We start from the raw sequence: 57,073 nt of genomic DNA on the forward strand, positions 1-57,073 counted from the left end.
GATTTTTCAGGCGGTTGGCATGGCTGCGATAGAGCGAGACCGGATTGGTCCGCCACGAACGAGCGCCGAACAGGTGATTGATGGCGTCTACGTGGTTCATGTCGTAGTGGGTGCCGATGACGTTGCCCATCTTGGTGGAACATTCGCCGACCAGGCCATCATTGGGCTCGTTGCCGAAAGCCAGCGAGGTAACACCCAGGAACGGGTCGGTGATGTCGGTCCAGTTGGTCCAGACCGATGTGCCGGTCCAGGAGAAGAACTTGATCCGGTTGCCGTTGATCCACACGTCTTCATTGGTGCCCGCGCATGACCACCGGTTCACCCCTTTCCAGCCGAGGGCGTTGTTCAACTGCGTGGTGCCCGGTGTGGTCAGAGTTTCCAGAGCGGCAATACCATCCTGTGGGTTGTTGGAGCCAGACAGTGCGTTGACCAGATCGCCAAGCGCGTTGGCAATGGCGCCGGCTCCACCTTCGACATAGCTGCCGGGTGGAATGATTCCCCGCGCGACGTCCGCGACTTTTGAGCCTTTGTTGACGCCATTGATAGATGTTACCGAGGCAACTTTGTGGGGAATAAGCGAGGCGGTCACGCGGGAGGTGGGCGCGCCCTGGCTGTGGGCCATGATGTTGACCTTCGAATGCCCAAGCCCGTTGATGTAATTGGCGAGTTGCTGGCCACGCTGCTCGCTGCTGTTCACAAAGGACACACTGGCGGAATATACCCGGGCGCCGCTGCGCTCAAGGTTCCAGGGAACGTTGTGGAAGTAATTGATCAGGCCACCGATGGTGTTGAAACCGGTCACACCGTGGACCAGAACGATGGGATGCTTTGTTTTGGTATAGCTGGCATGGCTGAGTGTGGGTGCTGCAAGCACGGCACAGCTCATGATCACCGCGAAAGTGATGAGTTTACGCATGGTTGACTCCTGTTGTTTTTGTGAGAAAGCACACCCTGTGAGGGCCGCTTTTTGTCGCCAATGCGTGGAGGATTATTTGCGATTGGGGCGGGAGTAAGAATCGCCCATTTGGGGGAGGTGATCTGTCGCGTCTACGGGGGGATGTGCCCGGAGGTTAGAGGTCCGGGCCGAAACGGTGGGGGTCCAGCTCCATATGGATGATGCGAGGGCCGAGCATGATGATTCTGCCGAGGTAGCGTTCCTCTCCGGTTGATGTGAATTCAAACAGGAAGCGGCGCCACACCCGGGTACGGCCGTTGTCGTCACGCTTGAACCATACGCCACGCAGGTACACGGCGTCGTCCAGCAGCATCACATCCATTTTCTTGCAGTAGTTCCTGGCTGCCTGAAGCACAAAGTCCTTGATGGCCTTGGCCCGCCACCAGTACCAGGTGGCGAAGCCGGCTACAAACAGCCAGAAGAGCGTTCCGAGGGTCACTGGGCGTGAGCCGTGTTCCCAGTGCTGCCATTTGCGTCGTCATCCGCCGCGGAGCCGTGGTGGTCACGGCCCAGGAGGATGTAGAACGCGGGCAACACGAAAATGGTGAACAGCGTACCGATGCCCAGGCCTGCACTGATGGTCAGGCCGATGGCGAACCGGCTTTCCGCGCCCGGGCCTACTGCAATCAACAGTGGAACCATGGCGAAGATCAGCGCCAGGGAGGTCATGACGATCGGGCGCAGACGGATGGCCGCCGCTTCCACGACTGCCTCGCGCTTGTTCAGGCCCTTGTCCACCTGCAGCTGGTTGGCAAACTCCACGATCAGTATCCCGTTCTTGGACACGACACCGATGAGGGTGATCAGGCCCACCTGCGTGTAGATGTTCATGGTGGCAAAGCCGAGCACAATGAAGGCCATGGCCCCAGCCACCGACATCGGTACTGATACAAGGATGATGAACGGGTCGCGCCAGCTTTCGAACTGGGCTGCCAGCACCAGGTAGATCACCAGCAATGACAGGAAGAAGGTAACCACCAATGCGCTACCCTGATTCGCGAACTGACGCGATTCCCCGGTGTAGTCGAACGAGAAACCCTGCGGGAAACTGTCTGCGGCGGCATTCTCCATGAAGGCCATGGCATCGCCCACTGTCACGCCCGGCGTCACAACGCCCTGCAGGGTCAATGAGTTCAACTGGTTGAACTGGGTGCGTTGTGACGGCTCCACGTCTTTCTGGAAGCTGATGACGCTTGATAGCGGAACCAGGCTGCCGCTGTCGGCACGAATGTAATAGTCATTGAGCGCCTGCTCGTCCAGGCGGAAATCCTGGTCGACCTGGGGAATGACCTGATATGAGCGGCCCTGCATGTTGAAGCGGTTGATGTAGCCACCGCCCAGCATGCTGGACATGGCACGGCCAACATCCTGCATCGACAGCCCAAGATCCGCCACCCGGTCACGGTCGACGTTGATGCGGGTAACCGGGCGGTCAAAGTCGATAGATTTCTGCAGGAACATGAAGTTGCCGCTTTGCATGGCCTGTCCGAGCAGGTCATTGGCAACGTCATTCAGGCGCTCGTAGTCCTCGCCCGTGGTGATCACAAACTGGAATGGCAGGCCGCCACCGGAACCCGGAAGGGAAGGTCTGGGGAAAACGGCGGTCTGCAGGCCGGTGACGTTTTTCAGTTCCTGGTCAAGCTGTGGCTGAACCTCGAACTGGCTGATGTCACGCTCGGACCAGGGCTTCATTTTGAAGCCGCCGAACACGGCGTTGGGCCCGGTAATGCCGAGAATCATGAAATCCTCATGGTAGCCGGGTACCGTCGACATACGCTCCTGCACCTCATCGCCGTGTTCCTGGAGATAGTCGAGGGTGGACGTCTGGGGACCAAGCCCCTGATAGAACAGGATGCCCTGGTCTTCAGTGGGTGCCAGCTCATTCTGGCTCATGGCCACCATGAAATAAATCGATCCCAGCACCACGATGGCGAAGAAAATCACCACGGACTTGGTGTCCATCAATGACGCAAGAGCACGTTTGTACCCATTGGCCAGGCCGCCGAAGGAGCGCTCCACGACCTGCTCGAACCGCCCTGGATTGCCGTGGGGCTTGAGGATCTTGCCGGACAGCATTGGCGACAGGGTCAGTGCCACGATGCCGGAAATAACGACGGTGCCGGCCAGGGTAAATGCGAACTCGGTGAACAGTGAGCCAACCAGTCCGCCCATGAACCCGATTGGAGCATAGACCGCCACCAGGGTTGTGGTCATGGCGATGATCGGTGTTGCCATTTCGCGGGCACCGTTCAGGGCCGCGTTGAAGCGGGACTCGCCCTCTTCAATGTGGCGGTGGACGTTTTCCACCATGATGATCGCGTCGTCCACGACAAGACCGATGGCGAGTACCATCGACAGCAGTGTCAGCAGGTTCAGTGAGAAGCCCATCATCAGCATGAAAAAGGCGCCGCCAACCAGAGACAGAGGCACCGCCACGGACGGAACCACGGCTGCCCTGACTGAGCCCAGGCAGATGAAGACCACCACCAGAACGATAACCAGCGCCTCCAGCAGTGTCTGGATAACCTCTTTAATCGAACTGTCGATAAAGTCGGACGCATCGTAGGCCAGGCGGACATTCATGCCGGAAGGCAGTTGGCTTTCAATCCCCGGAAGTTCATCTTTGACCAGCTTTGCAACCGTCAACGGGTTAGCGCCGGGTGACAGTTCAATGGCTACGTAGGTTGCTGGCTGGCCCTTGTACAGGGCCAACTGATCGTAGGTCTCGGAGCCCAGTTCAACGCGGGCAATGTCCCGCAGGCGGATCAGTGAGCCGTCGGATTCCTTGACCACCAGATCCTTGAACTGCTCCGGATCACCGACGTCGGTGTCGCTGGTCATGCTGATCTTGGTGTATTTGCCCTTGGTGTTGCCTACCGCCGCCTGATAGTTGTTGCGCAGCAGTACATCCACCACTTCCTGAGGAGTCATATCGACAGCGGACAGACGCTCTGGGTCCAGCCAGACCCGTAAGGCGAACTGGCGACCCAACAGGTCGGCCTTGCCCACGCCGGACAACGCCTGCAGCTTGGGCTGCACCACCCGCGTCAGGTAGTCCGTGATCTGGGGTACCTCCAGCTCATCGCTGTAAAAGGCGATGTACATCAGCGCGGTGGAATCGCCGGTTGTGGAGGTTATTACCGGGTCCTGCGCATCGGCGGGCAGCACGTTGCGCTGACTGGCCACTTTTGCCTGAATCTCGGCCAGCGCTGCGTTGGCGTCGTAGTTCAGCACCATCTTGGCTTCAATGGTGGATTGCCCCTGGGAACTTGTGGACGTGAGGTAGTCGATGCCGCTGGCTTCAGCGATGGCCTGCTGCAATGGTGTGGTGATGAACCCTTTTACCAGCTCAGAGCCTGCGCCGGGGTAGGCGGTTGTCACCGTGACGGTGGTGCTTTCAAGTTCCGGGTACTGACGGATTTCCATCTCCATCGCTGCCCGGGCCCCGAGCAGCAGGATCAGCAGGCTGACCACCGTCGCCAGGACGGGGCGCTGTATGAATATGTCGGTGAAACGCATTACTTGGACGCCTCCGCCGGCTGCTCATCTTCCTGGACTTCAACGCGCTGGCCAGCCCTCAATCTCAGCAGGCCCTTGGCGACGACCTGCTCACCTTCCTTCAGGCCTTCGAGCACCGCAACGCGACTGTTCCGGGTATTGCCGGTCTGGACGGTGCGACGATTGACGACCAATTCACCGTCATCATTCTCTTCGACAACAAACACGAAATCGCCGTAGGTGTTGTAGGAAATGGCGGTTCTCGGCACGGTGACAACCTCCTGATCTTGGGGTTGCCTGGTTGCGACCGTGGCGAACATGCCCGGGCGAAGCTGGTTCTCCTCGTTGCCAAGCGTGGCACGAATCCGGACGGTACGGGTTTGCGGATTAACCGACGTGTTGATGGCGCTGACCTGGCCGGCAAAATCACTGTCGGGGATGGCCGCAACGGTCGCCACTACGTCGTAGCCCTGTTGCACCATGGGCAGATCTTTTTCCGAGAGGGTGTAATCCACGTAGATCGGATCGAGCATGTTGATTTCGACGATCGGCGTACCGGTACCAATGTATTCGCCCTGATCCACCAGACGGAGGCCAAGCTTGCCGTCAAAAGGCGCGCGGATGATTTTCTTGCTCAACTGGGCTTCGGCTTCATTGACCCTTGCCCGTGCTGCGTCGAAATTGGCCTTGGCTTCATCGTACTGGGATTGCGACACGGCGCGCTTGGGAAGCAGGTCGGACACCCGCTTGAACTCCTGCTCCGCGAGCTGTGCCTCGGCACGGCGTGTGCGCAATGCGGCTTCATCAATGGCGGCGTCCAGGCGGATCAGGATGTCGCCTTTTTTCACCGTATCACCTGACTCGAACGCGATGTTCTCAACCACACCGGGAACTTCGTTCGCCACTTCAATACCATTGATGGCTTCAACGCTGCCAACGGCTTTGATCTCAGGTGTCCACATCTCGGTGCTGGCCATGGTCGCGGAAATTTTCGCCGGCGGCTGTGGCTGGGAAAATTGTTCCTGCATCTGGCCGAACTGGTAGAACTTGTAACCAAAAATGCCGCCGAGCACGACACCGAGAAAGATGAGTACAATCAGGAAGCGGGAGGCAGTGCGCATAATTCAGGTCCTGGGTCGTATGTCCGTTACAGGTAATCGTGTTAGCTTTGCAGGCTCCTGATCCCGTAGGGATGGAGTTGCCCGGCTCGTCGGGGGCTGTGTTGGCAAGGACTCGTCAACAAACCGTAAAGAATAGCATCCTATACAAGCGAGAGGGTTGCTGTCACTGATTTGTCAGTGAAAATGCGTACAATTACTGTGCTCCAGGCGCCTTCGCCGGCCTTGCCCAGGTGGGACCGGGAGCTCATCCCGTTCATTAGGTTGCCAAACAAGAATGACAGATTTACGACTTGGTCATCTATAAGGATTGGCGGATGCAATGGATTCTTGGTATTGCACTGGCGGCAGCCGTATTTATTGTGCTGAAGCAGTGGGGCGCGCTATCACCGGAAAAGAAAAAGGCCGCTACCTGGAAAATCGTGTTGGTGGCGGGGGGCGCTCTGCTGTTGTTCATGGTGCTGACCGGGCGGGTGCATGTACTGACCGCTGCGGTGGCCGCCCTTTTACCACTACTGAGAAAGCTGCCAGCCTTACTGAAGTTTGCCCCGACAATCAGCCGCCTGTTCGGGCAGAACCAGCAGAATGGGTCTGATAATGACGACACTGCCACCCACCACGAGCACAGGCAAAAAAGCGCCAGTTCCGGCAATATGTCGATCAGCGAAGCCTGTGAGGTTCTTGGGGTTGCGCCAGACTGTACAGATGACGAGGTCGTGCAGGCGCATCGACGTTTGATCCAGAAACTCCACCCCGATCGAGGCGGCAACGATTACCTGGCCGCAAAGATCAACGAAGCCAAGAGTGTCTTGCTGAAACGCCGTATCTGACCGGCCTTAAAGAACCTCAACCTTTACCTCGAAGGTCTGGTTCTGACGGCGACTGTTCCCAGTTTGGTAGGTGATGCCGGACTGCTCACCTGCTCGCTGTTGGCGCGTGCTGCCGAGTTCCACCCATTCACCGGGTTCTACCCGGCGTATGGTCATCACCGCCTCGGTGTCGTAGCCGGGCGGGTTGCCCTTCGGGTCTTCCTCAAAAGAAACGATGTTCAGTTCGACCGCCTGATCTGAAATCACCTGCGGACTGACCAGGAAGCCGCTTCGGGTTTCGACCTGTCCCAGAAACGCCGCTGGATTACGGCCCCCGCGGATAGCGACCGGTACGGTGCGGATCTGGCCGGAGGAAATATGAGCGGATTGCCCATCCTGAACGATCAGCGTGCGTTCCTGATTCCGCCGTGTCGTGGTGACCTTGCGTTCGGCCTGCACGCTGACCTGGTTGTTGTTGATGGAAAACCCGCCGCCACCGGTTTTGGCATCCACGTTGTGTCGGGAACGAACCGTAATACGCATCTGTGAGGGGGCAACGTCCATGGTCTCCACCAGCCTGCCAATTTCATCCAGCACCTCTGGTTCACCACGAACCACCATTTGCTGTCCGCGAGCGGTGATCGACACTTGGCCATCCGGATAAAGTTCGCGGATCTGTTGCGCCACACCCTCTGCGGAGCGCTGTGCCATCTGGTAAGTACGGGCCTCAGGCGCCGCTGCTAGAGCGCCTGAAAAAAGCAGCAGGATCAGCAACAAAGAAAGCGTGGGCCGACAATTCATCGCTGTGTTCATGAGTGACTCCGGGACTGGTAGGGCCGCAATACCTGCAAAAAACCGAATTTACGGGTTGCAAAGCCGGAAACCGGGGATATATATTGGAAAGCATGAAGACGACACACGCGACCTGTCAATTGAATGTTCTGCAAGCTTTCGGTGAAAAATCGATCGCTGCGGTCGCTGCTGTGTTTTTTTGGTGGTTTGGTTATGGCTATTTTAGCCAGAGCCCGGGCCGCCCATAAGATCTTCATCGACCGAATAACGAGGAAGGCAGCCCGGCAGAAACCCAGGCTGCCACCGGACTCAAAAAGCCCCGACTGGTAGCCACCAGCCGGGGCTTTTTTGATTCTGACACAGGGAAACGGGAACACTGACCATGAACATGTCGCTGAACATCGAGACACTGAACGAGACCCAGCAGCCATCAGAGGCTGAGCCGGGAACCCGGGAAGTGCCGCTGCCGACACCAGCCGAACTGCGAGCCAGCCTGCCGGTTCCTGCTCACATTCAGGCGCGGATTCGCCAGCACCGGGATGCTATTCGCCGGATACTCAACGGCGAGGACCCGAGAACGCTGGTGGTCGTCGGCCCCTGCTCCATCCACGACGAAGTGGCGGCACTGGAGTATGGCGAGAAGCTCAAAGCGCTGGCGGATGATGTTAGCGACCGTTTCCTGATTGTGATGCGTACCTACCTCGAAAAACCCCGAACCACCGTTGGCTGGAAAGGCCTGCTCTATGACCCGGAGCGCACTGGCAGCGGAAACCTCAACGAAGGCCTGCTGCGTTCCCGGCGCCTGCTGTTGAACCTGTCAGACATGGGCCTGCCATTGGCCACGGAAGCCCTGAGTCCGTTCGCCATGGATTACCTTGGTGACCTCGTCAGTTGGACCGCCATCGGTGCCCGCACCACTGAGTCCCAGGTTCACCGTGAAATGGTCAGCGGTCTGCCGATGCCGACCGGTTTCAAGAACGGCACCGACGGCAGCATTGGCGTTGCCATCAACGCCATGAAATCAGCGGCCCATCCCCATCACCGGTTCGGCATAGGCAGTCATGGCGCACCCGCGATGATTACCACCGAGGGCAACCCCGATACACACCTGGTATTACGGGGCGGGCGAGGTATTACAAACTACGATGCGGAGAGTGTCCGCGAGGCCGTGGATGCCTTGTCCAGCGCAGGTGTTTCTGCTTCGGTGATGGTCGATTGCAGTCATGATAACGCTCAAAAGCAATCATCGCGGCAACTGGAGATAGCGAAGGAAGTCATGTTCCAGAAGCGGTCGGGTAACCGAAATATTGTTGGATTGATGCTGGAAAGTTTTCTTGAAGAAGGGCGTCAAAATGACAGCGACGATTTAATTTACGGATGTTCCCTAACGGATCCCTGCATTGGCTGGAAGCAAACGGAAGAATTGCTCAGATCGATTTAACGGGAGATATCACCCAGTTCCGATGTGCCGGGCGGGTAGCCTTGGTCAGGACCGTGGAGCGCCAGGGATGGCGCGACCGAGCCCCACATGGACGTGCTTGTGGGCGTGTCCTGGCCAAGGCTACCCGCCTGGCTCAGGCAATCGGCTCTCAGTCCTGGCCGGGGTTAAGGGCCTCGCCCCCGTCCCCAGACACTGTTGAAAACAGTAACTGCCCCGCCAGTAACAAGAGAACGCCCCCCATCAGCCGGTCCAGCCAATAGCCGAAACGGTTAAATCCCCTGCGGATCTGCGGCAGGGTGAAGAATACCGCCACGGCCATGAACCACAGGCCGGTGGCCACTGCCATATAGACGCCATAAGCCGTTTGAATCGCAATCGGCGTACCCGGGCTGATGATCACGGAAAAGAGTGATACGAAGAACAGCGTGGCTTTCGGGTTCAGGGTATTGGTCAGAAAACCCAGCCGATAGGCCGCGAAACCGCTTTGCCGACCACCGTTTGCCGTTTCGACATGAATGCCGCCGGCTTTCGAGCGCAGACACTGTATCGCGATCCAGGTGAGATAGAGGGCGCCAACCACTTTGAGAATGCTGAACAGCACCAGCGACTGCTGGATGATCAGGCCAATGCCCAGCAGGGAATACCCCACGTGGATCAGAATTCCCGTGCCAATGCCGAAGGCCGTCAGCAGGGCGTTACGACGGCTTTGGCACAGCGCCTGGCGAAGCATCACGGCAAAGTCTGGCCCTGGGCTGGCGACGGCCAGGAAGTGAACGAGGGCGACGGTGATGAATTCCGGCCAGTAGTTGTGCATACCTTTTATCTCCAGGAAAGCTCCGTTACAGGGCGCCAGTCTAGAAGGCGCGGTTGAAAAAGTCCCGCATCGAATGCTGCGACGTCTTTGGTTGGCAACTGAACGGTTTCCCGAATTCACTCCTATACTGAGGCAGAACCATGAAATTTGTAGGCGGTGAGGGGAGTTGTAGACGTGGAAAAACGCAAAGTGGATGTCGCTGTTATTGGCGCGGGTACCGCTGGCATGAGCGCCTATCGCGCTGCCCGAAAGCATACGGATAATATCGTTTTGATTGAAGGGGGTGCCTACGGTACCACCTGTGCCAGTGTCGGCTGTATGCCCAGCAAGCTGTTGATTGCGGCGGCCGACAGTGCCCATCAATTGCACAAGGCACCTACGTTTGGTGTTCATCCCGGTGACATCCGAATTGATGGCAAGGAGGTGATGGCGCGTGTCCGCAGGGAGCGGGACCGGTTCGTCAGCTTTGTGGTGGAGGCTGTAGAGGGGTTTCCCGAGGCTCACCGGCTTCGCGGCCAGGCCCGGTTCCTGTCGCCTCACCGAATTGTTGTCGGCGAGAAAGTGGAGGTGGAAGCCGCCCGTGTGGTCATTGCCACCGGTTCCAGGCCGAACATCCCCGGCTTTCTCAAGGACGCCAAGGACCGACTGGTGGTGAATGATGACATTTTCGAGTGGGACGACCTGCCTGGGTCCGTTGCCGTGTTCGGTCCCGGCATAATCGGCCTGGAACTGGGGCAGGCGCTCAGTCGGCTGGGGGTTCGGGTGCGGATGTTTGGTGTCAGCGGAAGTCTTGGGCCGCTTCAGGAGGAAGCGATTCGCAACTACGCGCTGAAAACATTCAATGAAGAATTTCCGTTGGATACCAGCGCCAAGGTCCGGTCGGTTGAGCGAACGGACGACGGCGTGCGTATTCGCTTTTCGGGAGCGGATCGCAGTGAAACCACGGAAACTTTCGACTATCTATTGGCAGCCACCGGGCGTCGCCCCAATGTCGACAGTCTGGATATACAGAACGCGGATATTGCCGAGGATGATCATGGCTCACCGCTGTTCGATCATTACACGCTTCAGTGCGGTGACAGTCATATCTTTATCGCTGGAGATGCCAACAATGAAGTGCCACTGCTCCATGAGGCGGCTGATGAGGGGCGAATAGCCGGCGATAACGCGGCTCGATACCCGGATGTGCGGGCGGGGCTGCGCCGGGTGCCATTGGGCATCGTGTTCACCGATCCACAGATCGCCACGGTGGGGATGACCCTCAACGAAGTCGATGAGCGTTGTAAGGGTGGTTATGCCGTTGGTGAGGTTTCTTTCGAAGGGCAGGGGCGCAGTCGCGTTATTGGCGCTAATAAGGGCTTGCTGCATGTCTACGGTGAGCGGGGCAGTGGGTTATTTCTGGGCGCGGAGATGTTTGGCCCCGCAGCCGAACACATCGGACACTTGCTGGCCTGGGCTCTGCAGAAGCGCATGACGGTGAGCGAGATGCTGACCATGCCGTTCTACCACCCGGTAATTGAGGAAGGAGTCCGTACGGCATTGCGTGACCTCAACCGCAAGCTGGATATTGGGCCACAACCGATTGAGCATTGTCTGGATTGCGGCCCGGGTGGTTAGAGTCTGGGAGATGGCCCTGATCAGAAACTCCGGGCGACCGGGGTTGCCTCCGCACCAGAGACGCCCCTTGTAATCTGCTGCTTCCGCGCCCATATCTTTTCATGAAAGAAATAGGCCACCGTGTTAATCGCTGGTTCTACCATGGCAATCAGGCTGCCAATCAGGATGTCGCCGGTCAGCAGGTAAGCAACGGTAAAGGCCACGGTGAAGTGGGTAATGGCGAATGTGATGGTTTTCAGCAACGAGTTGTCACCCTTTGAACCATGGTCATGGAAAAACATCTTCAGGGCACTCATAGTCAGTCAGCTCCGCAAGTGCGATGGATATGGGTCCATTCAACAGCAATTGAGAATCGTTGTTAAATAAATAATATGCAGATTTTTGATAGCCCTTAGCTATTACTTGGTCTTGCCAGAGATTAGTAAGAGCTATCAAGAAGATTGGATAACTAAACTTTATCTATTCACGATTCCTGGTTAGATTAGCCACCAGTACATTCCGGTAACTGTCAAGGAGACACGTTATGAGCAAGAACTTTATTGGTCTGGACACTGAAAAGACCCAGAGCCTGGCGAACGCACTGAACGATCTGCTGTCCAACTACCAGATCTTCTACATGAACGTTCGTGGCTATCACTGGAACATCAAAGGTGACAACTTTTTCGAACTGCATGCCAAGTTTGAAGAGCTTTATGACGACCTGCTGTTGAAGATTGACGAGATAGCCGAGCGGGTGCTGACCCTCGGGCACAGGCCTGCACACGCCTACAGCACCTACATCGAAAAATCCGAGGTGCCTGAGCGAAAGGATGTGGCCGATGGTAAAGATGCTGTTGAAAACATCGTGGAGAGCTTCGCCAAGCTGATTGGTAAGCAGCGGGAGTTGCTTCACCTGGCTGGCGATGCGGACGACGAGGGCACCGTTGCGTTGATGAGCGACTACATCTCTCAGCAGGAAAAGACGGTATGGATGTACCGTAGCTACCTCGGCCAATAAAGCCCTTGAAGCTCTCAATCACTTGAGCAAGTGTTGATAATGGCGACCGCACGGTCGCCATTTTTTTGCTGATACCACCTTTCCTGAGCAGTTCTGACTTAAAAGTGACGCATTTCTGTCACCTCTTCTCCATAAAGTGTCGTGTACAACCACACGTGTATCGACAGAAGAAGAGGCAAACATGACATTCCAGAACTCACTCCTTACGGCAGCTATCCTCGCATCCACCCTGGGCCTGGCGGCCTGCGACGGTGATGACGGCGACGATGGCAGCGCGGGTTCGTCCGGCACCAGCCAGACCCTGATTGAGCTGAATACCCTCGGCACCTATGCAAGTGGTGCTTTCGATGAAGGCGCAGCGGAAATCGTGGCTCACGATCCCGCCAACCAGCGTCTGTTTGTCATCAATGCCAACGATTCGACCGTGGACGTGCTGGACATCCAGGACCCGGAGATGCCGGTCAAGCTCAGCACCATTGATGCCACCGCCGAAGGTGCTTCCGCGAACAGCGTGGCGGTCTACGGCGATCTCGTGGCCGTCGCCATTGAAGCCAACGTCAAGCAGGACAACGGCAAGGTGGTGTTCTATAACAGCACCGACCTGAACAAGGTGGGTGAAGTAGAGGCGGGCGCCCTGCCGGATATGCTGACCTTTACCCGCGATGGCCAGAAGCTCCTGGTGGCCAACGAGGGCGAACCCAGTGATGACTACAGTGTTGACCCGGAGGGTTCCGTTAGCATTGTTGACCTGTCCAACGGCGTGGCTGCGGCGACGGTCACCACGGCCGGGTTCGCCAGCTTCAACGGTCAGCTGGCCGAACTTATGGAACAGGGCCTGAGAGTGTTCGGGCCGGGCGCCACTCTGGCACAGGATCTGGAGCCGGAATACATTGCGATCTCTATCGACGGTGAAAAAGCCTGGGTCGCGATGCAGGAGGCAAATGCCGTTGCCGAACTGGACATCGCGACCGGGGAGATTACCGCCATTATTCCGTTGGGTTTCAAGGATCACAGCATCATCGGCAACGAATTGGATGCCAGCAACGACGACAGCGGCATCAACATTCGCAACTGGCCGGTGAAAGGCATTTACCATCCGGATGCCATGACCAGCTACGGTTTTAACGGAAAAACCTATTACATCACCGCCAACGAGGGTGATTCCCGGGATTACGACGGCTTCAGTGAGGAATTCCGCGTCGCCGACCTGACGCTGGATGCCATGGCCTTCCCGAACGCTGCCGAGTTGCAGGAAGACGCTAACCTGGGACGCCTGAACGTCACATCCACCCTGGGTTTTGGCAATTCCTGCGCGCCCAGCGATCCTGCCAACGTCATTCTCGTGGGCGGTGAGTATGACCGGAGCTATGTGGAGAATAACTGTGTCTACAGTGAGCTCTACGCCTACGGTGCGCGTTCGTTTTCAATCTGGTCGGAAACCGGCGAGCGGGTCTTCGACAGCGGCAGTGAATTCGAGCGCATTACCGCAAGCCTGATCCCGGACAATTTCAACAGCAATAATGACGAAAATGCGTTCGACAACCGCTCCGACGATAAGGGGCCAGAGCCTGAGGCGGTCACCGTGGGTACCATTAATGGCCAGACCTTTGCCTTTATCGGCCTTGAACGGGTTGGGGGCATCATGGTCTATAACGTGACCAATCCGCAGAACCCGGAATTCGTCCAGTACCTCAATAACCGCGACTTCTCTGCCTCCCAGACCGATCTTGAGAGTGGAATGGCGGGTGATCTTGGGCCCGAGGGGCTTGCCTTTATCGCTGCTGACGACAGCCCCAATGGCAAGCCAATGTTAGCGGTAGGCAACGAGGTGAGTGGCACGACCACTCTGTATGGTATCGATGTGATTGAACTGGCCGCTGACTGACCGTCGGCGTGATAAGGAGAACCGGACCGGGTACTGCCCGATCCGGTTCTATACGTTCTCTCAACCCTGGGAGACCGTCGCCAGTGGTGGCACCTGCTGATGCAGGAACCATTTTTCGGTGACCACCTTGCGGGTAAACCAGTGAGACCGCATCAGGGTACTGGCCAATGGCATTTTGACCCAGTCCGGCACTTGCCAGCCCTCATCCTGAGGCATGGCGCGATTACCAAAACGGCTGGCAATAGCTTCGCCGTAGGCCTGCAGTGCCTGGGCGGAATAATCCTCCTGGTCGCGAATAATGTCTGCCGCCATCAACGCAGACTCGATGGCAGGGCGAATACCCTCGCCGCTCTGGGTGTAGGCCAAGCCGGCGGAATCCCCGATCAACAGCAGGCCGTCATCGGCCAGTTGTCTCTCCGCGTGGGCGTATAGCAGGTAGGCATGACCTTTGAACTTGCCCGGTAAATCGGCCGGTATGCGTCCTTCGGATTTCATTTCCTCCAGGAAGGCGTTGAGGTGCTCGGTCAGTTTGTGATTGTCTTCCCGGCCAAGGCCGATATTGAGGAAATTACCTTTTCGGAACACCCAGGCATAGCCCTTCAGGTCGCGGCAGAACCAGAGCTCGGGGGTGTCGCCACGAGCTTCGCACACCTCGGCCTGTTGAGGCGTCATCTCGAATTCCACCTCTTTGGCCGCCACTACGACTTCGTGGCTGCCGGGGCCGTCTCCCATCAGCTTCGCCACCGGGCAGAAATGGCCCCCGGCACCTACGATCAGGGGCGCCTCCCAGGTATCGTTGATCACCCAGTTGCCATCGCGACGAACAATGGACTTGACCGGTGTGTTCAGTTGCTTCGGCACGGCTGTCCTGTCCAGAAGAAACGCATCGAACTCGCAGCGTCGTATGCCGTAGCTGACAATCTCACCGTGGTCATTTTCCACCGCCGATTGCCCCATCATGCCTATACGGAACCGCCGGATGGGTTGAAGGGTTCGTCCGGTGCCGTAGTGGTTGATGTCGATATCGAGACTGTCCATCACCGCAGGAGTAACCCAGCCGGCGCAGGTCTTGTCCCGAGGAAAGTCCTGCTTGTCGATTACCAGAATGCGTTTGCCGCTGTCCTGCAGTGCGTGGGCGAGGGTGGAGCCGGCAGGCCCGGCACCTACGATAATCAGGTCGTAGTAGTCCATGACTATGCCTCCGGAGCTGCGGGGGACGAATAGATGTCCTGGCGGTTTTGTGGCAGCTGGTTGTTCCCGCCATGGGTGAAGACCACCTGGAACAGTTGCAGTGACCCGGCGCGGAAGGCGGCTATGGAGCCGGCGAGGTACATTTCCCAGGCCCGGGCAAAGTGCCCGTCGTACATTTCTGTGACCTTGTCCATGTTGCTTCTGAACCGTTCCATCCAGTGGGTCAGCGTCTGTGCGTAGTGCAGTCTGAGGTTTTCGACATCCAGCACCGAAAAGTCGCTGTGTTCGCAGATACCCATGAACTCAGAGATACTCGGTGGGTAAGCACCCGGAAAGATGCGTTTCTCGATCCAGGCGTTCATCAGCATGGGCCGGTTGCGACCGATGCTGTGCAGTAACGCCAGGCCGTCCGGCTTCAGGGAACGACTGATAAGCTCCGACAGCGCCAGGTAATTGTCCTTGCCGACATGCTCCAGCATGCCGATGGACACAAAGGCGTCATATTGGCCGCTGATGTTGCGGTAGTCATCTTCAACGTATTCAATCAGGTGGTCCAGCTGCTGACGCCTGGCTTCTTCCCGGGCGTACGTCAGCTGTTCTTTCGAGATGTTGTAGCAATGCACCTTCACGCCGTAATTCCGGGCCATATAACGCGCCAGACCACCCCAGCCACAGCCGGCTTCCACAACCGTCATGCCGGGTTTCAGTCGTAACTTGCGGCAAACGTGCTCCAGCTTGGCCAGTTGGGCCTGTTCCAGGGTCAAATCCGGCGTTTCGTAATAGGCGCAGGTGTACTGCATTTCGGCATGATCCAGCCAGAGCCGGTAAAACTCGTTGCCCAGATCGTAATGGTGGTGAATGTTCTCCCGGGCTTCAGAAACGCCAGTAGAGCGGGGGTTATGGTTGCGCCACAGGGCTTCCAGCCATTTGGGCCATTTCTGCCTTGCGTTGTGAATTGAGCGGTAAAGTGTCTCCATCAGCTCCGAAAGGTCGCCATCTACCTGCAGCCTGCCTGCACTGTATAGATCTCCAAACGCCAGGTTGGGGTTGGTAACCAGCGTAAACAGCGCCTTGGGGTCTGTCAGTTTGAGCGTAAAGCGGGCATGGCCTTCTTCAGGGTCAATGAATTCGTTGTTCCACAACTGGAACCGTAGCGGCGGTGACCCGGCCATGCGCATTAGTTTGGCGATCAGCCAGCGTTCATAACTGTGAGGCTCACGGTCCGCCTGCTGCTCTTCCAGGGGCAACGTCAGGACGTGAGGCCTGTCCTCCGGTCGGTCGTTGGTGGGCGCTGGGGTCTTCCGGGCGGTGCTTTGGCTCATGGATACATATCTCCCTTTTTCAGCTGGTTAATCACGGACTGAAGTCGGCGGGCTTGGCCGACAGTGATTCAGCATCAGGGCGTGTCCCGATATCACAACTGAGAATCGCCTGCTTCCTCTTTAGTATAGAAAACAAGCGTGTTTTGTCATATCCCCCCACACACACCAAAGAATGGAGGGCTGCTATTGGGGTAATAGGTAAAAGGGGTAAAAGCGGGAATGGCGGGCGAAAAAAACCGGGGCTGCACGGCCCCGGCTTGTCGGTGTGCTGTCGACTGGCGCCGACGTCAGTAGGTCGAACTCATGCCAAACCATTCCGGGAAAATCACGATCATCGCCAGCACCAGTACCTGCATCAGGATAAACGGTAGTACCCCTTTGTAGATATCGGTGGTCTGTACACCGGGTGGTGATACGCCTTTGAGATAGAACAGACTGAACCCGAATGGGGGCGTCAGGAAACTGGTTTGCAGGTTCATGGCAATCAGAATCGCGAACCACAGCATGTTGATGCCCATGGCTTCCGCCACCGGTGCCAGGATCGGCACGATGATGAACGAAATTTCCACGAAGTCGATGAAGAAGCCCAGCACCAGGATGACCAGCATGGCCAGGATAATGAAGCCCCATTTTTCGCCGGGAAGCTGCAGTAGCCATTCTTCCAGCAGGTAATCGCCACCGGTGTAGCTGAACACCATCGAGAATGCGGTTGCACCGACGAGGATGGCGAACACCATGGCAGTGACCTTCACCGTGTCCTTTGAGGCATCCCACACCATCTTGAAGGAGAACTGGCGGTAAATGATGGCCAGCACCACGGCGCCGACACCACCGAGCGCCGAAGATTCCGTGGGGGTGGCAATACCGGCAAAGATGGAGCCCAGTACGACGATGATCAACGCCAGCGGCGGGATAATCGCCAGCAGCGCTGCACGGATTTCCTTGCCCCGTGACAGTCCGCTGTCATCCGGCATGGCGGGGCCGGTTTCAGGCTTGAAGCGGGTGAGAACAAGGATGTAGATGATGTACAGACCGACCAGCACCACACCCGGGATAACGGCTGCCCTGAAGAGGTCGCCAACCGGGAGCCCGAGCACGTCGCCAAGGATAATCAGGATAATCGAAGGCGGTACGATCTGGCCCAGTGTGCCGGACGCACAGATAGTGCCCGTTGCAAGCCGCTTGTCGTAGTTATGGGCCAGCATCACGGGGAGAGAGATCAGACCCATGGCTACCACACTGGCACCGACGACGCCCGTTGATGCGGCGAGCAGGGCACCTACCAGGATGGTGGAAATGGCCAGGCCCCCTGGCAATCCACCGAACAGGCGGCCCATGGAGGTCAGCAATTGCTCGGCCAGCCGCGTGCGTTGCAGGACCACACCCATGAAGATGAACAATGGCACCGCCATCAGCACCGTGTTCTGCATGACGCTCATGATGCGATAGGGCATGAAAGCAAACAGATCCATGCCTTCGGCATAGATCCCGAAAAACAGGGCAACGCCGCCAAAGGTAAAGGCAACCGGGAAGCCCAGCATCAGCAGGAGGAGGGCGGCTCCGAACATAATCATACCGATCATGCGAGACCCTCCGCGCCGTGCTTGGGCTCATAGGTCTTGTCGCCGGAGATAACCCGTATTGCGAAGGTCACCATGTTGAACCCGGCGATACCGGTAAACACCGCGGAAATCGGGATCACGCTCTTGATCACCCAGCGATGGGGTAGCCCACCCGGGTCGCCGCTGCCTTCGCCCATGCTGTAGGACTCAACGGCAAAATCGTAACCGTAGTTCCAGATCAGGTAGGCAAAGGGGATGACAAAGATAACAGCACCAACGATGTTGACCCAGGCCTTGGTCTTGTCACGCCAGCGGGTGTAGAAAACGTCTACGCGAACATGGCCGTCCGTGCGCAATGCGTAGGGGATGCCCAGCAGGAACACCACGGAATAGAGATGCCACTCCATTTCCTGCATACCGATCGAAACTTCATTGAAAGCGTAGCGGGCTACTACGTCGTAGAAGACGTTACCGGCCATCAGAATCATTGCGGCACAGGCCACCCAGCCGCAAAAAATGGACAGGGTGGCCAGGCCCTCGTCCAGCTTGATAATCCAACGCATTGATTGTCCTCCGCCAGCGAGCCGGCGATTTTTCAATTGCTATAAACGACAAAACCGGGATCACTGCTAGAGCGATCCCGGCTCAGTTACTGCCGATATGTTACTCGACTTCTGCCATCGTGTTTAGGTAGGCCCGCTCGGAAATGTCCGTGTAGGCCCGGCTCTTCTCAAGATATTCCTGTTGGGATTTTACAATCTTTGCGGCTTGCTCATTGTTCGCTGCCGCTTCTTTCAGGAGTTTCTCGTTGGCCTCGTGCATGGCCTGGAAGATTTCCTCAGGGAATTTCTTGATCTGTACGTTCGGGTACTCTTCCTTGATGTTGGCCCAGGCTTCTGCGTTTGCGTGCTGAGAGTGAACCAGCATGTCGTAGGAGGCTGTGCGCATGGCGACGCGCATGATTTCACGAAGGTCGGCTGGCAGTTCTTCCCATACCTTCTTGTTCACCAGGAACTGCAGCTCCGTGGCGGGCTCGTGCCAGCCAGTGTAGTAATAGTCCGCAATTTGCTGGAAACCGAGACGCAGATCCAGGGAAGGACCAACCCACTCAACCGCGTCAATGGTGTTGCGTTCCAGGGCTGTGTAAAGCTCGCCAGGTGGGATGTTGGTCGGATTAACGCCTACTTCTGCAAACACCTCACCGGCGAAGCCAGGAATACGCATCTTCAGGCCCTGCAGGTCTTCGAGAGTGTTGATTTCCTTGCGAAACCAGCCGCCCATCTGAACGCCGGTGTTGCCACCCGGGAACGACAGCATGTTGTGGGGTTCGTAAACCTCCTGCATCAGTTCCATACCACCGCCGTGGTAGAACCAGGCGTATTGTTCCATCGCGTTCATGCCGAAAGGCATGCTGGTGAAGAACAGGGTGTTGGGTACTTTGCCTTTCCAGTAGTAGGACGCGGAATGACCCATGTCGTACTGGCCGGCCTTGACCATATCAAAGACACCGAAGGGCGCTTTGTGCTTGTTTGACGAGTCGATGCGGACCTTCAGGCGGCCGTCGGACATTTTTTCGACAGTTTCAGCGAACCGTTTGGTGGTGTCACCGAAAATCGGGAAGTTGGGCCCCCAGGTCTCGGCCAGGCGCAGGGTAAACGTGTCTTGAGCGAGGGCTTGTGTGGAAGCAAAGGTAGTTGCTACAGCCAGCACAGCCGCGGATAGAACAGAACGGATCTTCATTGCTCTTCTAGCCTCTTTTGTCGTTGTTGTGTTGAGAGCCTCTCCCTCTGTCTGGGAAAGTAACTCCTAATTCTAGTTCAAGTTATCAACAAACGTTAAGAAACGGAATGAAAAACCCGCCTCTGTACGACCTAGGTCTTACGACTTTCTCCCGCTGGTCAGCATGAGGTAATGTTCCCGGTCTAGAACAATCCTATCTGCTCACCCGCAGGACGCCTGAAGAGGTCGCTTCTAAGGGGCTCTGCCTGATGAAGGTTCAGGCCCAGTTGCCTTGCGCGCTTTGCGAAGCGCTGGCGGACAAGATCTGCGTAGGGGCCCGTTCCTGTCATTCTGCGCCCGAACTGGGCTTCGTAACTTTTGCCACCCCGCAAATCGCGCATGCGATTCATCACATGACTGGCCCGGTCCGGAAAATGCCGCTGCAACCAGTCCTGGAACAGTTCATCCAGTTCCAGCGGCAGGCGAAGCATGATCCAGCTTGCCCGTTCCGCACCTGCCTCTGCTGCGGCCCCCAGAATGCTCTCAATTTCATGATCGTTGATGAACGGGATAACCGGCCCCAGGATGATGCCCGTTGGCACGCCGGCAGCGGCCAGCTCACGGATGACTTTCAGGCGTGTCGCCGGCGCTGCAGTGCGAGGTTCCATCTGGCGCTTCAGGGTATTGTCCAGGGTGGTCAAGCTGACCCGAACGGAACACAGGCCCTGATGTGCCAGTTCTGACAGCAGGTCCAGATCCCGCAGAATCAGTGCCCCCTTGGTGATAATGGACACCGGATGGTGATACTCGACCAACACCTTGAGGACGTCGCGGGTAATTTCCCGATGCTTCTCAACCGGCTGATAGGCATCGGTGTTCACGCCAAGGGCAATTGGCGACACACGGTAGCCGGGTTTATCGAGCTCCCTTCGAAGCTGTTCCGCAGCATTGGGTTTGGCGATCAGCCGGGTTTCGAAGTCCAGCCCCGGCGACATGTCCCAGTACGCATGGGTAGGCCGGGCAAAGCAGTATATGCACGCATGCTCGCAGCCCCGGTACGGGTTTATGGACTGGTCGAACGGCACATCCGGCGACTGGTTCCGGCTGATAATCGTACGTACCTGCTCATCCACGACTTCGGTTGCCAGGGAGTCCGGGCAGGTATCGTCAGCGGGGTCCTGATACCAGCCATCGTCGTATTGGCGGTCCGTCACTATGGGCTGGAAACGATTCTGTGGATTGAGCGGCGTCGCGCGCGTATTCATCATCGGGCCCCATAAACTGTATGTATATACAGTTTATGACAAGCAAAGATCGCAGGCAACCGGGAGGGTGATCGTTGCGACCATCACCTGAGTGGCTATGCCAGAAATGCAAAACTCTTTTTGGTCCGCAGAGTAACGCTACAGGTTTGTGGCATTTATATCTGGTTGGTTAAGCAACTGGCGAGACGTTTTCCCTGGAAAAGTGCCTTGGTCGCTACGAATGGTTTGGCTTGAGTATTGAAGGCATTGAAGTGCACTGTCTCAAGGTGACGCATGAACGCGGCCTGATCGGTATAGAGTTCGTAGAGATAGAAGACGCCGTCGTTTTCATTATCCTGAACCACATCAAAGACGTGACAGTCAGGTTCGTCACGAAGGCTGTTTTCTGCCTGGGTGATGAGCAGGCGCTTCAGTTCTTCCTCACTTCCGGGATGTGCTTCAAATCGAACAATGATGGCGTACATTTATTTTTTCCCGAAGCGTGTGTTTAGTTCATCGACCTGTGCGGTATCCAGGGGCCGGGTTCGCATGCCCTGCAGAAGCAGAAATAGCTTGGCGGTTTCCTCCAGCTCTTCCATTGCGAAGGCGGCGTTGTCGAGACTGGTTCCAGCGACCACAGGGCCGTGGTTGGCAAGCAACACGGCGTGGTGCTCGCCGGCAAGTTTGCCGACCGCCCCCGCGAGATCCGGATCCCCCGGCGGAAAGTAGGGGACCATGGGTAGCTGACCTACACGCATCACGAAGTAGGGGGTCAATGGCGGCAAGACACTCGTGCAGTCTTCGCAATCTAGACAACTGACAGCGGTGGCATGGGAGGAGTGCAAATGAACAACGGCCTCTGCGTCGTGGCGGCAGTCGTACATTGTCTGGTGCAAAAACGCTTCTTTGGTCGGCTTGTCACCGCTGATTAACCGGCCGTTGGCGTCAAGTCGGGACAGACGGGCAGGGTCCAGGTTACCCATGGTGGAGCCGGTAGGGGTCATCAGCCAGCCGTTATCAAGGCGAACACTGATATTACCAGAGGCACCGAAGGTCAGGCCGCGTTGGAACATAGACAGCGCCAGTTCGCAGATTCGTTCCCGCATTTTATTTTCGTGATTCATTGGCCATTCTCCACGCTTCTTCAAACAGATCAGGGCCGCCGAAATTGCCTGATTTCAGGGCCAGCCCCACGGTGTCGGTATCGCTATTTCGGCTGACGGTCCAGGGCACGCCGGGGGCAATTTCCGGGCCGATTTCGAGCTGTCGGATGCCGAGCGCATTGACGACGGCGCCCGAGGTTTCTCCGCCGGCCACGATCAGTTTGCGCGTGCCTGTCTCGTATGCGTGACAGGCCAGTTGCCCATAGGCGCGTTCAATAATGGCGCCGGCCTGTTCGCCACCGTTGGCCTGCTGGAACCTGGCGACATCGTCGGGAGTAGACGACGAATACACCAATGGTGGCAGTGAACCGTTTTTCTGGGTATGGGTGACCCAGGCACAGACGTTTTGAAGTTCACGATCGTCCGCTATCAGATCGAAGGGATCGAGATGATAAACGGGGAAACCGGCCTCACGGGCGCGCTGGATCTGTGCGCGGGTGGCAACGGAGCAGCTGCCGGCCAGGGCGAGTGTTGCGCCTGGCGGATATTCAAAGTGATCAGTTGCATCAGTGCTGGCAAGAATGCCTTGCTGGCGGAAATTTTCGGGTAGGCCGGCTGCAACTCCAGAGCCGCCGGTCACCAGTGCGTGTTCCGCGCAGGCTTTGCCAATTTGCAGTAAATCCTGATCGCAAAGGGCATCGACAATCACCAGCGATTGCCCCTGTTCCGATGCAGACGAGATGGCTGCAGTAATCGAATCGGCACCCTGTGACACGACTTGCCAGGGCACCAGGCCGACCCGCCCCTGTGCCTGGCGTTGTAAGACCCGGACCAGATTGGCGTCCCGCATTGGCGTGAGCGGGTGGTCTTTCAGGGGAGACTCGTTAAGCAGTTGGTTGCCGACGAAAAGGTGGCCTTGATACACACTACGTCCGTTCGCCGGAAATGAAGGGCAGGCGACAGTCACCGGTGCGTTCAAAGCATTCTGCAATGCCTCGGTGACGGGGCCGATATTGCCGTGATCCGTGGAGTCGAACGTAGAGCAGTATTTAAAGACGATTTGCCTGGCCCCAGCTTCCTGCAACACAGCCAGTGCAGCCATCGACTGTTCGATAGCGCGTTGAGGCTCAATGGTTCTGGATTTCAGTGCCACAACAACGGCGTCTACATTTTCGAACTTGGTGCCGGGTTCAGGCACACCGGAGACCTGAATCGTTCGCATACCATTGCGAACCAGCGTCAGCCCGAGATCTGTTGCGCCGGTCAGGTCGTCGGCAATACAGCCAAGCAGGATCATTTCAGTTGTTCTCCGTTGGAGTGGGTGGCGTTTCTGCGTTTTAGGCGTTGCTGCAGGCTGGCAACCAACTTGTCCCGGCAGCGTTTCCAGGCCGGCACCTGCGATAGGATTGTCAGGAGAATGGCGGTGATCAGAATCACCGAAACCGGCCGCTCAAAAAAACCGCCAAGGCTGCCTTCGGACACCATCAGAGCGCGTCTCAGGTTTTCATCGGCCATGGGCCCCAGGATCACGCCAATCACCAGAGGTGAAATGGGGTAATCCATTTCGCTAAGGAAAAAGGCAGCGATACCCACCGGAACCATCAGGTAGAGGTTTATGACGTTCAGCCCGAGCGCATAGGAACCGATAACCGACATCACGGCGACAATGGGTAGGAAAAGCGGTGCCGGAACTCGCAACACCTTGATGACATGCTTGGCGAGAAACATGCCATTGAGCCACATGGCCAGAGAGGCCAGTGCCATGATGGCAGTGAGTTGAATGAGAAAGTCCGGCTGGGTAATGGCGACCATCGGGCCGGGGTTCAGGCCATGGAGCATCAGTGCTCCGAGCAGCATAACCGCAGGTGGGCTGCCGGGAATGCCCAGTGTGGTCAGTGGGATTAGCGCACCGCCGATGCAGGCATTGTTCGCGGTTTCTGAAGAGATAACGCCAGCAGGCTCGCCGGTGCCAAAGCGTTCCGGGTGAGGGTGCGTGTTTTTCGCGGTGCCGTAGGACACCCAGCCGGCGATATCTTCACCGACACCGGGTACGGCGCCGATGCCGACGCCCATCAGGGAGGAGCGTACAATGTGCCGCATGTTCTTAAGGATGCTGCGGAATTCAGGCAGTATTCGTTTCACCGGCTGCGGCTTGCCCAGCTTCAGGCGGTCGCGCATGGAGCGGATGATCTGAGGCAGTGCGAATGCACCGATCAACACCGGGACCACTTCGATGCCACTGTCCAGTTCCGGAACGCCAAAGGTGAAGCGGGGGAAGAACTGAAGTTGATCACGCCCGATACACGCCAGTGCCAGGCCAAGTAGCCCCGCAATCCAGCCTTTGTAAACCAGATCGGTGCTCGTCAGCGTGCCGCTGATGATGATGCCGAAGAAAGCCAGCAGAAAGAACTCATAAGAAGTGAACTGCAGCGCTGCGTCGGAAATCAGCGGTGCAAAGGCCACCAGTGCAATCATTCCGATCAGGGTGCCAATGAAAGACGCGGTGGTGGTCAGGCCAAGGGCTCTGCCTCCTTCGCCCCGCTGTGCCATGGGATAGCCGTCCAGAGCGGTAGCGGCACCGGCCGCAGTGCCCGGGATATTGATCAGGATCGATGGGTAGGAGCCACCGTAAACGGCGCCCACGTACATGGCAATCAATGACACCAGAGCGGTTTCCAGGTTCATCGAATAGGTCAGCGTGGTAAGCAGGGCAACGCCAAGAGTGGCTGTCAGCCCGGGCATAGCGCCAAAAATAATTCCCAGGAAACTGGAGCCGAACAGTAGAAGTACTGTCCACGGGTCCGTCAGCATTTGCCAGATGGTTTGCCCGAAGACTGCGAGGTCGGATAAGAAACCCATAGTTGCCTCCTGGCGTCAGAAAAATGTTGAAAGGCTGCGAGCCAGGTCAGACATTGTGTTGATGGCAAGGCCTTCAACCGGAAGCGGTACCAGTAGCCCGAACTTGAAGCCCGGTACCAGAATGAGCGGGGTTGCCAGGCTGACCAGCATCGAGATACGCCATTTGCGCACCAGATCGCAATCCCCGCGAACGAGCACCCACGTCCAGATCGCCATCACGCAGTAGACAATCAACATAACGCTATCCAGTGTGCTACCCGGGACAAGCTCGTCGCGTCGAACGACAAAGACGAACAGGCTTGTGCCGAGCAGACAGATCAGGGTAGGGGTGAACAGAGCACTGCGATCAAGGTAGAAGGGCACAGTAAAGGCACCGAGGAAGAGTGTCGACGCGATAAAGAAATCAACGTAGCTAACCAGTCCGTATACGTAACCGGCTATACAGGCCACGATGATAACGAGACGCTGGACCCTTTCATTGCGCCAGCCTTGCATGAGCAGGTGTCGGTCGGCCCAGGCCCGCCGGGCACCGCCATCGACAATGGCCCGCCGCAACAGCACGATTGCCATGATCACCAAAGCGCTGGCAATAAGCAGAGGAAACAGTGCCGGCGACACATACCAGACGCTGTCCACCCCGCCATAGCTATTCGTCATAGGGAAAGTGAGTGTTTCGGCGATCATTGCGATTGAGAGCGCCAGCAACAGAATGCTGGTGTACAAGTCGGCCTTTCGTTTGCTGCTGAGATTCCGGTCATTCATGGGTCTTTCCACGTTCGCTTCACTACAGATGCAAAAATCTAACGCCTTGAAGACAGCGTGAGCGCCGAAGAGCGATGTGCTCTGCGGCGCTGATCGTCTGTCGTGCGTTGTATCTCAGGTGCCCTCAGGGCTTCTCGATACCGAGCTTGTCGGGATTGATTTTGGCCGCACCCAGATCATGCAGCGTCCAGGAGAACAGTGATTCCAGCTGTCTGAACTGAGCAGAGGCTTCCTTTCCGGTTTTGCCAGACAACTGATAGAAGTTGTCCGCCGCCCATTGTTTGACAGCATCGGTCTCCAAGGCCTTTTTGAAGGCATCTGCCAGCGTATCTTTTACGTGCTGGGGCGCGTCGGTGCTAACCGCGAAGCCGATGGTCTGGCTGATAGGCAGGTATTCCCGGAGGTTCGGGTAGGTGTCAAAAGCAGATGGAATCGATCCTACGCCTTTCACTGACGACGCCTGTTCGACCAGCATGCCCAGTGGCCTCAGCTTGCCTGCTTTTAACAATTGCTGTTGCTCGGCCAGTGAGGTCACCACCACCGAGACTTCCCCGGTCATGGCTGCATTCTGGCCAGGCGCCGAACCCGGATAGGGAATGAAGTTGAGCTTGGCGCCACTGCCTTTCTCGAACGCAAGCAGGTTCAGGTGGTGAATCGAGCCAGAACCACCGGCCGCCGCTTTAATCGCTTTGGGGTCTTCTTGCGAGGCTTCGACCAGATCTTCCAGGCTTTCATAGGGCGAGTCGGCGTTCACTGACAGCACGTCTGGGGAGCCGCCAATGATGAAGGGAGACCAGATCTCAAAGGTCTTGTCCCAGCCACCCTGGACCGCTGCGGTTACGTTGGATTCGGAAAGCCCGACGAGTGTGTAACCGTCGGCGGCCTGGTTGCTGGCATAGCTCATGCCGATGGAGCCGGCAACACCACCGGGTTTATTGACCACATTGATCCGGGTGGGCAGAAACTTGCTCATTTCCGCCGTCACAACTCGGTTTGCGGTGTCAGTGCCGCCACCGGCGGACCAGACGACAACATCGGTAATGTCGCGGGTTGGGTAGTCCTCTGCTTTTGCCAGGCTGGCACCGAGGGTGAGTGACAGGCAAATGGCGGATGCCACTATTCTTCTCATGTTGATTCCTCCGCTAGTTGTTTTTATGCGCTTGAGGTTGCTGATTTACACTTTTGTTTCTTGAATCCCTTACTGCATGTGTTAATGTATACGTTAATATGTAAGGCGTCAATTATCCTATTACTTGTATCGTGTATTAGCGGGATTAAGTAAAGCCAATGATTGAAATCAAAGACTTGGAATTTGTAGGCCATTCCCTGAAGCGGCCTGAATGTGTGCTCACCCACCGCAGCGGATTGCTTTTTACTGCGGACTGGACGGGTAGTGGTGGCGTTTCAATTACTGATCCTGCCTCTTCTGAAATGCCGTTGAGGATACTCTCGAACCAGCAGGACTTCGTACTGCGACCCAACGGCATTGCCCTGGAGAACGACGGCAACCTGCTGGCGACCCATCTTGGTGAAAACAGCGGTGGTGTCTTCCGGCTGCATCCCGATGGTGGCCTTGAAGCGCTGGTCACTGAGGTTGAGGGCGTTGCCCTGCCGCCAACCAATTACGTGCATCTCGACCATAACCAGCGCCTGTGGGTGACCGTCAGCACCCGCTGCTGCCCAAGGGCTGACGCCTACCGTAAGGATGTGGCTGATGGTTTTGTGGTGTTGGCCAACAGTGATGGCAGCGACGCCCGTGTGGTAGCCGACGGACTTGGTTACACCAACGAATGCGTGATGCACCCGGATGGCAGCCGTCTCTTCGTGAACGAAACCTTTGCCCGCCGGTTGATCTGTTTTGACGTCAACAGTAGTGGCGATTTGGTGAACCGTCGGACCATCTGTGAGTTCGGTCCGGGTACTTTCCCCGACGGCATTGCGTTTGATGTGGCAGGCGGCATCTGGATCACCAGCATTGTCAGCAACCGGCTGATTCGGGTGACCGAGAACGGACAGCAGCAAATCGTCATTGAAGACGTCGATAGCGATTATCTGGCGGAAGTGGAAAACGCCTTTCAGAGCGGCACCATGGGGCGCCCGCACCTGGACAACATCAGGAGTCGACAGCTCGGCCATGTTTCCAGCATGGCCTTTGGCGGTCCGCAGTTGCGCCAAGGGTATCTCGGGTGCCTGCTGGGCAACCAGATAGCCACGTTCCGAGCTCCGGTGCAGGGCGTCGAACCCATCCACTGGAAGGCGTCACTGAAAAAACTACAACCATTCCTTGGCGACACCGCGGACGGTTAATCCAACCGCGTGGTTGCCCATGTTTCATGACTCACTACAACAAGACAGATAGAGGAAACCTGATGACCAACTCGAACCACTTTGATATTGCTGTTTTCCCTGGCGACGGCATTGGCGAAGAAATCATGGGCCCCTGCGTCGAACTTCTGGAGCGCGCGATTGCCTGTACTGACAAACTTGATGTCTCGTTCAGCAAATACGTAGCGGGTGCAGCGAGTTATCGGGACAGCGGTGAGGCATTGCCGAATGAGTCGATGAACAAGGCAGCAGAGGCTGATGCCATTCTGCTGGGCGCGATGGGCTTGCCCGATGTGCGTTATCCAGACGGAACTGAAATCTCGCCCCAGATCGATTTCCGGTTCAAGTTCGGGCTATATGCCGGTGTAAGGCCGGTGCGCACGATTCCCGGGTTGCGCCCGATTCTCAACAACCCGGCGGCCAGCGAACTGGACTTCGTCATTATCCGCGAATCCACTGAAGGCCTGTTTGCTTCCCATGGCAAAGGCGAAGTGATTGATGACGCCGAAGCGCGGGATACACTTGTCATCACCCGTGCGGTCAGCGAGCGCCTGTTTGATTTTTCGTTCGATCTCGGCCGCAAGCGCAAGGCACTGGGTAAACCCGGCCATGTCACCTGCGTTGATAAAGCCAACGTGTTCAAGTCCTTTGCGTTCTTCCGCAAGATATTCGAAGAGCAGGGAGAGCTGAATGCCGACCTGCAGCGCAGCCACATGTACGTCGATGCCGCTGCTCTTAACATGATTTCCCGGCCGTGGGATCTGGATGTAATGGTTACCGAGAACATGTTTGGCGACATTCTTTCTGATCTTGGTGCCGCCCTGATTGGCGGCATGGGGTACGCACCGTCAGCGGATATTGGCGATGACCACGCGGTATTCCAGCCCTGTCATGGCAGTGCGCCGGATATTGCAGGTAAAGGTGTGGCCAATCCGACCGCTATGTTCCTCTCTGGCGCGATGATGCTGGAGTGGCTGGGTGACAAGCATCAGTGCGCGGCCGCCGGTGAGGCTGGTCGGCTGGTGCGTGACGCAGTCGATGCTGCTTTCGCGGGCGGTCAGTTGGTCACTTGTGAGCTGGGCGGTGATGCCGGCACAAAACCGGTTTTTGACGCTGTTGCGGCGGCACTGGATAACATCATCAAAGCACGATCACACTAGTTTTCTGGCGGGGGCGGCAGTATGAATCCGATTCGATTGGCTGCGGTGGGTACCGGGTATTTCAGTCAGTTTCAGTATGAAGCCTGGTCACGTATTGGCGAAGTTGAGCTCGTCGCAGTCTGCAACCGTTCACTCGAAGGTGCGCAGTCTGTGGCTGACACCTACGGTGTTGCATCGTGTTATACCGATTTTGATCAAATGCTGACGGAAACCACGCCAGACATTGTCGATGTCATTACTCCGCCGGCGACGCATCTTGAGTTTATCCGGATAGCGGCGAACCGGGGCGTTAATGTTATCTGTCAGAAGCCGTTTTGTCGCTCGCTAGAGGAAGCGAGAGAAGCCGTGAACGTTGCTGAAACAGCCGGTATTTTTCTGGTGATACATGAAAATGTCCGGTTTCAGCCCTGGTATGCTGAAATGCGTCGCCAGACGGACGACGGCCGCTTGGGTGAGGTTTATCAGGGAAGCTTCCGGCTGCGGCCGGGAGACGGGCAGGGTAACGAGGCCTACTTGAATCGCCAGCCCTATTTCCAGCAGATGGACCGGTTTCTAATCCATGAAACCGGGGTACACTGGATTGACACATTTCGCTATCTGTTTGGCGAGGTAGCTTCTGTATTTGCTCAATTGCGCCGTTTGAACCCGGTCATCGCAGGGGAGGACAGTGGTTTGGTGATTTTCAACTTCACCTCTGGCGTACAGGCTGTTTTCGATGGTAATCGTTTGGCTGACCACAAGGCGGACAATCGCCGGTTAACCATGGGAGAAATGACGATTGAGGGGGCTCGGGGTGTCTTGTCGCTGTCGGGAGATGGCGATATCGCGTTTCGTCAAAATGGTGACAATTGCACCCAAGCTATCGATTACCCGTGGCAGAATATCAACTTTGGCGGGGATTGCGTCTATCTGCTCCAGCGTCACGTCGTTGACTCCTGGCTGGCCGGGAAAGCATTTGCCAACACGGGACGAGACTATCTCAAGAATCTTGAGATTGAACGTGCGATATACCAGTCTGCTGATCAGGGCTGTGTGATCGCGGTACATCATGAGGATAATTGTTGACGGAATGAACAACAAAGCTGCCACCAACACAGGGTCGTCGGCAGGGACAGGAGATAACAAGCTGTCGCTGCCAGAACGTGCCTATCGTGAAATCAAGCGTCGTATTCTCGACAACGAACTGGTATCCGGTACATTCAAGCTCGAGAAGGAGTTGGCGGAACTGCTCGACATGAGCCGTACCCCCGTGCGCGAAGCCATGATTCGGCTGGCCAATGAGGGCATGGTGGAGATCCGCCCTCGGCATGGTATGCGGGTGCTGCCGGTGTCCAAGCACGACATGATCGAAATCTATGACATCCTGACTGCGCTGGAAGCAGAGGCTGCAGAACTATTGGCCCGTAAAGGCATCAGCGACGAAGAGCTCTCGCAGCTGATGGCGGCGGTTGACGAGATGGACGAGGCCTTGTCCCGGAACGATCTTGATGAATGGGCGCAGGCGGACGAGCGTTTTCATCTGCGGCTGGTTGAATTCTGCGGTAATCGGAGGCTCGCCAGTATCGTCAACACCTACTGGGAACAGTCACATCGTGTGAGGCTATTGACGCTCAGGTTACGCCCGCCTCCCCATCGATCCAATGACGATCACCGAGCTGTGGTGGCTGCCATCAGAAAAGGCGATGCTGAGGCGGCGAGAAACCACCATCGTGATCATCGCACCAAAAGCGGTGCCATGCTGGTGGGTATTCTGGAAAAGCACGGATTGTCGTCTATCTAGTCATTTAAACAGGTGACAGGAGTTTCCAGTTCTTCTCCCGGTGCATGGAGCAGTTCCGGAGATCATCAAACATCATCCATCATGCCAATCTGCCTCGCCAGCCGCATGGCTTCGTTCTCCTCCATGGCGCGTAGGGATTCAGCGAGTTCTTTCGCTTCCGGAATCTCTGCCTTGCCGGCCAGGCTGTCATACAGGTCGATGAGTTGATCATGGAAGTCGAACACCTCTCGGACAATGCTGTCGAAGTCGAGACTGGCGTAATGATCATCGCAGGTGCGGTGGGTTTTGATGGCCTTGTGTTCGTCGTTCAGGTAGTCGTAGAGTCTTGTTTTCAGAGCCTTTGAATCGGCCTGTTTCTCGAACTCTGCCGTGATGCGCTCGAGTTCGGCCTCATGGTCCGACAGATACGTCAGCAGTGCCCGGGCTCGCTCCTCCTTGTTCTTTGTTGAGCACTCCGACAAACATCGGGACAGGTGGGCGTGGAGCTCGCGAGCCCACTCAATCAGGTCTTCAAAGCTTTTAATGTCCATTTGCCAGGCTCCTTATCCACATGGGTAATCGGAGAGCGGATGTGAATCGTCACTGCTCATTACTACTCATCACTACATCATCAGTACGAGAAGTCTAGCCGACATTGCTAAACTTGTCCGGTGACCCCCACGGCCTGATGAGATACCCTCTGGACGGTAAACCATCTGTGTACTCGCGAAATGGAAACGCCCATGGCAGAGCAACCCCCACTGGGAATCATTGAAGGCTTCTATGGCCCTTTGTGGAGCTGGGAAGAGCGTCGGCAGCTGGTTGCGGCACTGGCTCCCCATGGTTATCGGAACTATTGGTACGCACCCAAGGCGGATGCTTTTCTCAGGCGCCGGTGGAACGAGCCGCATCCGCAAGCGGAGGCCGATGAGCTGGCTGATTTCGCCCGGTTTTGTGGCAGTCACGGAGTCCGGTTCGGCATTGGCCTGAGCCCGTTCGAGGTGTTCAACAATTTCGATGACTCGGCGAAAACCGCGCTGACGCAAAAACTGGCAGCGTTTGATCAGTTGGGTATCACCGATCTGGCGATCCTGTTTGATGACATGAAAAGCGATACACCGGAACTGGCGGCCAGACAGGCGGAGATCATTCACTGGGTGGCAGAACGCAGTACAGCGGACCAACTGACCGTCTGCCCCAGCTACTACTCCGATGATCCGGTGCTGGACCGGGTGTTTGGTCCTCGTCCCGAGCATTACCTGGAAGATCTAGGCAAGGCACTGGACCCGTCCGTGCAGGTGTTCTGGACGGGCGAGGAGGTGTGTTCGCGGGAGATATCGCCGGGCCACCTGCAGCGTGTTTCAGAAGCGCTGGGGCGCAAGCCGGTGCTGTGGGATAACTACCCGGTGAACGACGGTGATCGTATGTCCCGGCATCTTCACCTGCGGGCATTCACCGGCCGGCCGGCGGCCAACGGCCCGTACCTCTCGGGCCACGCCATTAATCCCGCGTTACAGCCAACGCTCACTGCGATTCCGGCCATCACCCTGGCCCGTAGCTATGAACAGGGGCCCGGCTACCAGTATGGCAAGGCCTTCCAACTGGCCGCCGAGGAAGTGTTGGGCAAAGAGTTGGCGCAGCAGGTACAGGCCGATCTGCTCCTGTTGCAGGATGCCGGCTTGCACAGGCTCAGTACCGAACGCCATCAGGCGCTGACGGAATGTTATGGCCACTTTGATCACCCGGCCGCCAGGGAAATCCTGCATTGGCTGGCTGGCCGCTATCAGGTTACCGATGAAATGGTGCAGACCCAGTAACTGGCGGCAGTCGCCTAATTTAGATAATACTCAACCGTAGTCACTACCCTAACGGTTTTTATCGGCTGCTGGCCCTCGCTGACGCCGGGGGCCTGGTCGCGGGCCAGGATCTGGAACACGCCCTGATTGGCGCGGCGCAGGTTCCCCAATTCAGTTTTTGCATCCCTGGCAAACTGTGCGGCGGCCTCGCGGGCGGCGGCGGTGGCCTCGGCAATCATCTCGGGTTTGATGTCGTTCAACCGGTTAAACAGGTAAGTCGGCCCGCCTGGGCCATAATCGGATGACAGAATGACGCCGGAATCCACCAGTTCACTGACAGACTGCGCGGCCTGGCGAATGCGATCGATGTCGTCGCTGCGAACCATCAGGGTCTGGTTGATGATGAACTTCTGGCCGTTGCTTTCCTGGTAGGGATTGGCGCGGGTGTCCGTAACGTCCAGGCGTTGCAGTTCCACTGCGTCTGTGTCGATGGCTTGCAGCTTGAGGAAGGCCATAATGGCTTCGCGGCTGCTGCGGGCCTTCTCGCGGGCTTCGTCCAGGCTGTTGCCGGTAGCGACGAAACGCAGGGGCCAGAGTGCGAGGTCCGCCTGCACCTCCCGTTCCGCAACGCCCTTGACGGTGACGAAACGGTCTCCGGTGCGTAGCCCGGTCAGGCCGTTGGCGATGAGTGACGCGGAAACAATGGCGGCAATCGCCAGGATCAGGGTAGACAGAATTTTCATCACGGCGTCCTTGTGTGTGGATCTGGCGGATACCATCGCCGCAAATACCGGGGGCGTCAAGCGCCCCCGGAGGGGAGGTCTGCTAAGAGGAGGCGGTTGCCACCTCGGCCTTGCCGGTCTTGATCATGGCGTAGCCAAACCCGATTACCAGCGAACCGATGGCAATGGCGGCCACATAGGGCAGTACTGTGCTTACCGCGTTGGGAATGGCGAGCACGAACAGACCGCCATGGGGTGCCATGAGCTTGACAGTGAACAGCATGGACAGGGCGCCCGTGATGGCGCCCCCCACCATGCACACCGGAATCACGCGCAGTGGGTCTTTGGCCATGAAGGGGATCGCACCTTCGGAGATAAAGCACAGCCCCAGTACGAAGGAGGCCCGCCCGGCCTGCCGTTCGGCCTCTGCAAACTTGGCGCGGGCAATAAAGCTCGCCACACCCATGCCGATGGCGGGCACCATGCCCGCGGCCATGATCGCCGCCATGGGGGCCGAACCACCGCTGCCTTCCGAGAGTAAACCGACACCGAAGGTATAGGCGGCCTTGTTCACCGGCCCACCCAGGTCAAAGCACATCATGGCTCCGAGAATACCGCCCAGCAGGATGGCGTTGGTGGTGCCCATGCCTTCCAGGAAGTTGGTCAGCCCATCCATCAGGGCGGCGGCGGGTTCGCCGATCACGTAGATCATGGCCAGGCCGGTGACCAGGCTGGCCAGCAGCGGAATGATCAGGATGGGTTTGAGGGATTCGATGCTCTCGGGCATTGGCAGCTTCTGGCTGATGAAACGGGCGACGTAGCCCGCCAGGAAGCCCGCGATGATGCCGCCCAGGAAGCCTGCGCCAAGGGTGCTGGCCAGGTAGCCGCCAATCATTCCCGGCGCCAGGCCCGGCCGGTCGGCGATGGACCAGGCGATATAGCCGGCCAACAGGGGAATCATCAACTGGAAGGCGGTGCCGCCGCCGATCTGCATCAACGCGGCTGCCAGGGTGCCCTCCTCTTCAAACGCGTCAATGCCGAACACGAATGACAGGGCGATCAGCAGGCCGCCGGCTACCACCATGGGCAGCATGAAGGATACGCCCGTCAGCAAATGCTTGTAGGGGCCGCGTTTCTCGCCACCACCTCCTGAGGTCGCTTTTTTCTGGCCTTCCTCGACAGAGGCATTGGTCATGGCGTCATCAATGGTGGGCCCCGGTTTTTTCAGGGCGCTGCCGGTGGACGTGCGCCAAAGCCGCTTGCCGGCAAAACGGCTGGGGTCGACTTCGATATCACAGGCCAGGATCACCAGATCCGCCGCCTCGATTTCCTCGGCGGTCAGCGGATCCTGGGCACCCACGGAGCCCTGGGTTTCCACGCGGATCTGATGGCCAGCCGCGGTCGCGGCGGCGGTCAGGGCTTCTGCCGCCATAAACGTGTGGGCGACACCGGTGGGGCAGGCGGTGACGGCGACAATGCGTTTGCCTGCGCTACCTGAGGTGGCAGGCTCGGGCTGTGAAGCCTCTGTTGGTTGATAGGGCTCGGCCTGCTTTTCGGCCTGGTCCAGAATCGACGCGGGATCGGGCAGGGCGGCCGTTACCGGGACCTGATAGAGGCGTTTGCCGGCGTAGGCGTTCAGGTCCGTTGGTGTTCCTGTTGCGGCAACGACCAGGTCCGCCGAGGCGATGACATCCTCGGGCAGGGACGACAGTGGTTGCTGCGGGCTGCGAATGTCTGTTCTGGCTTCCCAGCCCTTTTGCTGCGCGGCCCTTTCCAGGGCCCGGGCCGCCAGGAAGCTGGTGGCCACGCCCTGAGGGCAGGCGGTTACAATGATCAGTTTCATGATGGCATCTCCCCATTGTTGTTGTGCCCGGGTCAGGGGGTAAAGAGATTGACGCGGGTTTGCTGAATCAGTTGGATAAAGTCGTCGGCCATTGGATCGCCAACGCCAATGTGTCGAACGCACTCGGCCGACAGCGCGGTGGCGGTTGACAGCACCTGTTCCGGGTGATGACGTTCGAGCAAGCCGTGAATCATTCCGGCCAGCAAAGTGTCGCCGGCGCAGACCGTGCTCGTGGCGGTCACGGGCGGTGGCAACGCCTGCCAGTTGCCCTTCGGCGACAGCCAGAGCACGCCTTTCTCGCCCATGGAAATCACCACATTGGCGATGCCGGTGGCCTGAAGTGAGCGGCCTGCCTCGGCGATGGCGTCCAGGCTCTCCAAAGGGTGCCCGGCCCATTCGGCCAGCTCTTCCGTATTGGGCTTGATGCCGTCTGGCAGCGCCTTAAGCCCGGCTGTGAGGCCTGCGCCGCTGGTATCCAGCCACACCGGGATGTCTGCTTCGCGAGCCAGGGTGACCAGTTCCGCCAGTGCCTCGGGCGGAAAGCCGCCGGGCAGGCTGCCAGCAATGGCAACGGCATCGAACCTGTTCTTCAAGTTACCCAGGCGTGCCTTTAATCGGTCCAGGGCATCCGCGGGTACGTCAAATCCGGGCCCGTTCAGATCGGTCACACGACCATCGCCCTCGGCAATTTTCACGTTGATGCGATTCTGCCCGGGGATGCGGACAAAGTGGTCTGCCAGGATGTCAGACGAGAACAGGCGGTCGAAGGGCGCGGCGTTGATGTCTCCCAGCAGTCCGGACACGGTCACGGTATGGCCGAGGCGTGACAGCACACGGCCCAGGTTAATGCCTTTGCCGGCAGCCTCCAGACGTGTGGACCGAGAGCGGTTCACGTTACCCAGCCGGATTGAGTCGGTCTCGGCATTTAGGTCCAGCGCCGGGTTCAGGGTGATGGTGAGTACCCGGGCCATTACAGTGTCTCCAGGGCGTCGCGCACTTCGGCTGCGGTGGCCTTGCCCAGCGCCAGTTTCGCCTGTTCACGGGCGTGTTCGCGGCTAAGCCCGCGGATACAGGCTTTGACCAGTGGCACTCGCCGGCTGGTCACCGACAGCTCGTCCACATCCAGGCCCAGCAGTACCGGAATAGCCTGTGGGTCGGAGGCCAGCTCGCCACAGATACCCACCCAGCGTTGGTGAGCATGGGCGGCTTCGACGGTCATGCGGATCAGTTGCAGTACCGAGGGGTGCAACCCGTCGGACTCGGCCGAAAGCTGGCCGTGGCCACGGTCGATAGCCAGGGTGTACTGGGTGAGGTCATTGGTGCCTACCGAGAAGAAATCCACTTCCGGTGCCAGGGTGTGGGCCAACAGGGCACAGGAGGGCACTTCAATCATCACGCCCACCTGCAGGCCCTGGCAGGGAATCTCGGCGCGGACCCGTTCGACGATGGCCTTGGCCGCGCGAAACTCTTCCAGGTCCTTGACCATGGGAAACATGATTCGCAGTGGGCGGTTGTCGGCAGCCGTCAGCAGCGCGCGCACCTGGGTTTCGAGGATTTCCGGTCGGGTCAGCGACAGGCGAATACCGCGCAGCCCAAGGAAGGGGTTGTCCTCGTGGGGAAGGGGCCAGTAATCCAGGGGCTTGTCACCACCCACATCGAGGGTGCGTGCGACCAGTGGCAGGCCGTTGAGGGCGTCGAAGGCATGGCGATATTCCTTCACCTGGGTGTCCAGGTCAGGCGCGTCCGGATGCTCCATGAAAATGAATTCGGTGCGCAGCAGGCCAATGCCATCGGCGCCCCGGTCGACCGCATCCGGGGTGTGGGCGGTGTTGCCAAGGTTGGCGCATACGTCGATGGTGTGGCCATCGGTGGTGGTGGCTGGCTCGTTCCGGCACTCGTGGGCGTCTGCCTGCAGGCGGGTGAGTTGGTCCAGGCGCCGGTCAATGCGGTCGCGGCGCTCGGCGCCGGGGTTGGGCACCAGGCAGCCACGTTCGCCGTCGACCACCAGGTCCGTTCCGTCGCTGATGGTCAGGATACGATCACCAGCCCCGACCACGGCAGGGAGCCCCAGCGCCCGAGCGAGGATGGCGCTGTGGGATGTGGCGCCACCACGGGCTGTGATCAGGCCACGAACGCGTTGGGTGTCCAGCCTTGCCACATCGGAAGGGCCCAGGTCGTCCGCCACCAGTACATAGGGTTCGTCCGGCGGTGTCGGCATGGCCACCCCGCAGAGGTTGGCCAGCACGCGCCGGCCAACATCCCGCAAATCTGCCGCCCGTTCGGCCAGCAGCCGGTCCGCCAGTGCTTCCTGGGCCCGGGCTGCGGTATCGATAGCGTGCCACCAGCCGGCTTCGGCGGACGCGCCTTCGTTAATGGCTTCCAGGGCGGCCTGGTAGAGATCGTCATCCTGTAGCATTTCCACATGCACCGACAGAATCGGTGCTGCCTCACCGCCTTCGGCCTGGCGAATCAGCGTGCGCAGTTGTCCGTCGGCTTCGTCGATGGCACGGCCCAGTCGGCTGGTCTGTTCACCGGCATCGCTGGCGGTGGCGGAGTAGTCCAATGTTGGCTGGCGCATGACGAAGGCGGGTGCCAGAGCCAGGCCCGGTGAGGCGGCGACCGCTTTCAGGGGTTCGTCATCGGTCAGAGGTTCGGGTTCCGGCTCGGCAGGCGCCGGCTGGCTCTGTTGTTGTCGAAGCGGGGAGACGGTTTCTCCGAGCCCGTCATTGATGGCCTGGCAAACGGCTTCTACCGCCTGTTCGGCGTCGTCGCCGGTTGCGGATATGATCAGGGTTTGCCCCCTGCGGGCACCGAGGCCGATGATCCGGGTGAGACTGGTCGCTGATACCGAATTGCCATCGCCGTCCTCCAGGCGGATGCGAATGTCTGCCTTGTGCTGACGGGCTTCCTGTACCAGTTGTTTGGCGGGCCGGGCGTGTAGGCCATGGGTATTCAGCAGGCGCACCCGGTCGCTGACCGCATTGGCCTGCTCACCGGAAAGCCGGGAAAGTACAGCATCCACGGACTGGCTTTCCAGGGGGATGTTCTGGGCCAGGAAATTATCGATACGTTCCAGCAATTCGCGGCAGTCGTCGCCAGGGCCCGCCAGGCAGAAAACGCCGGCGAGGTCGTCACGGGGTTCTTTGGGGGTTGCCAGTGCCAGCGCAGGTCGGATACTGCCAACGCTGTGGTGAACCAGCCAAAACCCCTGGCCCAGCCCCACGGGTGGCTGGCTGACAATTTCTTTCATAAAGCTGGCGTCGACACAGCTCAACCCCTGTAGTCGGGCAGCAGCGCTGATGGCCAGTTCGCTGGTGGTCCGGGTGTTAACACCCAGGCAAAGGGTCTGAGCGTCGCATTTTGGCATCACTGGCTCCTTCGACAATAGGGATACCAGCGCCTCGGTGTCATCGGCCTCGGCCAGTTTCTGCGACAGGCCGGGTTTGTCCAGTACGCGGGTCAGGTGGCGCAGGATATCCAGATGCTCATCCGACTGGGCCGCAATGGCGACCAACACATGCACAGTGGCGTTGTCATGCCAGGTAACGCCGCCGGGAAACTGCAGCACGCGGATGCCGGTGCTGGTGACCGCCTCGCGGCTTTCCGGTGTGCCGTGGGGGATGGCAATGCCGTTGCCAAGGACGGTGGAGGACTGTTGCTCCCTGGCCAGCATGCCCGCGTGGTAGTCGGGAGTGGTCCGGCCTGCATCCTGCAGTTCCTGGCTGGCCTGGTTCAGGGCATCCCGCCAGTCGGTTGCAGTGCAGCCCAGGCGGATATCATTGGCTGTTAGCGTCAGCATGTGGGGAGCCTCGCCTTGTTGTTGTGAATACCAGTAAAATCTGGGTTGCTGAATCGTGTCAGCAAACATAGAATGAATCATGAAACAGATGTGATCAGAAATCAAGCAATCTGTGCCCAGGAGGACTCGGCCCCATGACCCTTGCAGAACTTGCCCGCCTGGCGGGGGTGTCCCGCACCACCGCCAGCTACGTGATCAATGGCCAGGGGCCGGCCCGCCGGATCAAGCCGGCGACTATCGAAAAGGTGATGGCGGTTGCACGGGACAACCACTTCCAGATCGACCCGCAAGCCGCGTCGCTGCGTGGTGGGGCCAGCCGCACCCTGGGGTTTATCCTGCCGGACCTGGAGAACGCCAGTTACGCCCGCCTGGCCAAATTGCTGGAGCAGGGTGCCCGTGCCCGGGGCTATCAATTGCTGATTGCCGGCTCCGGGGATGACCCGGATACCGAGCGCGAGCTGGCGCGTTCTCTCAAGGCAAGGCGATGCGATGCCCTGATCGTTGCGAGTGCCCTGCCACCGAATGACCCCTTCTACCAAGAGTTGCAGCAGGAAGACCTGCCGGTGATCGCGGTGGACCGATCGCAATCACCGGGTGTGATCAGTTGCGTGGTCAGCGACAATCGCAAGGGCGCAGCCACACTGGCCCGTTCAGTGCTGGAACCGGGCACCGGGTCGGTGGTCTGGCTTGATGCGGTGCCGGCGCTGGCGATGACACGGGAGCGCCGCGAGGGCTTTGAGGAGGTGGCTCGGAGTCGCAGTGGACAATGGGCGGTCTACAGCGGTGAACGCTATGACCGAGCCTCCGGCGCCCGACTGATGCAGCAGGTGCTGGCGGATCAGGGGCTTCCGGATGCGTTGATTACCGCCTCGTACACCCTCTTACAAGGGGTGCTCGACGTGCTGCTGGAGCAGCCGGGAGGCTTGCCGCAGTCCCTCAGAATGGCTACCTTCGGAGATGACCGGCTGCTGGATTTCCTGCCGGTCAAGGTTCACTCGTTACCCCAAAAACACGAAGCCATTGCCGAGGCAACGTTGGACCGGGCGCTGGCTGCCATCGCAGGTCACGGCGAGCCGGAAACCGTTATTATCAACCGCTCGCTGAAGCGGCGACGCTGAGGCAATGGCCGGGAGGTTTCCATGGCACAGGTTGAACTGAACGGAAAAACTGTGGAATGCGTTCGTGGCGACATCACCCGCCAGGATGATCTGGAAGCAGTCGTTAACGCCGCCAATGCCCAATTGATGTCCGGGGGCGGTGTCGCAGGCGCGCTCCATGCGGCGGCAGGGCCAGGGCTGGCTGAAGAGTGCCGGCCCATGGCACCGATCCGCCCGGGTGAGGCGGTGATTTCAGGGGCGCATAACCTGCCAAACCAGTACGTCGTCCACTGCCTGGGGCCCGTTTACGGTGTGGATGAACCTTCCGATCACTGGCTGGCGGAATGCTATCGCAATGCCCTTGAGTTGGCAGACAGTAAAGCAATTGAATCCATAGCGTTTCCCGCCATTTCGGCAGGGGCTTTCGGTTACCCGGTAGAAGGGGCTGCAGAGGTTGCCATAGCGACGGTCAGGCAGGTATTGCCGCGTCTGGGAAGGGTTAGGTATGTGCGCTTCGTGCTTTTCAGCGCAGCGGACGAGGCGGTTTTTTCCCGCGCTATGGGGTCGGCTTTCGCAAAGGCTGGTGAGGCCTAGTCACAGGTTGTTCCAGGCATATTCCGGAACGCATCCATCATCGCTTTGTGTCCCCGTTCTTCGTCCCGGTACTCCGGGGGCAGCGGTAGCAGGAAATAGAGATAGTCGCCCTTGTTTTGGTTACCGGTGAGCGGTAGTTCGTCACCGTCGGGCTGCGCTTCCATAAAAACCGGGCTTATAACCGCTACAGACAGCCCGGGGTTTCGCTGCAAAAGGGCCTCTACCGTGCCCAGGCGCTCCTCGCTGTGAAAGGTGCCCGTCAGGTGAATGACCTGGTGCTCGGGGTGGCGTTCCCTTGCGGCCAGTATCCGGCTTGCCATGGTGTTGTCCCGCAGCAACTGGGCGTGATAAGTGTTCTGCAGTCGCTCATTGTCGGCGGTGCCATGCCGGCCGCCCATGGTGCCAAAGAATTTTTCCCGGTAGGCTGCGCTGCCTGCGAAGGGCGCGTCTGGGATGTGGCGTTTCCGAGCTGCGTTCAGGTCCGCCAGATACTCGGGCCCCTCGCGTCCCACGCAGCGAACGATATCACCCGGAGCGTTTGCGGCGATGACCGGCAGGCCCTGGCGACGAGCAAATTCCACCAGCGGTCTGTAGGCGTATTGGTAGATAGGCCAGGCGCCGGCATCCTCGACCAGTTCCATTTCGCCAATGTCGCCGGCCAGGTAGCGGTCCAGCACCGGCTGCCGGTCCACCTCGAACTGTTCCATGGATAACAACTGTTCAGGGCGATGCTGGTACAGATGAGCCTGCAGGCGGGATTGGAGCAGGTGAGCGCCCTGGTGGCCGTGATATTCGCCAATCATGACCACATCCTGTTCCGCAAGTCGCTCGGCCAGTTGCGGTATGGAAACCGCCGTGCCGGATACGGCCTCGACCACGGGGGCATGATAGTGGGTTTGTGGTGGCGCCGGTTCCGGTGTTGGTGCCAGCAGGGAGCAGCCCGTCATCAGCGGGATGACAGCAAGTGACAATGTGATCGGCGCATGGGACATGAAAAACCGGCCAGTCTTGCAGCCGCTCAGGGCCGCGTTGGAGAACTTGATAGACATCTATACGATGCTGCGGATTGCGTAGCCAGTCAATTGTTCGTGAACGAGCGTGCTATAAGGCACCGCTCCGGTTTTATTCCATACGTTCTGCGCTATGCTACCGACATTCCCCATCTTGCCAGAAGGACGATCATGATCCCCTTTCGTTTTGTTGACCGCGTGAAGTTCATCGTTGAGCGCCAACTCGTAAAAGGTGCGGGCTTTCAGTTGTTAGTGGTGGGTGTCTTTATAGGCATCATTTCGCTTGTTGGCGGGCTGCTGGTGATCCCCCTTGGAACGCCTTTTGAAGATGTCGGCGATGCCATCTGGTGGGCTTTTTTGCGGCTGACGGACCCGGGCTATCTCGGAGACGATGTGGGTAACTGGCAGCGGTTTGTGTCCACCATTCTCACCGTCAGCGGTTATGTGGTTTTCATGGGCACGCTGGTGGCGATCCTGACGCGCTGGTTGATCGCCAAGATGACCGACCTGGAGCGGGGGCTGACCCCGGTTACCCTGCGAAACCACATCGTAGTTCTGGGCTGGACCAGCCAGACCTTACCGCTGCTGGGCGAGTTGTTGGGGTCATCAGGGCGCATGCGCCGTTTCCTGGAAAAACGTGAAACCAACCGCTTACGCCTGGTGGTGCTTTCCGAGCATGCCTCGGCGGCCCAGGTGCATGAGTTGCGCGACGAGCCCGGTATCGGGCGCAAGTCTCGCCAGATCATCCTCCGTGCCGGCGCTGCCATTCAGCCGGATGCCTTGCAGAGGGTAGCCTGCCTGGATGCCGCGGCTGTCATAGTGCCCAGTGCCTCCCATCAGGCGGGCAGCCTGGTGACATCGGACGTGGAGACCGTGAAGGCGTTGCTGTCCATTGCTGCTCAGGCACGACACCTGGGGGCATCACTGCCCTTTGTCATTGCCGAGATACAGGATGTGCGCAAGCTCCCGGTGATTGAGCGCGCCTATCCCGGAGAGGTGGAGGTGGTTGCCGGCGATGCCACCATAAGCCGGCTAATGGTGCAGAACATCCTCCATCCGGGGTTGTCGGAAATTTACAACGAACTTCTGACCGCCGGTGAGGGTTGCGAAATCTACATCCGGGGTGGCGATGCCCTGGCGGGACTGTCCCTCGGAGAATTGGCCTCTCTGCGGCCCCAGGCAATTGTGCTGGGTATTCTGAAGCGGTCGGGCAAGGCCTGGATGGTGAGGATGCCGGCGTCGTCAGACACGGTGATTGAGGCCGGGGACCGGGTTGTCATGATGGCCAGGGACTACACCGAAACCGAGTCGGATTCGAAGGTGCCGCCGCTGCCGGTTATCACTCGAGGTGAACCCGCAAGCCGGGCTGTCTCGCTTTCAGGCGGGGTTCACCGGATTCTTGTGCTGGGATGGAATCGCCGGGTGCCAAGCCTGATCGATGAGTTTTCCAGCTACAGCCAACGGCGGTTCGAGGTGGATCTCGTTTCGGTAGTGCCTGCCAAGGAGCGGGAACAGGAAATTGACCGTTACCTGGGGGGGCAGCGGGACGTGATCTGCCGCCATATCGAAGCGGATTACATGGTGGAAGGCGAGTTGAGGCGGGTTGGGCCGCTCAACTATGACTCCATTATGTTGTTGAGCAGTGATCGTCTGGCGTCCGGCGAGGAAGCTGACGCCCGTGCCATGGTGGGTTACCTGCAACTGGAAGACCTGTTGAGTGAGGGTGATAGGCGCCCGCAACTGATCATGGAACTGAGCGACCCGGACAATCGAAATCTGTTAATGGGCCACCAGAGTGAAATGCTGATCAGCCCAATGATCATCAGTCACGTGCTTGCTCAGGTCGCCCTGCGGCGGGAGCTGAGGGTGGTGCTGGATGAGCTGTTTACGGTGGGCGGTGCTGAGGTGCAGTTCCGGGATCCCCAGAACTATCCTTTGCCTGCCAGCGCGGATTTTCAGGTACTGGAGAAAACGGTCGCTGCGGAAGGAGAAGTGGCGCTGGGCATATGGCGCGCGCAGCCCGACTCGTTGGGGCGGCATCTGGCGCTGAGCCCGCCACGGGACGAGTATCTTGACCTGAATAGCGCTGATCGGCTCGTTGTTCTTTGCAATGCGTGAGGGAAGATGTCTTCATTCATACAAAAAATGCCGAATATAGATAATATAAATTTCAATTATAAAATCAAAGCCACTAAAGTAACCCTCAATGTCAGCGGTCTGGTTATTTTTTGAACGGACGCTGGCTCGCTGAAGTCGCTTTTATGCTTCATAAAAGAGCACCTCAAACCTTAGAAACAGGACTGAGACCATGCCATACGCAAAAGACGTTGACGCCATCGCTTCCCTGCTGAAGCAAAACCCGACCTGGAACGCCATCAAGCCCGAGCACGCGGCCCGCATGCGCGCCCAGAACAAATTCAAGACTGGTCTGGACATCGCCAAGTTCACCGCGAAAATCATGCGCGAAGACATGGCGAACTACGACAAGGACACGGCTCAGTACACCCAGTCCCTGGGTTGCTGGCATGGCTTCATCGGTCAGCAGAAGCTGCTGTCCATCAAGAAGCACTTCGGTACCACCAAGCGTCGTTACCTGTACCTGTCTGGCTGGATGGTTGCGGCCCTGCGCTCCGAGTTTGGCCCGCTGCCTGACCAGTCCATGCACGAGAAGACCGCTGTATCTGGTCTGATCGAAGAACTGTACACCTTCCTGCGTCAGGCGGATGCCTGGGAACTGAACCACCTGTTCCGCGCCCTGGAAGAAGCTCAGAACGCTGGCGACAACGCCAAGGCTGACGAGCTGATCAAGCAGATCGACAATCACGAAACTCACGTTGTGCCGATCATCGCCGACATCGACGCTGGTTTCGGTAACGCCGAAGCAACGTACCTGCTGGCCAAGCAGATGATCGAAGCAGGCGCTTGCTGTATCCAGATCGAGAACCAGGTGTCCGACGAGAAGCAGTGTGGCCACCAGGACGGCAAAGTGACCGTTCCTCACGCCGACTTCCTGTCCAAGATCAACGCTGTACGTCTGGCTTTCCTTGAGCTGGGTGTGGACGACGGTGTGATCGTTGCCCGTACTGACTCCCTGGGCGCTGGCCTGACCCAGAAGATCGCTGTGACTGAAGAGCCGGGCGACCTGGGCGACCAGTACAACAGCTTCATCGACGGTGAAGTGATCGAGAAGGCTGAAGACATCAACAACGGCGACGTTGTGATCAAGCAGAAAGGTCAGCTGGTTCGTCCCAAGCGTCTGGCATCTGGCCTGTTCCAGTTCAAGCCTGGCACTGGCGAAGACCGTGTGGTTCTGGACTGTATCACCAGCCTGCAGAACGGTGCTGACCTGCTGTGGATCGAAACCGAGAAGCCCCACGTTGGCCAGATCGCTGCCATGGTTAACCGCATCAAGGAAGTGGTTCCCGATGCCAAGCTGGTTTACAACAACAGCCCGTCCTTCAACTGGACCCTGAACTTCCGTCAGCAGGTATTCGACGCGTGGAAAGAAGAAGGCAAGGACGTATCTGCCTACGAGCGCGCCGACCTGATGAATGCCAAGTACGACGAAACCGACCTTGGCAAGCTGGCCGATGAGTGGACTGCCAACTTCCAGCGTGACGGGTCACGTGAAGCCGGCATCTTCCACCACCTGATCACTCTGCCGACTTACCACACGGCTGCTCTGTCTACCGACAACCTGGCCAAGGGCTACTTCGGTGACGAAGGCATGCTGGCCTACGTTGCAGGCGTTCAGCGTAAGGAAATCCGTCAGGGTATCGCGACTGTGAAGCACCAGGACATGGCCGGTTCCAACATCGGTGATGACCACAAAGAGTTCTTCGCGGGTGACGCAGCTCTGAAGGCTGGCGGTAAAGACAACACCATGAACCAGTTCTAAATAACGGTTCGGTTGTTGTTCCCGGGCTTGCCCGGGACCTGCCACAAAAAAAGCCCTGCCGGGATTCCGGCAGGGCTTTTGTCGTTTAAGGGGGTAAGGGCCATGGGGATAGGGAGTGGAATTCCTTAGTGGCGTTCACTCAGCTTCTTGCGGGTTTCCAGGCGACCTTCCCGACGGATTTCGGCGTTGTTGAAGCGGCGTTTCTCGTCGTCGGTTTCCGGCTCTACCGCAGGCACGTCCACGGGATTGTCGTTCTCGTCCAGCGCCACGAAAGTGAAAAATGCGGAAAGGATATGTCGGGATTCTCCGGTGTAGCTGTTTTCCGCTTCCACCCGAGCTCCGATTTCCATGGATGACCCCCAGCTGCGGTTCAGGGCAAGGCTGAACAGCAGGGTATCGTTGCCCTTGGCGGGCGCGCGGAAGTGAATGGAGTCCACCGCTGCCGTGACGCAGACATGGCCGGAGTGTCGTTCCGCCACCACCAGGGCCAGACGGTCGCACTTGGCCATAATCATGCCCCCGAACACCGTCTGATGTGCGTTCATGTCATTGGGAAAAACCTTGTAGACATGTTTGTCGATGGCAGAGGCCGCAACCGGCCTGGTGGGTCTGGATGGCATCGTGTGTGCTCCCTGTGATGAACGTATCGCTACTATACCGATCAGGGCGTCTGTTTAAAGCGTTCGATGCGATCGCCCGTTTCCGGATGGCTCGACAGCATGTCGCGAAGGCTGTCCCACCGGCTAGTGCCTTCCTCGGCCTCTGAGGAACGGTCCTCGCCATGAGCAGCCATCAGGCGCTCCATGATGGTAACGAAGTGGGTCGGGTCCAGGTCGTGGTCCGTCATTGCTTTCAGGGCATAGGCGTCGGCCTCCCGTTCCATGTCACGGGAGTAGGACAGGCTCATCATGACCGCCGGAACCACTACGGTTGCGTCGGAAAACGCAGACAGGTCACCGGTCATCATCACGATCAGCCAGAAAGTCAGTGACGATTGCACCATGCCTTTCATGCCATGGTTATGGGCGACATGGCCGATTTCATGGGCGAGGATAGCGGTCAGTTCGTTATCATCTTCGGCGAGGTTCACCAGATCGTCCGTGAAGATCATCGTGCCATCCGGCAATGCCATGGCGTTGGCGCCGATGGCGGGAGACGAGCGGAAAATCACTCTCAGGTCTTTGCCCGCCACTGGCGTCAGGAAAGGCTCGAAGTGGGCCTGCAACGCCTGTTGGCGTTCCTCCGACAGCTCAGAAGGTTCAAGCCAGGTGCTGTCCAGCGTGGTGAGTGTGGAGTCGCCAACCTGCTCCGCTATGCTGTTCGGGAGTGCATTGGCCACGGCCTGGGCCGCCCAGGGCACGCCCCAGACAAACGCAGCGCCGGTGGTCGCAATCGTGACGACGACCGCAACCAGAATCAGCCCCAGGTGATTCTCCAGCGCGTGTAGCAGCCGATTGCCACGCCCCCGCCGGGATTGCCGGCTAAGCTGATCCACCGCGGCGTTGTCTTCGGTTTCAAAGACCCCATCGTCAGGCAGGTGGAGGTAGCGGGGGGTGTTGCCAATCCGTGGCGATATGGTCACATCGTCGTGCGCGAGGCGCAGTCGGGTGTCTCCCGCATCAACGATGATCACGCCAGCGGCGGAGCGCAATACTGCGCCCCGCCGGCTGGAGTCATTACCTGAATAGAACTGGCCTTCGATCGTGACTTCAGATGGCGGCGAAGTCGACATCGAAGGCATCTCCCAGTTCCTGTCCCAACGCGCTGGTGCGGTTCTGCTCGGCCGCAACGAAGTGGTTCAGGTCACCGCTGACCATCATGGCCGTGCAGGAAGCCCGATACCTTGCCATGCGCACCTTGGCCCAGGGGGTGAAAAGGCCAAGGGTGAGGACTACGAAGAAACTGTTGGACAGGTAAATCCATACCATTTGCAGCGGTTGCAGGCGGGATTCAAAGCCGTGACGGTCGAGGTGGACGGCATTGAGGAAGAGGTTTGAAATGCCCGCCATGAAATAGCCGAACAGTGTCAGGTAGCCAGCACCGGCAATGATCGACCCGACGGTAAAGCCGACATAGCGCATGGCGAGGAACGCCGCAACACCGAAGGCAATGGCGATCAGCAGGCCTTTTCCGAAGAAACGGTAGTAGGATCCGGTATCGGCTTTGAGCGCGAACTCGGTGGTGCCGTATCGGCTGCCGTTAGCGATGAATTCGTGGGTTTTCTTCATCACCAGTGGGGTAAGCAGCAACAGGGTCAGCATGTTCAGCAATGGCCACACAAACGCCACCATGAAAGCCTGGCCATAGCGGCCCTGAAAGTCGAAGCGGATGTTGCGGTAGGCACTGTTGACGGCATTGAACCGCAGCGAGCGCACCATGATCCAGGGTACGAGGGGGATAAATGCGATGGCAAAGACCACGGCAGCTTCAACATACATCTCGGAAAGCACCACGTAGACAACCAGGACAGCCAGGGCAATCAATCGACCTTTGAGGATAGTGATCGGGCTGGCCAGGTACTGGAAACTGGCTCCATCGAGTTTGGTGTTGCCGTAGAAGTATTGATTGTTACGCACTGTGGCCCAGGCCGAATAAATGCCAAGGGTGACAATGGTCAGCAGGATGTTGACGATCCAGATTCCAAAATACTCGCGGCCGTTGCCGGTGAACTCCAGCGGTGTCTCCCGTTGTGGACCGGTCGGGGTGGCCGTTGCTGGCTCGTCGTCTGACGACGCTGGCGGTTGGGCGCCGGCGGTTTCCAATTTGGGGTTTACTGCAGCGGCGGGCTGTTTCGCAATTTGCACTTCGGCACCAGCTTTTGTCAGTCGCTCCTGGTAAACCAGGGCGTCCGCGTGACTGAGACCGGACTTGAGTGTCTTGGTGGCACCGCTGAAAAGGCTTGCAGTACGTTCGTCGGAGATCCGAAACAGGGCTTGTACATTTTCCCTGACTTCTGCGTCGTCGAATCCTTCGAGAATCCGCCCGGCAAACGTTATCTGATAGAGTTCGTTGTGGAGTTCCTTGGTCATGACGTCCCTTGTACCTGTTGTTCCCTGATGGGGTGTTCATGTCACCCGTTGTAATCGAAAGATGGTGCTGCGCTCGTAAAAGACCGCTACGGGAAGAAAGTTACCAGAAATTCATGCGGCATGCGCGATATCAGGCACAAATAATCCATGTTAAACCGACGATAAACCGTCGGATGTAAAATTAAGGGGTAGGCGTGACCACAGAGCAGGGAATTGTCTTCGCAGTGTTGGGGGCCACGCTGGCTCTGTTCATCTGGAACCGGCTGCGGTTCGATGTGGTGGCGATGCTGGCGTTGTTGGCGATTGCCATTACCGGGCTGGTGCCCACTGACGAACTGTTTGCCGGCTTTGGTCACCCTGCCGTGGTGACCGTTGCGGCGGTTCTGGTGATCAGTCAGGGCCTGGTGAATGGCGGTGTGGTGGATAACATAGCCCGGTTCCTGGGGAAGGTAGGGCACCGCCCCACCATACAGGTGCTTACCCTGACGGCGGTCGTTGCGCTCTGTTCCGGTTTTATCAACAACGTGGGTGCGTTGGCGCTGTTGATGCCGGTAGCGGTGTGGATGTCCAGGGAGGCAGGGCGCTCGCCCTCATTGCTGCTGATGCCACTGGCGTTTGGTTCGCTGCTTGGAGGCACCATGACCCTGATCGGGACGCCTCCGAACATTATCATTGCCAGCTATCGGGAAGGCAGCGAAGCGTTTGGTCTGTTCGATTTTGCGCCGGTGGGCGCTGCGATCACCTTTGCCGGTGTCGCTTTCATCGCCCTGGTGGGGTGGCGATTGACGCCCAGAAGGGGCGACGAAAGTGGGGATGACGACAAGCTTTTCAGCGTTGGCGACTACCTGACCGAACTGAAGATCCCCGAAGGTTCTCCCCATGCCGGCGCGACACTCCACAACCTGCTGGCGGAAAGCGGGGAAGACCGGGACGTGGTGGTGCTGGCGCTGATTCGCGACGACAAACGCCAGCTTGCGCCATCAACCTACAAGGTACTGCAAGAGAATGACCTGCTTCTGGTGGAATCGGACACCGAGAGCCTGCAGGCGTTCCTCGACAACACCGGCCTGGAACTCGGTAGCCAGGATGACTCCGAATCCGAAGAGGACAAAACGGCACGGAAAAGCCGTAAAAAGGAACTGAATGAAGGTGAGGTGCAGCTGACTGAAGCGGTGATCACCCCTGAATCTTCCCTGGTGGGGCAGACGGCCAATCGCCTCAATTTGCGCGAGCGCAACGGCCTCAATATTGTTGCCGTTGCCCGGCAGGGGCATCGGCTGAAGCGCCGGCTGGGGGATATTCGCTTCAATGCCGGTGATATTCTGCTGGTGCAGGGCTTCGAAGACACACTGACCGGTACGCTGTCCAACCTCGGTTGTCTGCCGCTGGCCGAACGCGGGTTGCGCCTGGGCTCTTCCCGCAAGACCCTGCTGGCATCCGGCATCTTTATCATCAGTATCGTTGCCATTGTCAGCGGTTGGCTGTCAGCCCCGGTGGCGTTGGTGTCCGGCGCTGTGGCCATGGTTTTGACCAAGCTGATTGACGCCCCCGGTGCCTACCGGGCCATCGACTGGTCTGTGATTGTGCTGCTGGCGGCGATGATCCCGGTGGGACAGGCGCTGGAAACCACGGGTGGCGCAGAGCTGATCGCCGGCCAGATGCTGGCAATTGGTGACGGACTGGCCCCGTCGGCCGTGCTGGTCATGGTTCTGGTGGGAACCATGCTGTTATCGAACGTGGTCAATAACGCGGCGGCGGCCATTCTGGTGGCGCCTATTGCACTGAGCCTGTCCGCTGAACTTGGCATGGCTTCCGATGCGGTGCTGATGGCGGTCGCAGTTGGCGCCTCCTGCGCCTTCCTGACGCCCATCGGTCACCAGTCGAATGCGCTGGTGATGGAGCCCGGAGGCTATCAGTTTGGCGACTACTGGCGTTTGGGCTTGCCGCTGTCGATCCTGGTCACCGCTGTTGCCGTACCGATGATCCTGCTGGTTTGGGGGTGATGAAGGGTGATGAAGGGTGATGAGCGCGAGCATCGAGAGCGTTCCCTGTACCAGGCTCTCTGTTATGCTGAAGGCGAGAAACGGGTAATCGACGGAGCCGACATGACGCAGAGCGAACAGGCGCAGAAAACAGAACTGCTGGCCGAGTTGGAGGCGACCCGCCAACGGACCTTTGAACTGGTGGACTCCCTCAGTGATGAGCAGCTTGAGGTGCCCTACCACCCGGGCGTGAACCCGCCACTTTGGGAAATGGGGCACGCGAGCTTTTTCTACGAAGTGTTCGTTTTTAACCTTCTGGATGGAACCCCGAGCTACGATCCGTCCATGGATGACCTGTGGGATTCGTTTCACATTGATCATGGAGACCGTTGGAGTCGCAAACTCTTCCCCGGCCGTGAGCAAACCCTTCAGTATTTCAACACCATCTACGATCGTGTTGCGTCGCGCATCGCACAGCAACCACTGACCAACGAGGCCCTGTACCTCTATCGCTACGCCATTTATCACCAGCACATGCACATTGAGTCGATGACGTGGTGTCGGCAGACGGTTGCCCTGCCTGCTCCCCCCGGTATTGTTGGCGCCTTGCCAGAACGTGTGGAGCCTCTGCCCGGCGATGCACTCATCCCCGGCGGTCGCTACCAGATTGGAATGCCGGGCGAGTCTGACTGCTACGCCACCACCGACTTTTCCTTTGATGGGGAAAAGCCGCGTATCGAAACCACGGTGGAGCCGTTTGCAATTTCCCGCCACCTTGTTTCTAACCTCGATTTCCTGGCGTTCGTTGAGGATGATGGCTACCGGCGACCTGAACTCTGGTCTTTCGGAGGACGCAAGTGGTTGAGTACCGAGACCGATACTGCCCTGGTGCATGGGAGCTCCCAGCCAATGTTGCGGGAGCCCAGGCATCCACTTTACTGGCGCTGGCACGAGGGCGAATGGCAGGAGCGTGTGTTTGACCGCTGGCAGGCCCTGAATCTGGATGCGCCTGTCGTCCATGTCAGCTATTGGGAGGCCGAGGCCTATTGCCAGTGGGCCGGCCGCCGCTTGCCAACAGAAGTGGAGTGGGAGGCTGCGGCACTGGGTAACCGGATTGGCGAGGATTTTCGTCGTTTTCCCTGGGGGAATGAACGCCCAACACCCGACCATGCGGATCTCGACGCCACCCACATGGCGCAGCAGCCGGTGTGGGATTATCCGGCGGGTGATAGCCGCTCCGGCTGTTGCCAGATGATCGGCAGTGTCTGGGAATGGACCAGCAGTCAGTTTCTTCCCTACGACGGATTCAGGGTCGATATGTACCCCTTTATGTCTACCTTGCAGTTCGGTGATCACAAGGTGACCCGGGGTGGTGGGTGTGCGACATCCTCATGCCTGATCCGGGGCACTTACAGGCAAGCCTATCTGCCCCTTCGCAACGACGTGTACACCGGGTTTCGCACCTGTGCGCTGTCGGATTCGGCTTCTGGTACACGCTGAGGATCTTGATATGAATGTCTATGAAACCGACGAACTACTCGGGCAGTACCTGGGGTTCCATTTTGGTGAAAGCCATTTCGGAGTGGGAAATTATCCCGCCCGCTGCGCCGGTATCTGCCAGGAGTTGATGGCAGGCCGGGATAAACGACGAGCGCTTGATCTTGGGTGCGCGGTGGGCCGAACCGCCTTTGAGCTTGGCCGGGTCTTTGACCATGTGGTGGGAGTGGACCTTTCCCGCCGGTTTATCGATGCGGCGACTACCCTGCAGAAGACCGGAGAGATCGATTACTTCCGCCGCGACGAAGGGGAGCTTGGCGAACGCATAACAGTGAGCCTGAATGCCCTGGGGCTCGACCGGGCGACTGAAAAAGTATCGTTTGCCACCGGCGACGCCAGCAACCTGGGGCCGGAACATGTGGATTATGACCTGGTCTTCGCGGGCAACCTGATTGACCGTCTTCAGGATCCGGGCGCCTTCCTGGAAAGCATCCATAGACGCCTGGCTCTGGGCGGCACCCTGGTGATCAGCTCGCCCTATACCTTGATGGATGAATTCACCCCGATTGCCAACTGGATTGGCGGATACGAACGCAATGGCCAACCCTATACGGTCTATCAGGGTATGAAAGAGATACTCTCGCACCATTTTGAAGAGATACAGCCGCCCAGGGATGTGCCGTTTGTCATCCGGGAAACCCGCCGTAAATTTCAGCACACCATTGCGGAGCTCAGTGCCTGGCGTCGAACCCGGTGATCAGTCCCGGCGGGTAAAAAATGCTGTCTGGGTAGGGTGCCCAACGTCGGGTACGTAGTCTCCAATGCCTCCAAATCGCACGTCATAGCCGTTGCGCTCGGCCACACCACGGGCCCAGCGCTGGAACTTGGGCCTGTCCCATTCGAATTTGTGGTCTTCCTCGCGGAATTCACCCGGCGCCAGGTCGAACAGGGGGTTGTACTCCCGATTTGGCGTGGTCATGAACAGATACCCTGGCCGGTATTCCCCGAACACCGCGCGTTCCACCCTCGACAGCTGCTCTGGCCGGACATGTTCAATGGTTTCCACCATGGCGGCCGCATCGTAGCCGGTCAGGGCAGGATTGCTCTCGGCATAGGAACCGCGGACCAGCCGGATCCTCGGAGTTTCTTCGCACAGGTATTCAGCGAGCACGGCACGGGCCTGCTGAAGAGACACGCCGGAATCCTCAAGGCCGGTTATGCTCTCGAACTGTGGGTCGGCAAGCATGCGGTAGAGCAGGGAGCCGGAACCGCAACCCAGGTCGAGTACACGCCTTGCCCCAGTCGACTTCAGGGTACGCAATACGAAATCCAGACGCTCCTCGTGGAGGGAGGTCATCTGGGTCATCATGCTGTTATCCGGAGCCTTGAGTTCGTGCATCAGGCTTTTGCGTTCTCCGTTGGTGATGGTGCCTGGCCGTCGCGATGCAACACCTGGCTTGCCAGGGCGACGCCGGTTTCACTCATGGTCAGGTAAGCCTCGTCCGCACCGGCTTCGCGAATTCGCTCTGCTTCGTCGGCGTACAGGGTATGCGCCACAATATAGCCGGTGAAGCCCTTTTTCCGAAGGTTTCTGGCGGCGATCAGTTTGCCTTCGATGTCGCCCATGGCAAGGATGACGGCTTCAACCGCCGGCATGTGCAGCCCTTGCCAGAAAGAGATGTCCTCCGCATCTCCGAAGACCACATTTCGTCCTTCCTTCTGGTGTTTTTCCACCTTTGCCGGGTCGGAGTCAAGCGCCTTGATCAGTGGCTCCTCACGAGCAAGCTGGTCATAGGCGGCTGAGCCGGTACGGCCCATACCCATCACTAGTAATCTGGTGTTGCCCAGGGAGATCGGTTGTTCGTCGGGGTGGCGCCGCTGGCTCTCAAAGGGAGCCAGACGGGCACTGAAGCGCTCATAGACCGTGTGGGAAAGCCGGTTCACGGGGGCAGACACCACGAAGGACAGTGCCACGGTGATGGCCAGGGGGACCAGCCACTCCGGCAGGGCGACACTAGCCACGATAAGGCCAAATTCACTATAGTTGGTCAGTGACAGGGCGCTCAGGAAACTGCTGCGAGAGCGCAGGCGGAAGGCCAGCAACAGGAAGAAAAACAGCACCCCTTTCAGGGGCACTACCAGCAGCGCTACGGCTGCAAACAGCAATGCCTCACCATCCGGCAGGCCGCCGATGCCAATCTGCAGGAAAAAGCCCACCAGGAACATTTCCTTTACGCTCCATAGCGATTTGGCCAGTTCCTGGGCACGTGGGTGGTTGGCCAGCATGGCGCCAAGCACCAGGGCGCCAAGCTCCGAGCTCAGCCCCACTGCTTCAAAACCGAGCCCGCCAAGAACCAGAGCCAGCAGGAGCCCGAGCAGAACCAGCAACTCATCGTGACCACTGGCATCCAGCAGTTTGAACAGCAGCGGTCTGAGCAGAGGCAGGCCAAAGATGATCAGCGCCCACTGGGAGGGCGTCTGGCCGGCGGCCAGACTCATCACCACGAGGGCAATCAGATCCTGCATGATCAGGATTCCGATGGCGACACGCCCATGGAAGGCTCTCAGTTCACGCTTGGTTTCCAGCACCTTGGCGGCCAGCACGGTACTGGAAAAGGAGAGTGCGATGGCGAGCAGAAATGCAGTCTGCCACGTGAGTTCCATCAGCAGGTAGAGGCCGGGGGTAAACACCGCACAGGTGATGCCAAAGTGAAGCAGGCTGCCGCCGATGACTTCAGGGCTGATGATGGAACGTAGCTTCAGCTTCAGGCCAACGGTAAACAGCAGCAACAGGACGCCCAGGTGGGCGATGTGTTCAAGAACATCCGTAGCTTCAATGGCCAGGTCAGTGGCGGCGGAGAGACCGCTCAGCACAAACCCTGCTGCCAGGTATCCCACCAGGGGCGGCAGGCCAATGGCTTTGACCGTCAGGCCGAGGACAAAGGCAAAGGATATCCATAGTGCTTCGGGCATGGGTCACTTCACGGTTTAGAAACAAGGCTCTGGCAAGGCTACCGTGTTTCCGTCGGGCCGTGTAGTCAAAACTGACTTGTCGTGCCAGTTATCACGCGTTGGCGATCACTTTCCCTGGCCGGTGGCGGTTGCGACGAACTCGCGGAACAAGCGTGCGGATTCTTCTGGCACCTCGACCATGGGGGCGTGGCCGACGCCTTCCAGAAGCACTTTACGGGCATCTGGGATTCGCTCGACGAACACATCAGCGTTGCGATAATTGATCACCCGGTCTTCCATACCCCAGACCACCAGAACCGGTGCCTGGATGCGGGTGATGGCATTGCGGAAGTCATCCTCGTAACCGGTATCCCGGATGGCATCGAAAATCACTTCGTTGACGTCGCGGTTGGCAATGGCCTTCTCTTCCATGACGTCGTAAATGGGCCAGGGCACGAAGGGTTTCTTCTCCAGCGCAAAATCAACCAGGCGTTCAAAGTCGCCCTCCTGGGAGGGGATCAGCGGATTGTCACCGCCCATGACCAGGCTGACCAACTCGCTGTCGTACTCAAAAATTCCCGCCGGATCAAAGAGGGTGGCGGTGCGGATCTGGTCCGGGTAGGTCGCTGCATAGAGAGCGGTGATGGCGCCCCCCATGGAGTTGCCCATCATGTGCGCTCTCTGGACGCCCAGAGCATCGAGAATCCTCGACAGGTGCCTGACCTGATCCTCGAATCGATATCCCAGGTCCAGCTCCTTGCTGCTGTCACCATGGCCGGGCAGGTCGATGGCATAGACGTTGAACTCATCCGTCAACTGCCGCGCCAGTCGGGTCCAGTTGTCCTTGTTGGCGCCAAAGCCATGGACGAGCACGATGGTGTCGCCGTCCACCGGCTCTGCATTGCTCAGGTAGGCAATGGTCATCTCACCAACGGTGATACTGGATTCCTCCAGCCCGGCACTGGAGCGTTCCCAGCCAATGGCGTTGTCATACAGAGCCTGGCGGGAACAGGCACTGATCATCAAGGTGATGATCAGTATTGAGAGGGTCGACAGGACAGATCGTTGAGCCATCAGAGCGTTCCTTGCGAAGAGTGGGCAGATTCGGGCCTGCGCTATCAGGTGTTTTCCCTGGCAATCGCGCGATAGGCAATGTCCTTGCGATAGAAGGCACCGTCCCATGAAATGCGCGCAGCTACCTCGTAGGCGCGCTTCTGTGCCTCTGTGACGGTACTGCCCAGGGCCGTGGCGCACAGCACTCGTCCACCGTTGGTAGCCACCTGTTCCCCGTTCAAACGGGTACCGGCGTGGAAGACCTTCTCGCCCTCGATTTCCGATTCTGGCAGCCCGGATATGACGTCGCCCTTGTTGTAGCTGCCAGGATAGCCGCCCGCAGCCAGCACGATGCCCACGGAAGCGCGCTCGTCCCAGTCTGAACGGCACTGGTCAAGCTTGCCGTCAATGGCAGCCCCGCAGAGTTCCACCAGATCCGATTTCATCCGCAGCATGATGGGCTGGGTTTCCGGATCCCCAAAGCGGCAGTTGAATTCAATGACCTTGGGGGTACCTTCGCCATCGATCATCAGGCCGGCGTACAGGAAACCTTTGTAGGGGTGGCCTTCCGCGGCCATGCCGCGCACGGTGGGATAGATTACTTCGTCCATGATTCGCTTATGGACATCCTGAGTGACCACAGGAGCCGGGGAGTAGGCCCCCATGCCACCGGTATTCGGGCCAGTGTCACCGTCGCCCACACGCTTATGGTCCTGGGAGGTCGCCATGGGTAATACGTGCTCGCCATCTACCATGACGATAAAGCTGGCTTCTTCGCCATCCAGGAATTCCTCAACCACGACGCGGTTGCCTGCATCACCAAAGGCGTTACCGGCCAGCATGTCGCGGATGGCGTCTTCCGCCTCCTT

49 protein-coding genes (1 of these 49 cut by a window edge) are annotated in these 57,073 nt (G+C 58.4%); 17 read left to right on the forward strand and 32 right to left on the reverse strand.

The features are described from left to right. The 4 genes from ACTRWH_RS06990 to ACTRWH_RS07005 form a co-directional block, all read right to left on the reverse strand. A partial coding sequence (locus ACTRWH_RS06990) for an alpha/beta fold hydrolase (protein ID WP_462826165.1) occupies positions 1 to 916 on the reverse strand: 916 nt, incomplete at its 3' end. 154 nt (positions 917 to 1,070) lie between these two features. Further along, entirely contained in the window at positions 1,071 to 1,394 is a 324-nt protein-coding gene (locus ACTRWH_RS06995) for a DUF3301 domain-containing protein (protein ID WP_007155520.1), read from the reverse strand. Further along, entirely contained in the window at positions 1,391 to 4,474 is a 3,084-nt protein-coding gene (locus ACTRWH_RS07000; protein WP_036211011.1) for an efflux RND transporter permease subunit, read from the reverse strand. Before ACTRWH_RS07000 ends, ACTRWH_RS06995 begins: the two co-directional genes overlap by 4 nt. After that, positions 4,474 to 5,574, reverse strand: coding sequence for an efflux RND transporter periplasmic adaptor subunit (locus tag ACTRWH_RS07005; RefSeq protein WP_036211014.1), 1,101 nt, complete (start codon positions 5,572 to 5,574; stop codon positions 4,474 to 4,476). Before ACTRWH_RS07005 ends, ACTRWH_RS07000 begins: the two co-directional genes overlap by 1 nt. Before the next feature lie 314 nt (positions 5,575 to 5,888). On the opposite strand from ACTRWH_RS07005, the gene ACTRWH_RS07010 reads away from it, so the two are divergent. Continuing rightward, positions 5,889 to 6,401 (forward strand): DnaJ domain-containing protein, encoded by a 513-nt coding sequence (locus ACTRWH_RS07010; RefSeq protein ID WP_126811419.1) that lies wholly within the window; start codon positions 5,889 to 5,891, stop codon positions 6,399 to 6,401. A gap of 6 nt (positions 6,402 to 6,407) precedes the next feature. On the opposite strand, the gene ACTRWH_RS07015 is transcribed toward ACTRWH_RS07010, so the two are convergent. Next, positions 6,408 to 7,193, reverse strand: coding sequence for a secretin N-terminal domain-containing protein (locus tag ACTRWH_RS07015; protein WP_462826166.1), 786 nt, complete (start codon positions 7,191 to 7,193; stop codon positions 6,408 to 6,410). Positions 7,194 to 7,554: 361 nt separating this feature from the next. Here ACTRWH_RS07015 and ACTRWH_RS07020 point away from each other — a divergent pair, with 361 nt between their 5' ends. Further along, positions 7,555 to 8,613, forward strand: a complete 1,059-nt coding sequence (locus ACTRWH_RS07020) for a 3-deoxy-7-phosphoheptulonate synthase (RefSeq protein ID WP_126811423.1) — start codon at positions 7,555 to 7,557, stop codon at positions 8,611 to 8,613. Between the two features lie 148 nt (positions 8,614 to 8,761). On the opposite strand, the gene ACTRWH_RS07025 is transcribed toward ACTRWH_RS07020, so the two are convergent. Then, on the reverse strand, positions 8,762 to 9,427 hold the full coding sequence (locus tag ACTRWH_RS07025; protein ID WP_036211026.1) for a LysE family translocator: 666 nt from the start codon (positions 9,425 to 9,427) through the stop codon (positions 8,762 to 8,764). Positions 9,428 to 9,601: 174 nt separating this feature from the next. On the opposite strand from ACTRWH_RS07025, the gene ACTRWH_RS07030 reads away from it, so the two are divergent. Then, positions 9,602 to 11,044 carry a dihydrolipoyl dehydrogenase gene (locus tag ACTRWH_RS07030; RefSeq protein WP_036211029.1) on the forward strand — a complete coding sequence of 481 codons (1,443 nt, stop codon included), beginning with the start codon at positions 9,602 to 9,604 and terminating at the stop codon, positions 11,042 to 11,044. 20 nt (positions 11,045 to 11,064) lie between these two features. On the opposite strand, the gene ACTRWH_RS07035 is transcribed toward ACTRWH_RS07030, so the two are convergent. Beyond that, entirely contained in the window at positions 11,065 to 11,340 is a 276-nt protein-coding gene (locus ACTRWH_RS07035) for a DUF2061 domain-containing protein (protein WP_462826167.1), read from the reverse strand. A gap of 227 nt (positions 11,341 to 11,567) precedes the next feature. Between ACTRWH_RS07035 and ACTRWH_RS07040 the strand changes: the two genes are divergently transcribed. Both ACTRWH_RS07040 and ACTRWH_RS07045 read left to right on the forward strand, forming a co-directional pair. After that, positions 11,568 to 12,041 carry a Dps family protein gene (locus tag ACTRWH_RS07040; RefSeq protein WP_036211032.1) on the forward strand — a complete coding sequence of 158 codons (474 nt, stop codon included), beginning with the start codon at positions 11,568 to 11,570 and terminating at the stop codon, positions 12,039 to 12,041. A gap of 181 nt (positions 12,042 to 12,222) precedes the next feature. Beyond that, a complete protein-coding gene (locus ACTRWH_RS07045; RefSeq protein ID WP_462826168.1) occupies positions 12,223 to 13,926 on the forward strand; it encodes a choice-of-anchor I family protein in 1,704 nt (567 codons plus the stop codon). 60 nt (positions 13,927 to 13,986) lie between these two features. Here the strand turns inward: ACTRWH_RS07045 and ACTRWH_RS07050 are convergent, their stop codons facing one another. The 12 genes from ACTRWH_RS07050 to ACTRWH_RS07105 form a co-directional block, all read right to left on the reverse strand. Continuing rightward, positions 13,987 to 15,117: an FAD-dependent monooxygenase gene (locus ACTRWH_RS07050; RefSeq protein ID WP_462826169.1), complete on the reverse strand. Its 1,131-nt coding sequence runs from the start codon at positions 15,115 to 15,117 to the stop codon at positions 13,987 to 13,989. Positions 15,118 to 15,119: 2 nt separating this feature from the next. Continuing rightward, positions 15,120 to 16,439 (reverse strand): class I SAM-dependent methyltransferase, encoded by a 1,320-nt coding sequence (locus tag ACTRWH_RS07055; protein ID WP_462826170.1) that lies wholly within the window; start codon positions 16,437 to 16,439, stop codon positions 15,120 to 15,122. Positions 16,440 to 16,726: 287 nt separating this feature from the next. Continuing rightward, on the reverse strand, positions 16,727 to 18,022 hold the full coding sequence (locus tag ACTRWH_RS07060) for a TRAP transporter large permease (protein WP_036211044.1): 1,296 nt from the start codon (positions 18,020 to 18,022) through the stop codon (positions 16,727 to 16,729). Continuing rightward, complete coding sequence (locus tag ACTRWH_RS07065; RefSeq protein ID WP_036211047.1) at positions 18,019 to 18,564, reverse strand: TRAP transporter small permease subunit; 546 nt, start codon at positions 18,562 to 18,564, stop codon at positions 18,019 to 18,021. The genes ACTRWH_RS07060 and ACTRWH_RS07065 overlap by 4 nt, the downstream gene beginning before the upstream one ends. Before the next feature lie 100 nt (positions 18,565 to 18,664). Continuing rightward, on the reverse strand, positions 18,665 to 19,741 hold the full coding sequence (locus tag ACTRWH_RS07070; protein WP_036211050.1) for a TRAP transporter substrate-binding protein: 1,077 nt from the start codon (positions 19,739 to 19,741) through the stop codon (positions 18,665 to 18,667). Between the two features lie 182 nt (positions 19,742 to 19,923). Beyond that, positions 19,924 to 20,985, reverse strand: a complete 1,062-nt coding sequence (locus tag ACTRWH_RS07075) for a PA0069 family radical SAM protein (protein WP_462826171.1) — start codon at positions 20,983 to 20,985, stop codon at positions 19,924 to 19,926. A gap of 155 nt (positions 20,986 to 21,140) precedes the next feature. Continuing rightward, positions 21,141 to 21,449, reverse strand: a complete 309-nt coding sequence (locus ACTRWH_RS07080; protein WP_462826172.1) for an antibiotic biosynthesis monooxygenase — start codon at positions 21,447 to 21,449, stop codon at positions 21,141 to 21,143. After that, positions 21,450 to 22,088 (reverse strand): 3-oxo-tetronate 4-phosphate decarboxylase, encoded by a 639-nt coding sequence (gene otnC, locus ACTRWH_RS07085; protein WP_462826173.1) that lies wholly within the window; start codon positions 22,086 to 22,088, stop codon positions 21,450 to 21,452. After that, positions 22,072 to 23,364 (reverse strand): 3-oxo-tetronate kinase, encoded by a 1,293-nt coding sequence (gene otnK / locus ACTRWH_RS07090; RefSeq protein ID WP_462826174.1) that lies wholly within the window; start codon positions 23,362 to 23,364, stop codon positions 22,072 to 22,074. The genes otnC and otnK overlap by 17 nt, the downstream gene beginning before the upstream one ends. Then, positions 23,361 to 24,926 (reverse strand): tripartite tricarboxylate transporter permease, encoded by a 1,566-nt coding sequence (locus tag ACTRWH_RS07095; protein ID WP_462826175.1) that lies wholly within the window; start codon positions 24,924 to 24,926, stop codon positions 23,361 to 23,363. Before ACTRWH_RS07095 ends, otnK begins: the two co-directional genes overlap by 4 nt. A gap of 15 nt (positions 24,927 to 24,941) precedes the next feature. Then, on the reverse strand, positions 24,942 to 25,688 hold the full coding sequence (locus ACTRWH_RS07100) for a tripartite tricarboxylate transporter TctB family protein (protein WP_462826176.1): 747 nt from the start codon (positions 25,686 to 25,688) through the stop codon (positions 24,942 to 24,944). 124 nt (positions 25,689 to 25,812) lie between these two features. Next, positions 25,813 to 26,817, reverse strand: a complete 1,005-nt coding sequence (locus ACTRWH_RS07105) for a tripartite tricarboxylate transporter substrate-binding protein (protein WP_462826177.1) — start codon at positions 26,815 to 26,817, stop codon at positions 25,813 to 25,815. Positions 26,818 to 26,975: 158 nt separating this feature from the next. Between ACTRWH_RS07105 and ACTRWH_RS07110 the strand changes: the two genes are divergently transcribed. From ACTRWH_RS07110 to ACTRWH_RS07125, 4 genes are all read left to right on the forward strand, one after another. Next, positions 26,976 to 27,995, forward strand: a complete 1,020-nt coding sequence (locus ACTRWH_RS07110) for an SMP-30/gluconolactonase/LRE family protein (RefSeq protein ID WP_462826178.1) — start codon at positions 26,976 to 26,978, stop codon at positions 27,993 to 27,995. Between the two features lie 62 nt (positions 27,996 to 28,057). Continuing rightward, positions 28,058 to 29,173: an isocitrate/isopropylmalate family dehydrogenase gene (locus tag ACTRWH_RS07115; protein ID WP_462826179.1), complete on the forward strand. Its 1,116-nt coding sequence runs from the start codon at positions 28,058 to 28,060 to the stop codon at positions 29,171 to 29,173. 21 nt (positions 29,174 to 29,194) lie between these two features. Then, positions 29,195 to 30,238, forward strand: a complete 1,044-nt coding sequence (locus ACTRWH_RS07120; protein ID WP_462826180.1) for a Gfo/Idh/MocA family oxidoreductase — start codon at positions 29,195 to 29,197, stop codon at positions 30,236 to 30,238. A 4-nt stretch (positions 30,239 to 30,242) separates the two neighbouring features. Next, positions 30,243 to 30,953: an FCD domain-containing protein gene (locus ACTRWH_RS07125; protein ID WP_462826181.1), complete on the forward strand. Its 711-nt coding sequence runs from the start codon at positions 30,243 to 30,245 to the stop codon at positions 30,951 to 30,953. 65 nt (positions 30,954 to 31,018) lie between these two features. Here ACTRWH_RS07125 and ACTRWH_RS07130 read toward each other — a convergent pair whose 3' ends face one another. Continuing rightward, a complete protein-coding gene (locus ACTRWH_RS07130; RefSeq protein WP_036210612.1) occupies positions 31,019 to 31,483 on the reverse strand; it encodes a hypothetical protein in 465 nt (154 codons plus the stop codon). A 192-nt stretch (positions 31,484 to 31,675) separates the two neighbouring features. On the opposite strand from ACTRWH_RS07130, the gene ACTRWH_RS07135 reads away from it, so the two are divergent. After that, complete coding sequence (locus ACTRWH_RS07135; protein ID WP_041332542.1) at positions 31,676 to 32,749, forward strand: beta-N-acetylglucosaminidase domain-containing protein; 1,074 nt, start codon at positions 31,676 to 31,678, stop codon at positions 32,747 to 32,749. A gap of 14 nt (positions 32,750 to 32,763) precedes the next feature. Here ACTRWH_RS07135 and ACTRWH_RS07140 read toward each other — a convergent pair whose 3' ends face one another. The 4 genes from ACTRWH_RS07140 to ptsP all read right to left on the reverse strand — a co-directional run bounded on the left by ACTRWH_RS07140 (position 32,764) and on the right by ptsP (position 39,092). Beyond that, positions 32,764 to 33,471: an SIMPL domain-containing protein gene (locus ACTRWH_RS07140; protein WP_036210606.1), complete on the reverse strand. Its 708-nt coding sequence runs from the start codon at positions 33,469 to 33,471 to the stop codon at positions 32,764 to 32,766. 82 nt (positions 33,472 to 33,553) lie between these two features. Beyond that, positions 33,554 to 35,293: a PTS fructose-like transporter subunit IIB gene (locus ACTRWH_RS07145; protein ID WP_434049730.1), complete on the reverse strand. Its 1,740-nt coding sequence runs from the start codon at positions 35,291 to 35,293 to the stop codon at positions 33,554 to 33,556. Positions 35,294 to 35,325: 32 nt separating this feature from the next. After that, on the reverse strand, positions 35,326 to 36,264 hold the full coding sequence (gene pfkB / locus ACTRWH_RS07150; protein ID WP_228210075.1) for a 1-phosphofructokinase: 939 nt from the start codon (positions 36,262 to 36,264) through the stop codon (positions 35,326 to 35,328). Next, the gene (gene ptsP / locus ACTRWH_RS07155; protein WP_462826182.1) at positions 36,264 to 39,092 is read right to left on the reverse strand and encodes a phosphoenolpyruvate--protein phosphotransferase; all 2,829 of its coding nucleotides are present in this window, start codon (positions 39,090 to 39,092) and stop codon (positions 36,264 to 36,266) included. Before ptsP ends, pfkB begins: the two co-directional genes overlap by 1 nt. 134 nt (positions 39,093 to 39,226) lie before the next feature. Between ptsP and cra the strand changes: the two genes are divergently transcribed. Beyond that, positions 39,227 to 40,210: a catabolite repressor/activator gene (cra, locus tag ACTRWH_RS07160; RefSeq protein WP_350034778.1), complete on the forward strand. Its 984-nt coding sequence runs from the start codon at positions 39,227 to 39,229 to the stop codon at positions 40,208 to 40,210. A 21-nt stretch (positions 40,211 to 40,231) separates the two neighbouring features. Continuing rightward, positions 40,232 to 40,783: a macro domain-containing protein gene (locus tag ACTRWH_RS07165; RefSeq protein ID WP_428397321.1), complete on the forward strand. Its 552-nt coding sequence runs from the start codon at positions 40,232 to 40,234 to the stop codon at positions 40,781 to 40,783. On the opposite strand, the gene ACTRWH_RS07170 is transcribed toward ACTRWH_RS07165, so the two are convergent. Further along, complete coding sequence (locus tag ACTRWH_RS07170; RefSeq protein WP_462826183.1) at positions 40,780 to 41,832, reverse strand: ChaN family lipoprotein; 1,053 nt, start codon at positions 41,830 to 41,832, stop codon at positions 40,780 to 40,782. The genes ACTRWH_RS07165 and ACTRWH_RS07170 overlap by 4 nt on opposite strands. 132 nt (positions 41,833 to 41,964) lie before the next feature. Here ACTRWH_RS07170 and ACTRWH_RS07175 point away from each other — a divergent pair, with 132 nt between their 5' ends. Together ACTRWH_RS07175 and ACTRWH_RS07180 are read left to right on the forward strand one after the other, a co-directional pair. After that, positions 41,965 to 43,911, forward strand: coding sequence for a CASTOR/POLLUX-related putative ion channel (locus tag ACTRWH_RS07175; protein WP_462826184.1), 1,947 nt, complete (start codon positions 41,965 to 41,967; stop codon positions 43,909 to 43,911). 190 nt (positions 43,912 to 44,101) lie between these two features. Next, complete coding sequence (locus ACTRWH_RS07180; protein WP_007154178.1) at positions 44,102 to 45,691, forward strand: isocitrate lyase; 1,590 nt, start codon at positions 44,102 to 44,104, stop codon at positions 45,689 to 45,691. Positions 45,692 to 45,816: 125 nt separating this feature from the next. On the opposite strand, the gene ACTRWH_RS07185 is transcribed toward ACTRWH_RS07180, so the two are convergent. Genes ACTRWH_RS07185 through ACTRWH_RS07195 form a run of 3 tightly spaced genes read right to left on the reverse strand, consistent with a single transcriptional unit; the run spans position 45,817 to position 48,720 of the window. After that, positions 45,817 to 46,311 carry an acyl-CoA thioesterase gene (locus ACTRWH_RS07185; protein ID WP_036210582.1) on the reverse strand — a complete coding sequence of 165 codons (495 nt, stop codon included), beginning with the start codon at positions 46,309 to 46,311 and terminating at the stop codon, positions 45,817 to 45,819. A 41-nt stretch (positions 46,312 to 46,352) separates the two neighbouring features. Further along, the gene (locus tag ACTRWH_RS07190) at positions 46,353 to 47,423 is read right to left on the reverse strand and encodes a M48 family metalloprotease (RefSeq protein WP_462826185.1); all 1,071 of its coding nucleotides are present in this window, start codon (positions 47,421 to 47,423) and stop codon (positions 46,353 to 46,355) included. Continuing rightward, a complete protein-coding gene (locus tag ACTRWH_RS07195) occupies positions 47,401 to 48,720 on the reverse strand; it encodes a YjgN family protein (RefSeq protein ID WP_041332546.1) in 1,320 nt (439 codons plus the stop codon). Before ACTRWH_RS07195 ends, ACTRWH_RS07190 begins: the two co-directional genes overlap by 23 nt. 194 nt (positions 48,721 to 48,914) lie before the next feature. Here ACTRWH_RS07195 and ACTRWH_RS07200 point away from each other — a divergent pair, with 194 nt between their 5' ends. The 3 genes from ACTRWH_RS07200 to ACTRWH_RS07210 are packed head-to-tail and all read left to right on the forward strand — an operon-like array spanning position 48,915 to position 52,956. Then, a complete protein-coding gene (locus ACTRWH_RS07200) occupies positions 48,915 to 50,723 on the forward strand; it encodes an SLC13 family permease (RefSeq protein ID WP_462826186.1) in 1,809 nt (602 codons plus the stop codon). 9 nt (positions 50,724 to 50,732) lie between these two features. Beyond that, complete coding sequence (gene senA / locus ACTRWH_RS07205; RefSeq protein WP_462826187.1) at positions 50,733 to 52,202, forward strand: selenoneine synthase SenA; 1,470 nt, start codon at positions 50,733 to 50,735, stop codon at positions 52,200 to 52,202. Between the two features lie 10 nt (positions 52,203 to 52,212). Next, positions 52,213 to 52,956 carry a putative 4-mercaptohistidine N1-methyltransferase gene (locus tag ACTRWH_RS07210; protein WP_036210573.1) on the forward strand — a complete coding sequence of 248 codons (744 nt, stop codon included), beginning with the start codon at positions 52,213 to 52,215 and terminating at the stop codon, positions 52,954 to 52,956. On the opposite strand, the gene ACTRWH_RS07215 is transcribed toward ACTRWH_RS07210, so the two are convergent. The 4 genes from ACTRWH_RS07215 to purD form a co-directional block, all read right to left on the reverse strand. Further along, positions 52,957 to 53,598, reverse strand: coding sequence for a methyltransferase domain-containing protein (locus tag ACTRWH_RS07215; RefSeq protein WP_036210570.1), 642 nt, complete (start codon positions 53,596 to 53,598; stop codon positions 52,957 to 52,959). Then, positions 53,598 to 55,172, reverse strand: a complete 1,575-nt coding sequence (locus ACTRWH_RS07220; protein WP_036210567.1) for a cation:proton antiporter family protein — start codon at positions 55,170 to 55,172, stop codon at positions 53,598 to 53,600. The genes ACTRWH_RS07215 and ACTRWH_RS07220 overlap by 1 nt, the downstream gene beginning before the upstream one ends. Before the next feature lie 105 nt (positions 55,173 to 55,277). Continuing rightward, positions 55,278 to 56,225, reverse strand: a complete 948-nt coding sequence (locus ACTRWH_RS07225; RefSeq protein ID WP_036210564.1) for an alpha/beta fold hydrolase — start codon at positions 56,223 to 56,225, stop codon at positions 55,278 to 55,280. Between the two features lie 44 nt (positions 56,226 to 56,269). Then, on the reverse strand, positions 56,270 to 57,073 hold the 3' portion of the coding sequence (gene purD / locus ACTRWH_RS07230) for a phosphoribosylamine--glycine ligase (RefSeq protein ID WP_462826188.1). It continues 483 nt past the right edge of the window; 804 of the gene's 1,287 nt are visible here — the last part of the coding sequence; its start codon lies off the right edge, out of view; its stop codon occupies positions 56,270 to 56,272.

The sequence above is a fragment of the Marinobacter sp. G5_S1_61_S3 genome (assembly GCF_054968585.1).

What these genes read in the sequence shown, in the direction of transcription:
- ACTRWH_RS07000 (WP_036211011.1), bottom strand. Translation starts at nt 4,474, where the DNA reads ATGCGTTTCACCGACATATTCATACAGCGCCCCGTCCTGGCGACGGTG.
- ACTRWH_RS07005 (WP_036211014.1), bottom strand. Translation starts at nt 5,574, where the DNA reads ATGCGCACTGCCTCCCGCTTCCTGATTGTACTCATCTTTCTCGGTGTC.
- ACTRWH_RS07010 (WP_126811419.1), top strand. Translation starts at nt 5,889, where the DNA reads ATGCAATGGATTCTTGGTATTGCACTGGCGGCAGCCGTATTTATTGTG.
- ACTRWH_RS07015 (WP_462826166.1), bottom strand. Translation starts at nt 7,193, where the DNA reads ATGAACACAGCGATGAATTGTCGGCCCACGCTTTCTTTGTTGCTGATC.
- ACTRWH_RS07020 (WP_126811423.1), top strand. Translation starts at nt 7,555, where the DNA reads ATGAACATGTCGCTGAACATCGAGACACTGAACGAGACCCAGCAGCCA.
- ACTRWH_RS07025 (WP_036211026.1), bottom strand. Translation starts at nt 9,427, where the DNA reads ATGCACAACTACTGGCCGGAATTCATCACCGTCGCCCTCGTTCACTTC.
- ACTRWH_RS07035 (WP_462826167.1), bottom strand. Translation starts at nt 11,340, where the DNA reads ATGAGTGCCCTGAAGATGTTTTTCCATGACCATGGTTCAAAGGGTGAC.
- ACTRWH_RS07040 (WP_036211032.1), top strand. Translation starts at nt 11,568, where the DNA reads ATGAGCAAGAACTTTATTGGTCTGGACACTGAAAAGACCCAGAGCCTG.
- ACTRWH_RS07045 (WP_462826168.1), top strand. Translation starts at nt 12,223, where the DNA reads ATGACATTCCAGAACTCACTCCTTACGGCAGCTATCCTCGCATCCACC.
- ACTRWH_RS07050 (WP_462826169.1), bottom strand. Translation starts at nt 15,117, where the DNA reads ATGGACTACTACGACCTGATTATCGTAGGTGCCGGGCCTGCCGGCTCC.
- ACTRWH_RS07055 (WP_462826170.1), bottom strand. Translation starts at nt 16,439, where the DNA reads ATGAGCCAAAGCACCGCCCGGAAGACCCCAGCGCCCACCAACGACCGA.
- ACTRWH_RS07060 (WP_036211044.1), bottom strand. Translation starts at nt 18,022, where the DNA reads ATGATCGGTATGATTATGTTCGGAGCCGCCCTCCTCCTGCTGATGCTG.
- ACTRWH_RS07065 (WP_036211047.1), bottom strand. Translation starts at nt 18,564, where the DNA reads ATGCGTTGGATTATCAAGCTGGACGAGGGCCTGGCCACCCTGTCCATT.
- ACTRWH_RS07070 (WP_036211050.1), bottom strand. Translation starts at nt 19,741, where the DNA reads ATGAAGATCCGTTCTGTTCTATCCGCGGCTGTGCTGGCTGTAGCAACT.
- ACTRWH_RS07075 (WP_462826171.1), bottom strand. Translation starts at nt 20,985, where the DNA reads ATGAATACGCGCGCGACGCCGCTCAATCCACAGAATCGTTTCCAGCCC.
- ACTRWH_RS07080 (WP_462826172.1), bottom strand. Translation starts at nt 21,449, where the DNA reads ATGTACGCCATCATTGTTCGATTTGAAGCACATCCCGGAAGTGAGGAA.
- otnC (WP_462826173.1), bottom strand. Translation starts at nt 22,088, where the DNA reads ATGAATCACGAAAATAAAATGCGGGAACGAATCTGCGAACTGGCGCTG.
- otnK (WP_462826174.1), bottom strand. Translation starts at nt 23,364, where the DNA reads ATGATCCTGCTTGGCTGTATTGCCGACGACCTGACCGGCGCAACAGAT.
- ACTRWH_RS07095 (WP_462826175.1), bottom strand. Translation starts at nt 24,926, where the DNA reads ATGGGTTTCTTATCCGACCTCGCAGTCTTCGGGCAAACCATCTGGCAA.
- ACTRWH_RS07100 (WP_462826176.1), bottom strand. Translation starts at nt 25,688, where the DNA reads ATGAATGACCGGAATCTCAGCAGCAAACGAAAGGCCGACTTGTACACC.
- ACTRWH_RS07105 (WP_462826177.1), bottom strand. Translation starts at nt 26,817, where the DNA reads ATGAGAAGAATAGTGGCATCCGCCATTTGCCTGTCACTCACCCTCGGT.
- ACTRWH_RS07110 (WP_462826178.1), top strand. Translation starts at nt 26,976, where the DNA reads ATGATTGAAATCAAAGACTTGGAATTTGTAGGCCATTCCCTGAAGCGG.
- ACTRWH_RS07115 (WP_462826179.1), top strand. Translation starts at nt 28,058, where the DNA reads ATGACCAACTCGAACCACTTTGATATTGCTGTTTTCCCTGGCGACGGC.
- ACTRWH_RS07120 (WP_462826180.1), top strand. Translation starts at nt 29,195, where the DNA reads ATGAATCCGATTCGATTGGCTGCGGTGGGTACCGGGTATTTCAGTCAG.
- ACTRWH_RS07125 (WP_462826181.1), top strand. Translation starts at nt 30,243, where the DNA reads ATGAACAACAAAGCTGCCACCAACACAGGGTCGTCGGCAGGGACAGGA.
- ACTRWH_RS07130 (WP_036210612.1), bottom strand. Translation starts at nt 31,483, where the DNA reads ATGGACATTAAAAGCTTTGAAGACCTGATTGAGTGGGCTCGCGAGCTC.
- ACTRWH_RS07135 (WP_041332542.1), top strand. Translation starts at nt 31,676, where the DNA reads ATGGCAGAGCAACCCCCACTGGGAATCATTGAAGGCTTCTATGGCCCT.
- ACTRWH_RS07140 (WP_036210606.1), bottom strand. Translation starts at nt 33,471, where the DNA reads ATGAAAATTCTGTCTACCCTGATCCTGGCGATTGCCGCCATTGTTTCC.
- ACTRWH_RS07145 (WP_434049730.1), bottom strand. Translation starts at nt 35,293, where the DNA reads ATGAAACTGATCATTGTAACCGCCTGCCCTCAGGGCGTGGCCACCAGC.
- pfkB (WP_228210075.1), bottom strand. Translation starts at nt 36,264, where the DNA reads ATGGCCCGGGTACTCACCATCACCCTGAACCCGGCGCTGGACCTAAAT.
- ptsP (WP_462826182.1), bottom strand. Translation starts at nt 39,092, where the DNA reads ATGCTGACGCTAACAGCCAATGATATCCGCCTGGGCTGCACTGCAACC.
- cra (WP_350034778.1), top strand. Translation starts at nt 39,227, where the DNA reads ATGACCCTTGCAGAACTTGCCCGCCTGGCGGGGGTGTCCCGCACCACC.
- ACTRWH_RS07165 (WP_428397321.1), top strand. Translation starts at nt 40,232, where the DNA reads ATGGCACAGGTTGAACTGAACGGAAAAACTGTGGAATGCGTTCGTGGC.
- ACTRWH_RS07170 (WP_462826183.1), bottom strand. Translation starts at nt 41,832, where the DNA reads ATGTCTATCAAGTTCTCCAACGCGGCCCTGAGCGGCTGCAAGACTGGC.
- ACTRWH_RS07175 (WP_462826184.1), top strand. Translation starts at nt 41,965, where the DNA reads ATGATCCCCTTTCGTTTTGTTGACCGCGTGAAGTTCATCGTTGAGCGC.
- ACTRWH_RS07180 (WP_007154178.1), top strand. Translation starts at nt 44,102, where the DNA reads ATGCCATACGCAAAAGACGTTGACGCCATCGCTTCCCTGCTGAAGCAA.
- ACTRWH_RS07185 (WP_036210582.1), bottom strand. Translation starts at nt 46,311, where the DNA reads ATGCCATCCAGACCCACCAGGCCGGTTGCGGCCTCTGCCATCGACAAA.
- ACTRWH_RS07190 (WP_462826185.1), bottom strand. Translation starts at nt 47,423, where the DNA reads ATGTCGACTTCGCCGCCATCTGAAGTCACGATCGAAGGCCAGTTCTAT.
- ACTRWH_RS07195 (WP_041332546.1), bottom strand. Translation starts at nt 48,720, where the DNA reads ATGACCAAGGAACTCCACAACGAACTCTATCAGATAACGTTTGCCGGG.
- senA (WP_462826187.1), top strand. Translation starts at nt 50,733, where the DNA reads ATGAAGGGTGATGAGCGCGAGCATCGAGAGCGTTCCCTGTACCAGGCT.
- ACTRWH_RS07210 (WP_036210573.1), top strand. Translation starts at nt 52,213, where the DNA reads ATGAATGTCTATGAAACCGACGAACTACTCGGGCAGTACCTGGGGTTC.
- ACTRWH_RS07215 (WP_036210570.1), bottom strand. Translation starts at nt 53,598, where the DNA reads ATGCACGAACTCAAGGCTCCGGATAACAGCATGATGACCCAGATGACC.
- ACTRWH_RS07220 (WP_036210567.1), bottom strand. Translation starts at nt 55,172, where the DNA reads ATGCCCGAAGCACTATGGATATCCTTTGCCTTTGTCCTCGGCCTGACG.
- ACTRWH_RS07225 (WP_036210564.1), bottom strand. Translation starts at nt 56,225, where the DNA reads ATGGCTCAACGATCTGTCCTGTCGACCCTCTCAATACTGATCATCACC.